This window comes from Aneurinibacillus sp. XH2 (assembly GCF_001439585.2).
Classification (GTDB): domain Bacteria; phylum Bacillota; class Bacilli; order Aneurinibacillales; family Aneurinibacillaceae; genus Aneurinibacillus; species Aneurinibacillus thermoaerophilus.
Genome location: NZ_CP014140.1, coordinates 3,067,501 through 3,125,171, shown reverse-complemented (window position 1 = coordinate 3,125,171; position 57,671 = coordinate 3,067,501). Strand labels below are relative to the sequence as shown.

51 protein-coding genes, 1 rRNA gene and 2 riboswitches (2 of these 54 only partly in view) are annotated in these 57,671 nt (G+C 45.3%); of the genes, 36 read left to right on the top strand and 16 right to left on the bottom strand.

The annotated features are described in order from the left end of the window. A protein-coding gene (locus tag ACH33_RS15590) for a hypothetical protein (protein WP_057899826.1) crosses the window boundary here: on the top strand, positions 1–227 show its 3' portion. It extends 307 nt beyond the left edge of the window; only the last 227 of its 534 coding nucleotides appear in the window; the start codon falls outside the window, past its left edge; the stop codon is at positions 225–227. Between the two features lie 59 nt (positions 228–286). Here the strand turns inward: ACH33_RS15590 and ACH33_RS15585 are convergent, their stop codons facing one another. The 4 genes from ACH33_RS15585 to gabT all read right to left on the bottom strand — a co-directional run bounded on the left by ACH33_RS15585 (position 287) and on the right by gabT (position 5,070). Further along, positions 287–544 (bottom strand): hypothetical protein, encoded by a 258-nt coding sequence (locus tag ACH33_RS15585; RefSeq protein ID WP_057899825.1) that lies wholly within the window; start codon positions 542–544, stop codon positions 287–289. Position 545: 1 nt separating this feature from the next. Further along, on the bottom strand, positions 546–1,925 hold the full coding sequence (locus ACH33_RS15580) for a sigma-54 interaction domain-containing protein (RefSeq protein WP_057900426.1): 1,380 nt from the start codon (positions 1,923–1,925) through the stop codon (positions 546–548). Between the two features lie 319 nt (positions 1,926–2,244). Beyond that, positions 2,245–3,681: an aldehyde dehydrogenase family protein gene (locus ACH33_RS15575; RefSeq protein ID WP_057899824.1), complete on the bottom strand. Its 1,437-nt coding sequence runs from the start codon at positions 3,679–3,681 to the stop codon at positions 2,245–2,247. Positions 3,682–3,714: 33 nt separating this feature from the next. Beyond that, complete coding sequence (gabT, locus tag ACH33_RS15570; RefSeq protein ID WP_057899823.1) at positions 3,715–5,070, bottom strand: 4-aminobutyrate--2-oxoglutarate transaminase; 1,356 nt, start codon at positions 5,068–5,070, stop codon at positions 3,715–3,717. 423 nt (positions 5,071–5,493) lie between these two features. Between gabT and ACH33_RS15565 the strand changes: the two genes are divergently transcribed. The 15 genes from ACH33_RS15565 to ACH33_RS15495 all read left to right on the top strand — a co-directional run bounded on the left by ACH33_RS15565 (position 5,494) and on the right by ACH33_RS15495 (position 20,350). Then, positions 5,494–6,894 carry an efflux RND transporter periplasmic adaptor subunit gene (locus ACH33_RS15565; RefSeq protein WP_057899822.1) on the top strand — a complete coding sequence of 467 codons (1,401 nt, stop codon included), beginning with the start codon at positions 5,494–5,496 and terminating at the stop codon, positions 6,892–6,894. Between the two features lie 15 nt (positions 6,895–6,909). Further along, positions 6,910–7,638, top strand: coding sequence for an ABC transporter ATP-binding protein (locus ACH33_RS15560; protein WP_057899821.1), 729 nt, complete (start codon positions 6,910–6,912; stop codon positions 7,636–7,638). 3 nt (positions 7,639–7,641) lie between these two features. After that, positions 7,642–8,832 carry an ABC transporter permease gene (locus ACH33_RS15555; RefSeq protein ID WP_057899820.1) on the top strand — a complete coding sequence of 397 codons (1,191 nt, stop codon included), beginning with the start codon at positions 7,642–7,644 and terminating at the stop codon, positions 8,830–8,832. 135 nt (positions 8,833–8,967) lie between these two features. Then, positions 8,968–9,065, top strand: a riboswitch (SAM riboswitch). Between the two features lie 118 nt (positions 9,066–9,183). Then, positions 9,184–9,957, top strand: a complete 774-nt coding sequence (cobA, locus tag ACH33_RS15550; RefSeq protein ID WP_057899819.1) for a uroporphyrinogen-III C-methyltransferase — start codon at positions 9,184–9,186, stop codon at positions 9,955–9,957. A gap of 30 nt (positions 9,958–9,987) precedes the next feature. After that, positions 9,988–11,601 carry a nitrite/sulfite reductase gene (locus ACH33_RS15545; protein ID WP_057899818.1) on the top strand — a complete coding sequence of 538 codons (1,614 nt, stop codon included), beginning with the start codon at positions 9,988–9,990 and terminating at the stop codon, positions 11,599–11,601. Between the two features lie 30 nt (positions 11,602–11,631). Beyond that, on the top strand, positions 11,632–11,835 hold the full coding sequence (locus ACH33_RS15540) for a DUF3906 family protein (RefSeq protein ID WP_057899817.1): 204 nt from the start codon (positions 11,632–11,634) through the stop codon (positions 11,833–11,835). Further along, complete coding sequence (locus ACH33_RS15535) at positions 11,832–12,914, top strand: sulfate permease (RefSeq protein ID WP_057899816.1); 1,083 nt, start codon at positions 11,832–11,834, stop codon at positions 12,912–12,914. Before ACH33_RS15540 ends, ACH33_RS15535 begins: the two co-directional genes overlap by 4 nt. A gap of 9 nt (positions 12,915–12,923) precedes the next feature. Continuing rightward, entirely contained in the window at positions 12,924–13,631 is a 708-nt protein-coding gene (locus ACH33_RS15530; protein WP_057900425.1) for a phosphoadenylyl-sulfate reductase, read from the top strand. A gap of 33 nt (positions 13,632–13,664) precedes the next feature. Continuing rightward, a complete protein-coding gene (sat, locus tag ACH33_RS15525) occupies positions 13,665–14,810 on the top strand; it encodes a sulfate adenylyltransferase (protein ID WP_057899815.1) in 1,146 nt (381 codons plus the stop codon). Between the two features lie 20 nt (positions 14,811–14,830). Beyond that, the gene (gene cysC, locus ACH33_RS15520) at positions 14,831–15,433 is read left to right on the top strand and encodes an adenylyl-sulfate kinase (protein WP_057899814.1); all 603 of its coding nucleotides are present in this window, start codon (positions 14,831–14,833) and stop codon (positions 15,431–15,433) included. A gap of 214 nt (positions 15,434–15,647) precedes the next feature. Continuing rightward, positions 15,648–16,328 carry a protease complex subunit PrcB family protein gene (locus ACH33_RS15515; protein ID WP_057899813.1) on the top strand — a complete coding sequence of 227 codons (681 nt, stop codon included), beginning with the start codon at positions 15,648–15,650 and terminating at the stop codon, positions 16,326–16,328. A 206-nt stretch (positions 16,329–16,534) separates the two neighbouring features. Then, a complete protein-coding gene (locus ACH33_RS15510; protein WP_057900424.1) occupies positions 16,535–17,839 on the top strand; it encodes an MATE family efflux transporter in 1,305 nt (434 codons plus the stop codon). A gap of 173 nt (positions 17,840–18,012) precedes the next feature. Next, a complete protein-coding gene (locus tag ACH33_RS15505; protein WP_057899812.1) occupies positions 18,013–18,660 on the top strand; it encodes an FMN-dependent NADH-azoreductase in 648 nt (215 codons plus the stop codon). Between the two features lie 139 nt (positions 18,661–18,799). Then, on the top strand, positions 18,800–20,023 hold the full coding sequence (locus ACH33_RS15500; protein WP_057899811.1) for a CAP domain-containing protein: 1,224 nt from the start codon (positions 18,800–18,802) through the stop codon (positions 20,021–20,023). Positions 20,024–20,113: 90 nt separating this feature from the next. After that, positions 20,114–20,350, top strand: coding sequence for a YneF family protein (locus ACH33_RS15495; RefSeq protein ID WP_057899810.1), 237 nt, complete (start codon positions 20,114–20,116; stop codon positions 20,348–20,350). A gap of 111 nt (positions 20,351–20,461) precedes the next feature. Here the strand turns inward: ACH33_RS15495 and ACH33_RS15490 are convergent, their stop codons facing one another. Then, a complete protein-coding gene (locus ACH33_RS15490) occupies positions 20,462–21,451 on the bottom strand; it encodes a metal-dependent hydrolase (RefSeq protein WP_057899809.1) in 990 nt (329 codons plus the stop codon). Between the two features lie 225 nt (positions 21,452–21,676). Here ACH33_RS15490 and ACH33_RS15485 point away from each other — a divergent pair, with 225 nt between their 5' ends. The 4 genes from ACH33_RS15485 to ACH33_RS15470 all read left to right on the top strand — a co-directional run bounded on the left by ACH33_RS15485 (position 21,677) and on the right by ACH33_RS15470 (position 25,985). Then, positions 21,677–22,009 (top strand): MFS transporter, encoded by a 333-nt coding sequence (locus ACH33_RS15485; protein ID WP_057899808.1) that lies wholly within the window; start codon positions 21,677–21,679, stop codon positions 22,007–22,009. A gap of 3 nt (positions 22,010–22,012) precedes the next feature. Beyond that, positions 22,013–23,149: an A/G-specific adenine glycosylase gene (mutY, locus tag ACH33_RS15480; RefSeq protein ID WP_057899807.1), complete on the top strand. Its 1,137-nt coding sequence runs from the start codon at positions 22,013–22,015 to the stop codon at positions 23,147–23,149. Between the two features lie 141 nt (positions 23,150–23,290). Next, positions 23,291–24,691, top strand: coding sequence for an FAD-binding oxidoreductase (locus ACH33_RS15475; protein WP_156424132.1), 1,401 nt, complete (start codon positions 23,291–23,293; stop codon positions 24,689–24,691). A gap of 1 nt (position 24,692) precedes the next feature. Continuing rightward, positions 24,693–25,985 (top strand): (Fe-S)-binding protein, encoded by a 1,293-nt coding sequence (locus ACH33_RS15470; RefSeq protein ID WP_057899806.1) that lies wholly within the window; start codon positions 24,693–24,695, stop codon positions 25,983–25,985. A gap of 39 nt (positions 25,986–26,024) precedes the next feature. Here the strand turns inward: ACH33_RS15470 and ACH33_RS15465 are convergent, their stop codons facing one another. The 4 genes from ACH33_RS15465 to ACH33_RS15450 all read right to left on the bottom strand — a co-directional run bounded on the left by ACH33_RS15465 (position 26,025) and on the right by ACH33_RS15450 (position 29,345). Continuing rightward, positions 26,025–27,242 carry an MFS transporter gene (locus tag ACH33_RS15465; RefSeq protein ID WP_057900422.1) on the bottom strand — a complete coding sequence of 406 codons (1,218 nt, stop codon included), beginning with the start codon at positions 27,240–27,242 and terminating at the stop codon, positions 26,025–26,027. A 400-nt stretch (positions 27,243–27,642) separates the two neighbouring features. Beyond that, positions 27,643–28,323 carry a Bax inhibitor-1/YccA family protein gene (locus ACH33_RS15460; protein ID WP_257721574.1) on the bottom strand — a complete coding sequence of 227 codons (681 nt, stop codon included), beginning with the start codon at positions 28,321–28,323 and terminating at the stop codon, positions 27,643–27,645. 129 nt (positions 28,324–28,452) lie between these two features. Next, on the bottom strand, positions 28,453–29,064 hold the full coding sequence (locus ACH33_RS15455) for a superoxide dismutase (protein ID WP_057899804.1): 612 nt from the start codon (positions 29,062–29,064) through the stop codon (positions 28,453–28,455). A gap of 50 nt (positions 29,065–29,114) precedes the next feature. Continuing rightward, positions 29,115–29,345 (bottom strand): hypothetical protein, encoded by a 231-nt coding sequence (locus tag ACH33_RS15450; protein ID WP_162265048.1) that lies wholly within the window; start codon positions 29,343–29,345, stop codon positions 29,115–29,117. A 179-nt stretch (positions 29,346–29,524) separates the two neighbouring features. Between ACH33_RS15450 and ACH33_RS15445 the strand changes: the two genes are divergently transcribed. The 5 genes from ACH33_RS15445 to ACH33_RS15425 all read left to right on the top strand — a co-directional run bounded on the left by ACH33_RS15445 (position 29,525) and on the right by ACH33_RS15425 (position 33,556). After that, on the top strand, positions 29,525–29,815 hold the full coding sequence (locus tag ACH33_RS15445; RefSeq protein WP_057899802.1) for a hypothetical protein: 291 nt from the start codon (positions 29,525–29,527) through the stop codon (positions 29,813–29,815). Between the two features lie 127 nt (positions 29,816–29,942). Then, positions 29,943–30,371 (top strand): GNAT family N-acetyltransferase, encoded by a 429-nt coding sequence (locus ACH33_RS15440; RefSeq protein ID WP_057900421.1) that lies wholly within the window; start codon positions 29,943–29,945, stop codon positions 30,369–30,371. A gap of 87 nt (positions 30,372–30,458) precedes the next feature. Continuing rightward, on the top strand, positions 30,459–30,983 hold the full coding sequence (locus ACH33_RS15435) for a DUF402 domain-containing protein (protein WP_057899801.1): 525 nt from the start codon (positions 30,459–30,461) through the stop codon (positions 30,981–30,983). A 64-nt stretch (positions 30,984–31,047) separates the two neighbouring features. Beyond that, positions 31,048–32,814, top strand: coding sequence for an ABC transporter ATP-binding protein (locus ACH33_RS15430; protein WP_057899800.1), 1,767 nt, complete (start codon positions 31,048–31,050; stop codon positions 32,812–32,814). A gap of 145 nt (positions 32,815–32,959) precedes the next feature. Beyond that, positions 32,960–33,556, top strand: coding sequence for an NAD(P)H-dependent oxidoreductase (locus ACH33_RS15425; protein WP_057899799.1), 597 nt, complete (start codon positions 32,960–32,962; stop codon positions 33,554–33,556). 326 nt (positions 33,557–33,882) lie between these two features. On the opposite strand, the gene ACH33_RS15420 is transcribed toward ACH33_RS15425, so the two are convergent. The 7 genes from ACH33_RS15420 to ACH33_RS15390 form a co-directional block, all read right to left on the bottom strand. Next, positions 33,883–34,419, bottom strand: a complete 537-nt coding sequence (locus tag ACH33_RS15420; protein ID WP_057899798.1) for a 1,2-dihydroxy-3-keto-5-methylthiopentene dioxygenase — start codon at positions 34,417–34,419, stop codon at positions 33,883–33,885. 43 nt (positions 34,420–34,462) lie between these two features. Then, a complete protein-coding gene (locus tag ACH33_RS15415) occupies positions 34,463–35,170 on the bottom strand; it encodes a methylthioribulose 1-phosphate dehydratase (RefSeq protein ID WP_057899797.1) in 708 nt (235 codons plus the stop codon). Continuing rightward, positions 35,167–35,847 (bottom strand): 2-hydroxy-3-keto-5-methylthiopentenyl-1-phosphate phosphatase, encoded by a 681-nt coding sequence (locus ACH33_RS15410; protein ID WP_057899796.1) that lies wholly within the window; start codon positions 35,845–35,847, stop codon positions 35,167–35,169. The genes ACH33_RS15415 and ACH33_RS15410 overlap by 4 nt, the downstream gene beginning before the upstream one ends. A 1-nt stretch (position 35,848) precedes the next feature. Beyond that, positions 35,849–37,045 carry a 2,3-diketo-5-methylthiopentyl-1-phosphate enolase gene (locus ACH33_RS15405; protein WP_057899795.1) on the bottom strand — a complete coding sequence of 399 codons (1,197 nt, stop codon included), beginning with the start codon at positions 37,043–37,045 and terminating at the stop codon, positions 35,849–35,851. Positions 37,046–37,128: 83 nt separating this feature from the next. After that, positions 37,129–37,247: riboswitch (SAM riboswitch) on the bottom strand. A 60-nt stretch (positions 37,248–37,307) separates the two neighbouring features. After that, the gene (locus tag ACH33_RS15400; protein WP_057899794.1) at positions 37,308–38,375 is read right to left on the bottom strand and encodes an FUSC family protein; all 1,068 of its coding nucleotides are present in this window, start codon (positions 38,373–38,375) and stop codon (positions 37,308–37,310) included. A 166-nt stretch (positions 38,376–38,541) separates the two neighbouring features. After that, positions 38,542–43,035: a glutamate synthase-related protein gene (locus tag ACH33_RS15395; RefSeq protein WP_057899793.1), complete on the bottom strand. Its 4,494-nt coding sequence runs from the start codon at positions 43,033–43,035 to the stop codon at positions 38,542–38,544. A gap of 488 nt (positions 43,036–43,523) precedes the next feature. Continuing rightward, a complete protein-coding gene (locus tag ACH33_RS15390) occupies positions 43,524–44,816 on the bottom strand; it encodes a glutamate-1-semialdehyde 2,1-aminomutase (RefSeq protein WP_057899792.1) in 1,293 nt (430 codons plus the stop codon). A 132-nt stretch (positions 44,817–44,948) separates the two neighbouring features. Here ACH33_RS15390 and ACH33_RS15385 point away from each other — a divergent pair, with 132 nt between their 5' ends. The 11 genes from ACH33_RS15385 to ACH33_RS15330 form a co-directional block, all read left to right on the top strand. Next, a complete protein-coding gene (locus tag ACH33_RS15385; RefSeq protein ID WP_057899791.1) occupies positions 44,949–45,956 on the top strand; it encodes an ABC transporter ATP-binding protein in 1,008 nt (335 codons plus the stop codon). Next, entirely contained in the window at positions 45,949–46,743 is a 795-nt protein-coding gene (locus tag ACH33_RS15380; protein WP_082706099.1) for an ABC transporter permease, read from the top strand. The genes ACH33_RS15385 and ACH33_RS15380 overlap by 8 nt, the downstream gene beginning before the upstream one ends. Before the next feature lie 414 nt (positions 46,744–47,157). Continuing rightward, positions 47,158–47,673 carry a CotY/CotZ family spore coat protein gene (locus ACH33_RS15375; protein ID WP_236782035.1) on the top strand — a complete coding sequence of 172 codons (516 nt, stop codon included), beginning with the start codon at positions 47,158–47,160 and terminating at the stop codon, positions 47,671–47,673. A gap of 1,783 nt (positions 47,674–49,456) precedes the next feature. After that, positions 49,457–49,981, top strand: a complete 525-nt coding sequence (locus tag ACH33_RS15370) for a hypothetical protein (RefSeq protein WP_057899789.1) — start codon at positions 49,457–49,459, stop codon at positions 49,979–49,981. A gap of 669 nt (positions 49,982–50,650) precedes the next feature. Then, entirely contained in the window at positions 50,651–51,793 is a 1,143-nt protein-coding gene (locus ACH33_RS15365; RefSeq protein ID WP_162265047.1) for an S-layer homology domain-containing protein, read from the top strand. A gap of 182 nt (positions 51,794–51,975) precedes the next feature. After that, complete coding sequence (locus ACH33_RS15360) at positions 51,976–52,761, top strand: ABC transporter permease (RefSeq protein WP_057899787.1); 786 nt, start codon at positions 51,976–51,978, stop codon at positions 52,759–52,761. A gap of 92 nt (positions 52,762–52,853) precedes the next feature. After that, complete coding sequence (gene bcp, locus ACH33_RS15355) at positions 52,854–53,327, top strand: thioredoxin-dependent thiol peroxidase (RefSeq protein ID WP_057899786.1); 474 nt, start codon at positions 52,854–52,856, stop codon at positions 53,325–53,327. 39 nt (positions 53,328–53,366) lie between these two features. After that, positions 53,367–54,131, top strand: coding sequence for a class I SAM-dependent methyltransferase (locus ACH33_RS15350; protein ID WP_057899785.1), 765 nt, complete (start codon positions 53,367–53,369; stop codon positions 54,129–54,131). An 18-nt stretch (positions 54,132–54,149) separates the two neighbouring features. Next, a complete protein-coding gene (locus tag ACH33_RS15345; RefSeq protein WP_057899784.1) occupies positions 54,150–55,103 on the top strand; it encodes a D-2-hydroxyacid dehydrogenase in 954 nt (317 codons plus the stop codon). 50 nt (positions 55,104–55,153) lie between these two features. After that, positions 55,154–55,705 carry a cob(I)yrinic acid a,c-diamide adenosyltransferase gene (locus ACH33_RS15340; RefSeq protein WP_057899783.1) on the top strand — a complete coding sequence of 184 codons (552 nt, stop codon included), beginning with the start codon at positions 55,154–55,156 and terminating at the stop codon, positions 55,703–55,705. Positions 55,706–56,144: 439 nt separating this feature from the next. Further along, positions 56,145–57,671 (top strand): 16S ribosomal RNA (locus tag ACH33_RS15330); it runs 14 nt beyond the window's last position.

Genomic DNA, 57,671 nt, shown 5'->3' with positions numbered 1-57,671 from the left:
TAGCGCGGTGCAGAAGAATTGAGGAAGAACTCAACGCTATATGGTCGCATCGTCCGCTTATCATGCAGGAACTAGCTTTTCGGTACGAGCCTTTAGAGCTCGATGAACCTGCCTTGTACCGCAACACCATTACGCTTGATTTTGGACGCAAAATTAACGAAGATAACATTGGTGATATATATAATATCGTTGAACATACCGTGCATTCTTTGCGTCGGTTGGATTGATTCGGTGAATTTCTATATCTAAAAACCCCTGTTTTACGTAAAACAGGGGTCCCTCAGCATTATATCGTATTATGAAACTGGATTTCAAGTTTGGTATCATTTGTAACGATATCGTCGACGGTAAGAGCGGTATTGTCCGCATCCCTAATTAACAATGCTTCTGCCAGCGTTGATTTGTCTCTTCCAGGCGGTAGCGCTTGGAAGAACCAGGGATGAATCGTAAGCAAGATTTCAAGGATGGCGCCGACGGTATGCGGGTGATCGAGATGAATATCCATTGTCTCCGAAGTTTGCGTCCCGTATAACGTTACCAGCATGTCACAGTTCCTTTACATATTTGTTGACTTTGCGCATGGCGCTCGATTGGCTGATGCCGAGTTTTTCCGCCAGCTTGTAAGTGCTGCCGCACTCTTCGTACATACGTCGGATAATTTGCCCTTCGTACAATTCCAGCCTTTTTTTGAGCGAGAGGTTTTCATGTTCTTGCTCTGTCATTGTTTCATCTTCATCTCGAAGCGCAGTTGCAATATGTTTGGTTGTAATGGTATCTTCGTCGATCGTGACTACGAGCCGTTCGAGAAAATTGCGCAATTCCCGGATATTACCCGGCCAATTGGCGCGCCGTAACTCTTCTGCGGCTGCATGGCTGAGTTTTTTTTCAATGCCGTACATATCTTTAAATTCTTCGAGAAACTGTATGGCTAGCGGCACGATGTCTTCTTTTCGCTCCCTGAGAGGAGGGATCGTGATGGGAATGACGTTAAGCCGATAGTATAAATCGTTGCGAAACGTTTTTTCTTCCACCTTCTTTTTCAAGTCCTGGTTCGTGGCTGCGATAATACGTACGTCCACTTGAATTGGGGTGGTGCCACCGATGCGGAAAAATTGCTTTTCTTGCAGGACATTGAGCAGTTTGGCTTGCATTGGCAGTGGAAGTTCCCCGATTTCATCCAGAAATAGCGTCCCGCCGTTCGCCGCTTCGAACAGCCCTTTTTTCCCTTTTTCATGTGCGCCGGAAAATGCGCCACGCTCATAGCCGAATAGTTCTGATTCAATCAGTGCTTCGGGAAATGCGCTACAGTTCACAGAAAGAAAAGGAGCGTGTTTGCGCGGGCTCATATTGTGCAAATAACGGGCAAGGTGCGTCTTACCGACTCCAGACTCCCCGAGAAAAAGCACGGTGCTGTCCACTTTTGCCACTTTTTCGATTTTGGACAGTACCTTAAGCATCGCCGGGCTGCGCACGGACAATATCATACCTGATGCTTCTTCATGCTGTTTTAGCGTTTCTTCGTATGTTTCCACACGTTCTTGCAGCTGGTCAAGCTGTTCACGCAGGTGCAAAAGTTCGGTAATATCGCGCGAGTTGCTTACTACGCGGATGAGCTTTCCATCTTGCGTAAAAACAGGGGTAGCTGTCACGAGCAGCTTGCGTCCGTTCAGTGTTTGTTGCACGAGATTGATTTGTTTGCGCTGCGCGATCACATCGAGTGTCGCAGAAGGGGAGAAAATGCCTCCCGCGACTAGCTCCGTCACGTGTTTTCCTACCATTTGCTCAGCTTTAAGCCCGTAGTTACGTTCACAGGCACCGTTCACCCGGACGGTATATCCTTCCCCGTCCGTGACGAAAATTTCGTCATATGCTGCGGCGAAGACGCTTTTCAGTTCAGCGTATAGATTCTCGTATTCGGTGGCAATATGGCTTTCCGCGTTTTCCCACGGAAAGACGAGCCAGGTGAAGCCGCCGGTTTCGGCAAGTATTTTTCCTTTCCAAAGAAACCCATCTGTGCGTTGGAAAAATTCACCGTCCGCTGCCCACTTACGCAAACACTCGGACAGGCGGACGGGAGTCCAATCTTTTTGGAAAAACCATTTTTCAATCAGCTTGTTGTATTCGAAATATTCTTCACGTACATAACAGAAGCCGATTGAAAACGTATCAAGAAACGGTGCGATGTGGATATTCGAATCCATAAGGGCGCCTCCTTATTATAGGGCGCCGGAATATACGGCGTTCTTATTTGTTTCGGTTGAAGCAAACGAGCTTCATTTCTGTCATTTCTTCGGTTGCATACTTGATGCCTTCGCGTCCTACGCCGCTTTCCTTTACGCCGCCATACGGCATATGGTCGACGCGGAATGTCGGGAAATCGTTAATCATCACACCGCCTACTTCCAAGCGTTCCGCCGCTTCAAAGGCGTGTTCCATGTTGTTCGTGTATATGCCAGCCTGCAAACCATAGCGGGAGTCATTCACCGCTTCAATCGCTTCATCAAACGTATCGAATGGGCTGATAACGACGACCGGTGCGAACGTCTCCTGGCAGCTTACTTTCGCGTGCGGTGGCACATCGACGATAACTGTCGGCTTGACAATATTGCCTTCCGTGCCTCCGGTTAGCACTTTCGCGCCGAGCGTTTCTGCTTCTTCGATCCAGGAAGCGATTCGTTCTACATCCTTTTGTGAAATAAGCGCGGCGATGTCGGTTGTCTCATCCAGCGGATCGCCAATGCGGAGTTTCTTCGTTTCCGCTACAAATTTCTCCACGAAGCTATCATACAGAGAGCGGTGCACATAGATGCGTTGAAGTGAAATGCATACTTGGCCCATGAACGTAAATGCCCCGGTTACGGTACGCTTGATAATGGGCTCAATATCGAACCCTTCGTCGATAATTAGGCCGGAGTTGGAGCCGAGTTCAAGCACAACTCGCTTCAGGCCCGCTTTGGCGCGGATCGTCTTGCCTACTTCTGGACTTCCGGTGAAAGTAATGATTTTTACGCGGTCATCGCATACAAGCTCGTCCCCGACTTCGCTGCCCGGCCCTGGAATGACTTGCAGGGCGCCCGCAGGTAGTCCTGCTTCCGCGAATAAATCGGCAATAAAGTAAGCGGAAAGCGGCGTTTGATCCGCAGGCTTTAAGATAACAGCATTCCCTGCGGCAAATGCCGGGCCGAGTTTATGCGCCACAAGGTTGAACGGGAAGTTGAACGGCGTAATTGCTCCGACGATGCCAAGCGGTTGGCGTACCGTGTAAGCAATGCGGTTTTCACCCATAGCTGACGCGTCCATAGGAATCGTTTCACCGTGGATGCGGCGCGCCTCATCAGCGGAAAATTGGTATGTCTCAATTGTACGTGCGATTTCCCCACGTGCGACCGCAATCGGTTTTGCTGCCTCCAACGCTAAAATACGGGCCGCTTCTTCTTTGCGTTCTTTTAGAAGCAAGGAGACGTTTTGCAGAATAGCGGCACGCTTATGGGCCGGCATTTTGGCCATCACTTTTGCCGCTTCTTCCGCATGGTCAATCGCCGCTTTCATATCTTCCCGCGTTCCGATAGCTACTTCTGCAATTACTTCTCCGGTATGCGGGGATCGAAGCTGTTTATAGGAAGAAGCTTCTTTTGCCCCTCCGGCAATATAAAGCGGTTTCTTCGGTATGGTTTGATTCATTTTCGAAAACCCCTTTCAACGTAAACACTAAAATTAGTGAACTTGCAGAGCGGATGTAGCGGCTGCGATGGATTCCTCGAGAATATCGAGACCTTCCTCAAGCTGTTCGTCTGTAATGACAAGCGGCATCAATACGCGAAGTACGTTGCCGTATAAGCCGGCGCTGAGAGTGATTAAACCACGTTTATTGGCTTCATTTACAATTGTACCTACAACTTCTTTATTTGGTTCTTTCGTTTGTTTGTCTTTGACAAACTCCATAGCGCACATTGCACCTAAGCCCCGTACATCTCCAATTATATCGTATTTTTCCGCAAGCTTGGCAAACCGCTTCATCACTTTTTCGCCGATAACGCGCCCGCGTTCGTTCAGGTTGTATTTCTCGATCACATCAAGCACTGCAAGCGCCGCACGGCATCCGAGCGGGCTTCCCGAATATGTGCCGCCTAATTCTCCCGGATTGGACATTTCCATAATTTCTTTGCGTCCGATTACGCCGCTAATTGGCAGACCTGCACCCATAGATTTAGAAATGGTTATTAAGTCTGGAACGACATCAAAATGTTCAACTGCGAAATATTTACCTGTACGGCTGAAGCCGGTTTGAATTTCATCCGCAACGAATACGATACCGTACTGTTTACAAAGTTCCGCCACACCTTGCACGAATTTTTTGGATGGAACGATGAATCCGCCTTCGCCCTGCACTGGTTCCATGACGACTGCGGCGATCGTTTCCGGAGCTACGTCACCAAGCAGGAAGTTTTTAAATTCGTTTAGCACGTGTTCATCATATTGTTCGACGCTCATGCCTTCTGGACGACGGTATGCGTAATGATACGGCGCCTTGTAGATTTCGGGCGCGAACGGACCGAACTCGAATTTGTACGGTTTTACTTTGCTTGTCATGGACATCGTCAACAGTGTGCGTCCATGAAAACCACGAGAGAAGACGACAACGCCCTGACGTTTTGTGTATTTGCGCGCGATTTTCACCGCGTTTTCCACCGCTTCTGCGCCGCTGTTCAAAAACATCACTTGCTTTTCATGATCTCCTGGCGCTAACTTCGCAAGACGCTCCGCAAGTTCAATATACGGTTCATACATCATGACATTAAAGCCGGTATGGATATACTTATCAACTTGATCGTGGAGCGCTTCTACAACTTCCGGCGTGCAGTGACCGACGTTAATCGTACCGATGGCACCTGCAAAGTCAATGTATGTGTTGCCATCAACATCTGTCAGGATCGCTCCCTGCGCTTTTTCTACAAAAGTAGGGATGCCGTTACTGATACCTTTAGGAACGTATTGTTTCCGGCGTTCCAGAATTTCTTTAGCCTTCGGACCTGGCAGTTCTGTTTTTACATGAGCGAATTTGTATCCCATTTGTGTACCTCCCTGGCAGATAGAATATATGAAAAATGATTCATGTACGTTCTGTATATTTCATTAAAGCAAGAGGCGTGCCAAGCTAAAAAAAGATATAATTATTGGGAAACGAAGGAAGTCGGCAGTAAAGTTGAGTCATTTTTGACTTTTATATAAGTCTTTTTTGACTTAAATCTGAGTTTATCATGTATCGATATGAAAGCGAATGGTTTTATTGCTAAAAAGTTTGTGTTGGTTTTGTAGGAATGTAAATTTTTTACAAGTATTAGTAGTTATATGGTCGATAGATTATGGAATGTGTCACAAAATTGCGTGCCATGGGTTCTATAAATTGTACGTAGTCTTTGATATTTCGACTTTCATATTGCAATATAAATGTCGAAGCATCGAAGATGATAGCATAGAAAGGGAGAAGGAGAAGTGCGAAAGAAAATATGGATTGGTGTTATTACAGGGGTCATAGCAATAGGGGGATATATCGTCTATTCGGCGTACGTACCACGCAGCGTGGAAGGAACGCCGGTGTCGCTTGCTACCGTTGTGCAAAAAGATATGGAAAGTCGTATCATGACTACCGGTAAAGTAAAGATGGAACAAGAAATGACGGTATACGCAGGGGCGAGCGGAAAAATTGTTGCTTTGCATGCAGCGGAGGGAGCGCCGGTGAAAAAAGGTCAGATATTAGGTGAGATTTATACGGAGGATATAAAAAACCAATTAATTGATATAGACAGTCAATTGATAGATATGGATGAGCAGGCGAGGGATGTCGATAACCAGGTTGCCGATACTTCAGCGCAAATCGCCGAAAAAAAGGCGGAGTTAGCGAAATTGCAAGCTGCGAATGATGCCATTGAAATTGCGAAAGCGGAAAACGGGATTCGTCAAGCCGAGCAAGAGCTTGAACAAGCGAAGCGAGAATACGCCCGCATCAAAACGCTTGTGGAGAGCGGAGCTGAAAAGAAGCAGGAATTGGATAAAGCGAGCGACCAGATAAAACAGGCTGAATTTAAGCTGAAAACGTCGCAATATGAACTGGCAGAGAAGAAAAAAGGGCCGAAGCGGGAAGAGGTCACCGCTTTGCTGGTATCGATTGCACAGCTTGAAGAGAAGAAGAAGCGGACGGCGACGAAAAAAGAGAGCATTGCGAGCAAAAAACAAAAAATCGAAGAGAAAAGGCAGCAGTTGCTTGCCCAGAGAAATGACGCGCTTATCGTGGCTCCTATCGACGGAACCGTATTGACGCAAAAAGCGAAGGCGGGCGAATATACGACAAAAGGCAATGAACTATTGAAAGTGGGAACGACACAAAATATATACGTGGAAGCGGAAATTGCGGAAGCTGATATCGGCAAAGTGCGCGTCGGTCAGAAAGCCAAGCTGGAAGGAGGCGCGTTAGGCAAACAGGTGGCCGAAGCTCATGTGGTAAGCATCTCACCGGTAGCGATAGAAGCCGCCACACAGAAAAGCGGACAGCAGAGCGAACGGGCCAAAGTGGCGGTGAAGCTGGCATTGGACAAACCAAATGAGCTTTTGCGCCCCGGCTTTCGGATAGATGTAACGATTGTGCACCAAAGCGCGAAACAGGCGCTGCAAGTACCGATCGAAGCGGTGCAGAAGAACGGCGGGAAAGCGTTCGTCTGGATAAATGAGAACGGTCTGGCGAAGAAGAAGGCGGTTGTCACCGGAATGGAAAACGAATTGTTTGCCGAAGTTAAACAAGGTTTGAAAGCGGGCACGAAAGTTATCACCAATCCGGGGCCGCAATTAAAGGAAAATGAGCCGGTTATGGAAGCGAATGTTCCCGGAGAAGCGAGATAAAAGGGGCGGTACAGCATGGTAAAAGTAGAGAATATGTCCAAAGTGTACCGCACAGGCGGTGGCGATATTTATGCGATGAAGAATGTTTTCGTAACGGTTGAAAAAGGGGAATTTGTCGCTATTATGGGACCATCCGGTTCGGGAAAATCGACATTTATGAACATGATTGGCTGCCTGGATCGACCGACGAGCGGGCTGTATCATTTAGACGGAATGGAAGTAACGAATTTGTCGGATAAGCAGCTTGCCCATGTACGTAACCAAAAAATCGGTTTTGTTTTTCAAACCTTTCATCTTTTGCCGCGTTCAACCGCACTGCGCAATGTTGAATTGCCGCTGATTTATGCCGGGGTCGGAAGAAAGGAACGGACGGAACGGGCGCGTGCGGCTCTTGCGCGTGTCGGGCTCGGCGAACGTATGAATCATATTCCGAATCAGTTATCAGGCGGACAGCGGCAGCGGGTAGCGATTGCGCGCGCCCTCGTAAATGAGCCGGCGATTGTGCTGGCTGATGAGCCAACCGGGGCGCTTGATTCGCGGACAAGCATTGAAATTATGGACATTTTCCAACAGTTAAATGAACAAGGAACGACTATTATTCTTGTTACGCATGAACCGGATATCGCATGCTATGCGAAGCGGTTAATCCGCTTCCGCGACGGCCAGGTAGTCGCCGATGACCCCGTGCGGGATCGATTATTCGCGTCGCAACAACTGGCGTCGGAGCGCCAACAGGAGGTGTAATCTATGCGTTTGCTGGAAAGCTTAAGCATGGCTTTGGACGGTTTGCGCGCCAATAAGCTGCGTTCTTTTCTAACGATGCTGGGGATTATTATTGGTATCGCGTCTGTCATTGCGGTTATGACGCTTGGGAAAGGGGGCGAAAGTGCGGTCGTGCAGCAGGTAAGCAAGTTCGGCCAAAATAAATTTATGGTATATACCCGCTACGATACGGAGGAGCCTGAAGATCCGAACGCGCTTACTTTGGAAGATGCGGAATATTTGCCGCAGGTGAGTCCGTACATTTCCGCTGCCGTAGCCAACTCTTACGTAGGCAATACGGAGCTTTACTGGCTCAATAAGAAGAAAACCGTCGAAGTAAGGGCGACGACGGCCCAGCTTCCGGCTGTACAACCCACGCTCCACATGGTGCAAGGCCGCTTTTTTACCGACGAGGATGATAAAAACCGCCGACCGGTTATCGTATTGGAAGACGGAGCAGCTCAGGAATTGTTCGGGACGGAAAACCCGATCGGTCAGCGCGTGCGTTTTAACGATCGGAGCGTAGTGGTGATCGGCGTATTTAAGCAGGAGAAAGTAAGCTTTGATTTTTCCAAAGCAAAGAGCGCGTTTGTTCCGTTTCGTTTTGCGAATGAGCTGTCTGAAAACCAAACGGTAAGCAACATTGAAATGACCGCCATTTCCAAAGAAGCATTGCGGCCTGCGATGAAGCAGGTCAAGGATTATTTGAACCGCAAGCATAACCATAAAGATTACTATGAAGTTTTAAGTATGGAAGACAATATTAAAGAGTTTTCGCAAATGACTGGAATGATTACCCTGATTTTTAGCATTGTAGCTGGCATTTCCCTCGTGGTGGGCGGCATTGGCGTGATGAATATTATGCTTGTGTCCGTGACGGAACGGACAAGAGAAATCGGAATCCGCAAAGCGCTTGGAGCGCAGCGGAAAGATATTTTGCTTCAGTTCCTACTGGAGTCGATGATTTTGTCGTTAATCGGCGGCTTAATCGGAGCATTGCTTGGTATTGGTATATCAGCTATCGGCTTTTCCTATGCTAATATACCGCTTTTGATTTCATGGGAGACCGTTTTGCTTGCATTTTCCGTGTCCAGTTCCATCGGGATTTTCTTCGGATTGTATCCTGCCAACAAAGCGGCAAAGCTAAATCCGATTGAGGCGTTGCGTTATGAATAAGAAGCGGGCTGCTCTTTAACTCTGAAGCCTCTTTGCATAATGAATGAGAGGATTTTTTTGAAAAGTATTGTCTTTTTAGAAAAAGCCGAGTATAATCAAATTTAATAAATCCGATCAATATAATATGAATTCTCTTTCTTATCCAGAGAGATGGAGGGACTGGCCCAATGAAATCTCGGCAACCTAATTCGGTTAGGTGCCAATTCCAGAAAGCACACGCTTGAAGATGAGGAAGAGGGGAGCGTAGAATATAAGCCCTTCTTCTTTAATGAAGCAGGGCTTTTTTAATTAAATTAAACATATAAAACAAATTTGATTAATATTATTTTTGGAAAAAAAGGGGATGGTTATATGGTGGCAGGTAAAGTGTATCTTGTGGGTGCCGGGCCAGGCGATCCAAAGTTGATTACAGTGCGTGGGCTTGAGCTTCTACAACGGGCGGATGTGATTGTATATGACCGTCTGGCCAGTCCAAAGCTGCTTGATTATGCAAAAAAGGAGGCTGAATGCATTTATTGCGGAAAAGAGACAAATCACCATTCGTTATCCCAGACGGAAATTAACGAGATCATTGTGGCGAAGGCTGTGCAAGGGAAAGAGGTTGTTCGTTTAAAAGGGGGTGATCCATTTGTTTTCGGGCGCGGTGGGGAAGAAGCGGAAGCCTGTATCGCGGCCGGCATCGACTATGAAGTTGTGCCGGGCATTACATCGGGTATCGCTGCTCCGGCTTATGCAGGAATACCTATCACGCACCGTGGTTATTCATCCTCCGTCGCGTTTGTGACTGGCCACAAAGCTGTAGAGAAGGAGCAAAGTGGTATTCAGTGGGAGAAGTTGGCCACTGCGGTAGATACGCTGGTATTTTACATGGGGGTCGGCAATTTGCCGGAAATTGTGAAAAATCTTCATAAGTACGGCCGGGCCAAAGAGACACCTGTGGCACTTATCCGCTGGGGTACATGCGAAAATCAGGAGACGCTTATAGGTACATTGGAGACGATTGTAGAGCAGGTACAACAGGCACGCTTTCGTTCTCCGGCAGTGATTGTCGTAGGCGAGGTTGTCCGCCTGCGGGAGCAGTTAGCTTGGTATGAACAACAGCTGCGTCAAGTCATTATTGCATAATATTCGCTGAGATGAGAGGAGAGAGTATGAATGAGTTATACACCAATATGGGCACAAAATAAGGAGAAATTGAATAAAACAGAATTAATAAAACTGGAGAAAGATGGACTGGATGTTATTGAGGACATTTATCGTTATGCGAAAACTGGTTTTGAATCCATTACGCCGGATGATATGGATCGTTTTAAGTGGGCAGGTGTATATCAGCAGCGCCCGAAAGACGGGTGCTTTATGATGCGTGTCCGGGTTCCGTCCGGAAATCTTACGTCCGAGCAGGCGCGCACGCTTGCGAGTATCGCGCATGATTATGGCAGGGATTTAATCGATATTACGACACGTCAGGCGATTCAGTTTCACTGGTTGCGGATCGAAAATTTACCGGACATTTTTGAACGGTTGGCTGCCGTCGGATTGTCCTCATTTGAGGCGTGCGGCGATTGCCCGCGTACGATTGTTGGCAATCCGCTTGCGGGGCTCGATCCGTACGAATTAATAGATACGACCCCGCTTGTGAAACAGTTGTCCGATACGTTTTTAATGAACCGGGATTTTTCCAACCTGCCGCGCAAATATAAAATTTCGATTTCTAGCAATATTTATAATGCCGGTCATGCCGAAATTAACGATCTGGCGTTTACCCCGGCCACGAAAGTAATCGCTGGCAAGGAAATCATCGGTTTTCATGTCTGGGTTGGCGGCGGACTATCGTCCCGTCCGTATTTGGCTCAACAGCTCGATGTATTTGTGCGACCGGAAGAAGTCGTGAAGGTAGCGGTCGGCGTTACAACGATTTTCCGTGACTATGGATACCGGGAGAAGCGTCATCACGCACGCTTGAAATTTCTTGTCGCTGATTGGGGAGCGGAGAAGTTTCTTGCCAAGTTAAAAGAGCTTGTCGGCGAGCTGGAGACGCGGGGCGAAGATAAGATTAAGGGATGGAATGCAGGATATTTTACCGGTATTCATAAACAGCGCCAGGAAGGGTTGAGTTATGTTGGTCTGTCCGTTCCGGTAGGACGTATGTCGGCACAGGAATTGGAAGAACTGGCGCATCTCGCCGATGAATATGGTAATGGCTCACTGCGTACATGCAATTCGCAAAATATCATAATTACCGGCATACCGGATGAAAGAGTGGAAGAACTGTTGCAAGAAAAAGTGTTGGAACGTTTGACACCGTATCCGAAGAATTTTACTGCTTTCGCCGTTTCTTGCACCGGCAATGAATTCTGTAATCTTGCGATCGTTGAAACGAAAGAAAGAATGCGCCAATTGGCGGAATATCTAGATGAACATGTGGAGTTGGATGAACCAATTCGCATGCATATGGTCGGTTGTCCGAACTCATGCGGTCAGCGGCAAATTGCTGACATTGGCTTTCAGGGAGCGCTTGTTAAAACGGAAGACGGCATGAAAGATGCGTTCGATATTTTCCTTGGCGGTACGCTGGGCCCGAACGCGAAATTTAACGAAAAGCTGAAAGGACGCGTGCTTGGCGAGCAACTGCACCGGGTCGTGTTGCCGTTGCTTGCCTATTATAAGGAAGAAAAGCGGAACAAGGAAAGCTTCTTTGATTTCGTACAGCGTGTTGGAATTACACCGTTCCAAGAGAGGCTGGATGCGGCTCTGAAACAGTTGGTATAAAGGATGCCTGGGCATAGGAGAGGTGAGGCGATGTTTATCTATAGATTTGAGATATTGTTTAGGGATGGGGGAACAGCTGCCGTTGTAGTCATACATGAAAATGAAGAAAAAGCGTTCCGCAGCGCCCAGAATCAAATTGAACGCTATTTTTTGCCGCCGAGGCCGGTTGCGGAGATAGCCATTGTAGAAAAAAAGCCGGCTGGAACGGGCCGGGGGTATGTGATCGAGCCATGATTCTGACGTGCGCGGCCATTGCCATTGCCCTGTTTTTCGCGATGAATATCGGCGCCAGCGGTACAGCCGCTGCGATGGGCGCGGCGTATGGCGGGGGAGCTATTCAAAATAAGAAGCTCGCAATGCTGATTGTAGGTGCAGCTGCTTTGCTCGGTGCTGTGTTAGGTGGAGGCGAAGTAGTGAAAACAATCGGGGGAGGTATCATCTCTTCCTCTATTCTCACTGTGGAGATTGTAATAATTATTCTGGCCTCAGCGACACTCACGCTGTTTATAGCAAATCTGATGGGGGTTCCCCTGTCAACGAGTGAAGTGACGGTTGGTTCGATTGTCGGCATCGGGCTCGCGTACAAATCCTTATTCGTCAGCAAACTTGCAGTCATTATTTCCTTCTGGATCGCGGTTCCTCTGGTCTCGTTTAGTGTGGCGTATGTGCTGGGGCGACTAATTAAGATAGCGGAAGTGAAGTGGCCGCATCTTAGCAGACAGGGAAAATGGCAGCGCTGGCTGGGAAGATTGCTTGTGATCGGCGGTGCGCTTGAGGCATTTTCGGCCGGTATGAACAATGTGGCGAACGCGGTTGGGCCGCTTGTTGGCGCCGGGTTAATGTCTGTTTCCGCTGGCGTTTGGATGGGTGGAATATTCGTGGCGCTTGGTGCGGTTTTGTTGGGCGGTAAAGTGTTGGAGACAAACGGGAAAAAAATTACCCGTCTTTCGCTTTTGCAGGGCAGCGCGGTTTCTTTTACCAGCGGAGGATTGGTCATTATCGCCTCTTTGTTGGGCATCCCTGTTCCGCTTGTACAGGCGACTACCTGTGCCATTATGGGCGTTGGTACTGCGGACAACGGTTTTAAGCTTTGGCAGAAAAGAGTTATTCACCAAATCGCAAAGGTGTGGATTGTTTCTCCGGTATCTTCACTTGTCGTGGCTTACGCGATGGTTCATCTCTGGTTGCAGCCGAATCCGTATGTGTTAATCGTTATTATAAGCGTATTTATCACTACGCTAGGATTAATGAACCTTTCCCAGACGATCCGTAAAGAAAAAAGCGCCATTCATGATCAGAGAGGAGGAATCTAGGTGCCGGATATGACATTTTCATATGAAACGCTGACATCTGAACGCTGCGAAGAAATAAATAAAACATTGGAAAATAAGGATGCGCTGGATGTATTAAAGTGGGCATATGGCCTATTCGGTGACAATCTAATCTATGCTTGCAGCTTTGGTGCTGAAGGTATGGTTTTAACCGACTTAATTAGCCGGGTGCGTCCGGATGCCCGTATCGTTTTCCTGGATACACATTTACACTTTAAAGAAACGTATGAAGTTATTGAGCGCGTGAAAGTCAAATATCCGAAATTGCGCATTCAGATGAAGGAGCCGGCGCTGTCCGTACAAGAGCAGGCAGAGCAGTATGGTTCAGAATTATGGAAGATAGATCCGGATTTATGCTGTAAATTACGGAAAATTCAGCCTTTAGAAGAAGTGATGGCGGGCACGGTGGCTTGGTTATCTGGTTTAAGACGGGAGCAGTCGCCGACGCGGGCGAACACACAGTTTGTCAATATTGATCGCAGGTTCCGATCCATTAAAATCTGCCCGTTAATTTATTGGAAATGGGAAGAAGTATGGAGTTATATCAAGCTTTATCAACTTCCATATAATGAATTGCATGACAAAGGTTATCCGAGCATTGGCTGTAAACATTGCACGTTACCGGTGGAAGACGGGAGCGACTCACGTGCCGGACGTTGGAGCGGTACGGGCAAGACGGAATGCGGTCTGCATCAATAAGAATGAAAGAGTTGAGGAAAAGGAGTAGAAAGCATGAGTACAAATCAGCCTCATGGCGGTGTATTAATCAACCGCATTAACTTTTCTTATGACATTACAAAAGTAAGCAAAAAAATCGAACTGGACGCGTTCGCCCTTTCCGATTTGGAACTGTTGGCGATCGGCGCCTACAGTCCACTCACCGGTTTCTTGGGTAAAGCTGACTATGAAAGCGTCGTGTATAACATGCGCCTTGCTGACGGAACCGTATGGAGTCTTCCGATTACTTTGCCGGTAACGGAAGCCGTAGCCGCGCAGCTTGCACCAGGGGATATGGCACAGCTTGTGTACGAAGGAACGGTGTATGGTGTTATCGAAGTACAGGAACTGTACACACCGAACAAGGAAATAGAGGCGGAAAACGTATATGGTACGACAGAAATCAAGCACCCGGGCGTTAAAAAGCTATGGGAGCGACCGGGAGTGTATGTTGCAGGCCCGATTACGCTGATAAAGCGTCCGAAAAAGAACAGGTTTAAAGAGTTCTATCTTGACCCGGCTGAGACGAGAGCCGTGTTTGCTGAGCGCGGTTGGTATACGGTTGTGGGATTTCAGACGCGCAATCCGGTTCACCGCGCCCACGAGTACATCCAGAAAACGGCGCTGGAAATTGTGGACGGCCTGTTTTTAAACCCGCTGGTTGGCGAGACGAAAGCGGACGATATTCCGGCTGACATCCGGATGGAAAGTTATCAGGTACTTCTTCAAAACTATTATCCGCTTGATCGTGTGTTCTTGGCCGTGTTCCCGGCGGCCATGCGTTATGCGGGACCGCGCGAAGCCATTTTCCACGCGATCGTGCGAAAAAATTACGGTTGTACGCATTTCATTGTCGGACGCGACCACGCCGGCGTTGGCAATTATTACGGCACGTACGATGCGCAGCGGATTTTCTTGAATTTTTCGCCGGAAGAGCTGGGTATTACACCGCTTTTCTTTGAACATAGTTTTTATTGCAAAAAGTGCGGCAACATGGCTTCAACGAAAACATGTCCGCATAGTGCGGAAGATCACCTTCATTTATCGGGCACGAAAGTGAGGGAGATGTTGAGCCGCGGTGAGGCACCGCCGCCGGAGTTCAGCCGTCCTGAAGTAGTAGAAGTGCTGATTCGTGGCATGAAGGTCGCGATCGGCAATTAGGACCGGGAGGAGGCAGAAGTATGGCAGGACACAACGCCAATATTGTTTGGCACAGGACAACGGTAACGAAGCAGGATCGGCAGAAAACGAAGGGGCATAAAAGCGCGGTTCTTTGGTTTACCGGTCTGTCCGGTGCGGGCAAGTCGACGCTCGCTAACGAAGTGGAACGCAGATTGCATGAGAGAGGGATGCATACGTATTTGCTGGATGGAGATAACATCCGACACGGCATTAATAAAGACCTGGGATTCAGCCCGGAAGACCGTGCGGAAAATATTCGCCGTATCGGCGAGGTAGCGAAGCTGTTCGTGGATGCGGGTGTGCTTGTATTAACCGCGTTTATCTCGCCGTATCGCGCCGATCGTGCTCTCGCTCGCGGATTGGTAGAAGATGGTGAGTTTATTGAGATTTATGTGAATTGCGCGCTGGAAGAGTGTGAGAAGCGTGATCCGAAAGGGCTGTACAAAAAAGCGCGGACGGGAGAGATTCCAGAGTTTACCGGCATTTCCTCGCCGTATGAGGAGCCGGAAGCACCGGAATTAATCGTGAAGACGGATAAAAAAACGCTGGATGAATCCGCAGAGCAAGTGATCGCATTTTTGCGGAAGAAAGGCATTATTTAGTATAAAGGGCACGGCCTTTTTCTGGCCGCGCCTTTTTACTTTTGCATAAACTTGCTCAAATCTGGAGTTTTCTATATTAGATAGCATGACTTACCGTTGTGAAATAAGGACAAATGGGGTAAGATAAGTTTTCCGTTATCATTTTGCATATGTTTCACCTATTTGGCTCGTCTGAAAAGATGAGAAAACAAATATAAGGAAGGGGTGAAGCTTTATGAAAAAACGCACGGTAAGAACATTTATGGCCGGTGTGATTGCCGGGGCAGCGCTGATGTGTGCAGCCGGTTTTTCATATGCCGCCTTGACAAAAATCGATGTAAGAGTGACGCCTGTCAGCTTTGTGATGGAAGGACAGAAAATACAGCCCAGCGATAAAGAACAGCAATACTTTAATGGTAAAAGTTATATTCCTGTTTCTTTTGTATATAAAGATACTACGTATGTGCCGCTTCGCTTGGTTTCGGAAAAGCTTGGACACAAAGTTGGATATGACCCGGCGACCCATACGATTTATCTAGGGAAAGAAAAAGGAGATGGAAAAGAATTGAAATTTAAAACGATTTATCCTTCGGGCGGCGAACAACCACAATTATCTTCCAGGATTCAGCGGTGGTTTGACGACCATAAGAAGCAGGAATTTATGGGTACGATGTGTGATGAGGATGGAATGTACGCGATGGTGGCAAGAGGCGAGCAGCCAAATGGGGGATACGGAATTGAAATTGTAGGCGTGACCGAATACGTCGATGAGATTGTGGTAAAGGTAAGGCATAAGAATCCGGAGCCGGGCAAAATGTATACGCAGGTGATTACGTATCCGACCACCCTAGTGAAAATGCCATGTACCGACAAAAAAATTCGATTTGAGATCGTGAATGACATACATGGCAAATAAGCACTATCTTTTGTGCGCTTACACAGAGCGAGAGCGGGATAGAATTCCTGCTCTTTTTTTATTTTATTACATAATTTTCTATACGCTCATCGCACATTGTCTTCCTTCTTATTTTGAAAACAAATGATATCATGTAGTACAGGGACAAAGAGAAAGAGGGAGAGCTTGTGGCTGCGCGAAGTTTCGATTTTACGAAAGGGAATATTATGCGACAGATGATCGCCTTTTCCCTCCCAATATTTTTCACGAATGTGTTACAGACGTCATATCAGTTTATTGACAGTTTATGGGTCGGCAACCTGCTTGGGTCAGACGCGCTCGCTTCTGTGTCTGTATCAGCGACGGTTGTGTTTACGATGCTGTCATTTATTATCGGGATGAACGGAGCAACATTGACGATTCTTGCCCAGCGTAGGGGCGCAGGTGATGAAGAAGGGTTAAAAGAATCGCTGAATGCGTTTGTCGTTGTATTTACTCTACTATCCATTGGTATTGGAATTATCGGCTATATTTTTTCGCCTCACATTCTAACGCTGATTCAAACACCGTCAGCTATTCATGAGCTGGCCACTCAGTATTTGCAGGTGAATTTTATCGGAATTGTATTTTTGTTCGGCTATAATTTTATCGGCACAGTGCTTAGGGCGCTTGGAGACAGTCGCACGCCCATACGGTTTGTGCTGATGGCCGTAATTTTGAATACGGTGCTTGATCCTCTGTTCATTATGTACTTTGATCTTGGAGTGGTAGGAGCGGCGCTTGCGACCATCGTGGCACAAGGTTTTTCGTTTGTATATGCGCTTATATACACGAGGAAATCGGGAAAAATTCCATTCATAAAGCCTCATATCCCCGATCGTACATATGCATTGGCGATTTTTAAATTAGGCATTCCTGCCGGTTTGCAAATGATGGTGATTTCTGGCGGAATGATGGCGATTATGAGCGTAGTGAATATGTTTGGCGAGAATGTGGTCGCTGGGTTTGGCGCTTCACAGCGTATGGATAATTTGATTATGTTGCCTATTGTTACACTTGGCTCGGCGGTGAACAGTATGTCCGGCCAGAATATCGGAGCTGGAAAGTGGGAACGTGTCAGCGGTATCGCGCGCAGTGGCATATTGTTAATTGTCAGCGTGTCGTTTGCTATTGGGGTATTAGTGTATGCAACGGCAGCAAAACTGCTTGAATGGTTCGTGGACAATCCGGAGTCGATAGCATTTGGCACGCTGTACCTTCGCACGATTTGTTTTTTCTACCCGTTCCTTGGGATTAACTTTGTGCTGAACGGTATTATCCGCGGTGCAGGCGGCATGGTACAGATTCTGGTGCTGAATTTTATCTCTTTCTGGGTATTGCGTTATCCGCTGACTGCAGTATTTTCCAAGTGGCTGGGCGAGCAGGGGATTGCCTATGGCATGGGTACAAGCTTTGTGATTAGCGCGGTTTGTGCAAGTGCGTATTACCGATTCGGGCGCTGGCGCGAAATTCGTTTATTGCAGGGTAAATAAGGATTTCCGGAAATTTACTATTTGAAAAAGCAAGAAGCAGGTAATGATAAAGGTTAAGAATCTTATTTTCTTGATAGAAAAACACTTTACTTATTAAAGATAATAAATTATAATTAGTTTGTAGTTGTAATGCTTAGAAAATGAATAGAATATGAGTAAAAGGAGAGAGTACGATGGCAAAAGTTCTTTATATTACCGCGAATCCGAAGCCGGTTGAGGCGTCTTATGGCCTGAGACTGGGTGAAACGTTCTTGAAAGCATATCAGCAGCACAATCCCACAGATACGATCGAGCGCCTTGACCTTTACAAAGAAGAAATTCCATTCATTGATGCGCTTGTCTTGAACGCATGGGATAAAGTCGCAAAGAATGAAGCGCTGAACGACGAAGAAAAGCGTGTGCTTGGCCGCATGACAGAACTGCTTGACCAGTTTATCGCGGCGGACAAAGTAATTTTCGTAACACCGCTTTGGAATTTAAGTTATCCTCCGCTACTGAAAGCGTATATTGATAACGTTGTAATTGCGGGCAAGACATTTAAATATACGGAACAAGGCCCGCAGGGCTTAATGGCCGGCAAGCGCGTGATGCATATCCAGGCGCGCGGAGGCGTGTATTCTGAAGGGCCAGCCGTAGATTTTGAGTTCACAGATAAATATCTGCGCGGCATTATGGGCTTTATTGGGATTACTGATTATACCCACATTTTCGTGGAGGGAATGGCGGCCACGCCGGATAAAGCGGAAGAGATCTTTGCTAAGGCGGAGCACAAAGCACGCGAAGCGGCGGTCGAGTTTGCGAAGAATTATCAGCGTACATAAGTTGTACTATTTGCGCTGAATGGGGTATAGACAATAGAAAAAACAGGTGCTACCATTTAATTTGAAGAAGCGTTCACTAACCAAAAGAACATAGGTTGGGAACGCTTTTTTATCATGTTTCGCGAGGAGTTGTTGCCATGTGAGAACAGCAGGCAAATTGATGGTTTCTGTGCTGGCGCTGGCGGCTGCGTTCGCGGCCGGGATCTGGACGAGCGCAGGTGAAGCGGACGGTTTTAAAGAAAAAATTACCGCCTATTTTTATCCTGTAACTTATTATTTTGATGGTAAAAAAGATACAAGCGATCCGAAAGTATATAAAAATAATGGCAATCAAGTTCCGAAGACGATTACATACCAAGGGACCACCTATGTTCCATTGCGATATGTCGGAGAAAAGCTTGGCAAAGAAGTAGGATATGATGGGAAGACACATTCTGTTTGGATAGGGCAAAAACCTAAGCTAGAAGCTGTGCAGGCAAATTCTGTTCAGCGGACAGCAAGCGTAACATCGAGCTTTAAAGTTGAGATTGGAGACCGCTGGGATACTGTCAAATCCAAACTGGGATCTTATAAAGCTGCCTATACGGGAGCGAACAAGACGAAGTGGTGGGTATATGACAGGTATTGGATCGGTTTCCGCGACGGCCATGTGATTGAAATGTTTTCTAACACCCTGGACACACAGTATAATGGCGTAAAAGTGGGGAGCACGCGCAGCGAAGTCGAGAAGAAATTGAAATATAGCGCTAAGCCGGAATGGGCTTTATACGGGGCTACCTTTACTTTTAAAAATGACAGTTCGGAAAAAGTGCTGTACAAATCCGGTTCCTTAGCGATCATTGCTTACTATGACAATCTGGACAAAAAAAAGTTACTTGGTTTACGTGTTGTCAATCCAACTGAGCTTGTTCATAAGAAATACTTTGGCTATACGTATCAATATATAAAAAAACCGAACATTCCTTCTTATCCGACGGATACGGCTACTGTCAATCGAGATGCTGCTAGGCAAGTATTATGGCTGACCAATATAGAAAGAGCAAAGAAGAAAGTGCCTGCTCTTGCGTGGAGCGATCAGGCGGCCGCCTCCGCCTATAAACATAGTAAAGATATGAGCGTGTACAATTACTTTTCGCATACAACGCGCGCTGGAAAGTCACCGTTTGATTTAATGGCTGAGCAAGGAATTAAATACACTTTGGCCGCTGAGAATATTTCTATGGGATATCCAGACGCTATTGAAGCTGTATTTGGGTGGATGAATAGCTCCGGCCACAGAAAAAACTTATTGAATCCCGCTTTTAAAAAGCTTGGTGTAGGCGTGTACGGGACATACTATACCCAGCATTTTTTCACGCCCTAATCAGGCAATTATGTTTTGACAAGTTCATGCTGGAAGAAGTAAAATATCATGTGATTGCCTGAAAATTAAGAGTGGAAGGGACGAGCATTTATGTGGGATTATATTATTCCGATTCTTACGCTGCTTGTCGGAGTGATTGCGGGGTTCGCCCTTGGCGTATGGTACTTGCGAAACCAAATGGCGAATATGCAGATGGATGAGAAACAAATCCAGCAAATCGCCCGCTCGATGGGAATGAACTTGAATCAAAAGCAGTTAAACCAGATGACGCGCAGAATGCAAAACATGAAACCTGGTCTGAAACCGGGTGCGAAAAAGAAAAAATAACCGGGGAAACCTGTCATAAAAGCTGTGAACGAGGCCGATTGGACGCAGCTTTTTGCTATTCGCGTAAAAAAGAAAAAACGCGCATCCGGCACGGATTGCGCGTTTTTTATGTTATGGCTTTTCCAACGCCAATTCTGGCGCAAGAACTTTGCTTTCCATTTTGTGTTCGCGGTATTCCCAGCCTGTGTAGGAATCTATGATGTTCAACTGTTCGTCTAGGTGAACTATCGCAACAAATGCATAGTGCGTTTTGGTTCGATAGCGCAAATCGATCCAGCGCACTTCGTGACCAAACGTTCGTTTTTTTGTATATACGTACGGGTACCGCGTGAAGGATAGAAAAGCTTGCACCTTATTATCCTGCTTTGCTTTTTTGATAACTTCATTTTCTTCTTTATGGTAAAAAGTGTCGTGCCAGATGATACGTTTGTTGTGCAATTCGCCGACATACGAAGCATAGGCGGTCTGGACGATCACACCCCAGTGCGTCCAGCGAAGCGTCGGAAGCAGAATATAGTGCCCTTCTTCGCCTAACTCGGCTTTTACGAACCGCACTAATCTGCGGTAAGTTATTGTTCTTTGGATAATATAGGAAATCATAATCGTATATACGATGCTGAACACATGTCCTGGGTCGAAACCGGCAGCCCAGAAGAGAAAACCGATAAGGTGAATGGCCATGATGAATGGGTCGAATATGTTGATAACATTGAAAGAAATCCATCGTTTGGAGAAAGGGCGGGCTGCTTGCGTACCGTATGCGTTAAACAAGTCGATAGACACATGAACAACTACGGCGAGCAGCGTCCACAATAACAGATGCAAGTATGAAACGCCTGAAAAGAAGGTATAAATACCGCCACTGATAAGTCCTGCCCAAATGAAAATCGCCGGAATGGAGTGAGAGCGTCCGCGATGATTGCGAATATATGATGCGTTGCCGCGAAGTTTTAATACCGTATCCAAATCGGGCGCCTGAGAGCCAATCAGCGTTCCGAGAAGTACAGCATTGGCAAGTTCAGGTTGGCCGGCTACGACCGGATCCAAATACGCAAGACCTGCGAGACCAAATCCCATTGCAATGTGGGTACCTGTATCCAAGTAAACTCCTCCAATTTCCGTATTAGCCTTAAGCGGCTTCTGTTTTCGCTACACTCTTTCTCGTTTTCCAGTTTTCGTGGATAGCGTAAAGCATTATGCTTTATTATAAAAGAAAACGATATGAATGTTTAGCAATTTAACATAAAATATATATTTTTTATATGCTGTTCAGAGTCTTAATGTACCCATTACAAGAACGAATGATGATGCGGGAGGAGAATGTGGATGAACTGGATTCAAGTGTTTGCGGAATATAAAATCATCCCGGAGAAACGCGGAGAATATTTGCAAAAAATTAAAGACATAGCGATTGCTATGGAGAAAATTGGCGCGCGTAATTTCGTATTGCAAGAAGGTGTAGATCAGCCTGGTTTATTTGTTGAAATGTTTCACGTTCCTACTGTGGAGGCATATCGAAAAATCAAGCGAAAACGTTGTGAAGAGACGGGAACTTCGGGGGGATTCTGGCAGAGTATCAACGATTGTATTGTAGCTGGAACGAACAGATTAAATATGTGGGCGTTTGCGCCGGTTGACATAGATGGGAGTGGAGAATAATACATGGCAAAGCAGCAGGAACGGCAGCAAGATCTGATTGGTTCGTTTGATATCGAAGGATTTCAGGATGATTTATTGTATTGGTTTGAAAGGCAGCAGCGGGATTTGCCTTGGCGGCGAGATCGGGATGCCTATCGTGTCTGGGTATCAGAGATTATGCTTCAGCAGACGAGAGTAGAGACGGTGATTCCGTATTATGAACGGTTTATGGAACGTTTTCCGACCGTGCGTGATCTGGCTGAAGCTGATTTAGAAGAAGTATACAAATACTGGGAAGGGCTCGGCTATTACTCGCGGGCTAGAAATTTGCATGCAGCTGTAAAAGAGGTGCAGGAAAAGTACGGGGGCGTAGTACCCGATACACCGGAAGAAGTGCATGCCCTAAAAGGAGTCGGGCCCTATACGGCAGGCGCTATTCTAAGCATCGCATACGGGCTGCCGGAGCCTGCGGTGGACGGCAATGTCATGCGTGTGCTGTCCCGTATTTTTTTAATTGAGGAAGACATTACGAAGGCGAAAACGAGAAAGCTATTCGAAGCGGTTGTGCACCGAATTATCGCACACCGGAATCCTTCGTTTTTTAATCAGGCGTTAATGGAACTGGGTGCGCTGATTTGTATTCCGCGTTCGCCACGTTGTGGGATATGTCCTGTAGCGAACCACTGTCGTGCCCGGGACAAAGGGATACAAGAGTCATTGCCTGTGAAGAAGAAAGCGAAGCAGGTGCGGATCGAAGAGCGAGCGGTAGCATTGATACAGCGGAATGATGGGAGATGGCTGCTTCATAAGCGTCCTGGAACAGGGCTTTTAGCGAATTTGTGGGAGTTTCCAAACACGGAATATAAGGGAGACGCAGACCCGAGAGAACAGTTGAGCACGTATGTATATCAGACGTTCGGAGTAAAATGCATACCTCAGGAATTAGTAATGGAGCATAGCCACGTATTTTCGCATTTGCAATGGAATTTACGCACTTATATATGCGCGTACAAAGGGCAAGAAGATGTGGAAGGAGACGCTGAGGCAAAAGTGCGGGCAAGCTGGGTACTGATAGAAGAAATGCCGCACTATCCATTTTCTGTATCCCATAAAAAAATCGCGGACGGGTTACACGAAGGATTTCAGCAAAGTTTGCTGTAAGCGCATCAAGTCAGGGCGAGAAACGAAATGCGACAACGGATCTGGCTGCGCCTGCTTTTGAACTCTTAATTTTTAGGCGGCTAGAATAGATACGGTGAATGACAAAAAAGGGGGGGGAGCATGGAGAATGAAAAAAGGGCAATGAAGCCGGAAGATATAGAAGAAGTCAAAAAAATCGTAAAAATGGGAAGGGTACTGACCGATGAAAGCGACCTTTTCAGCTATTCGTTTGACGCTTCCTTCGGCACATATTTGCCGGATTTGGTTGTTCAAACAAAAAGTGTGACAGAGCTTGCTGCGCTCGTGAAGTTGGCAAACCGCAAACGAATCCCCGTATACCCGCGCGGACAATCGACGTGTCTGAGCGGGGGGCCTTTGCCGGTGAAAGGCGGTATGGTATTTGATTTGTCAGTGATGAATGATGTGCTGGAAATTGATGAAGAAGATTTAATCGCCGTCGTATCGCCCGGTGTGTTGACCGCGGATATTCATCGTGCGGCTGAAAAAAAAGGATTGATGTATCCGCCAGACCCCAGCAGTTCCCACGTCTCGACTATCGGCGGTAATCTGGCGGAAAATTCAGGGGGGCCGCGGGGATTGAAATACGGGGTAACGAAGGATTATGTAATTGGCCTTGAAGTTATTGTTCCAGAAGGGGAAATTATTAGAACCGGAGGCCGGACGGTGAAGAATGTTACAGGCTATGATTTAACCAAGCTGATCGTTGGCTCGGAGGGAACGCTCGGCATTATTACGAAAGCAATATTGCGACTTTTGCCCAAGCCTCCTGCTTCGGAGACGGTGATGGCCGTATTTGATAGCCTTGTGGATGCGGGCGGTGCTATTTCAAAAATTCTCTCTTCCGGTATTTTACCTGCCAAAATGGAATTGATGGATCAGGCGTCCATTATAGCAGTGGAAAATTACGAGCCATCTAATTTGCCTGTCGATGCTGAAGCGATCATTCTGCTCGAACTGGACGGACATCCTGTGGCGGTTAAAGATGAAGTTCAGCAAGTTGCAGAACTGTGTAAAGCGGTTGGTGCTAGAGAAATCCGCATTCCGGGAAATGAAGCGGAAAAGGCGGAAATATGGCGGGCGCGCAAGCTTGTATCTCCGGCCATTGTGCGTATTAAACCGACGAAAATTTCCGAAGATGCTACAGTACCGCGGAGCAAAATTCCCGACATGTGTGCGAGACTGCAAGAGATCCGTAGAAAGTATAACATTCATCTGGTCGTCTTTGGCCACGCGGGCGATGGAAACCTACATCCAAATATTATTGCCGATAAAAATGACAAAGAAGAAATGAAGCGAGTTGAGGAGGCAATTGCGGAGATTTTTGCAGCAGCGGTAGAACTGGGAGGTACGTTATCAGGCGAACATGGCATTGGGACGATGAAAGCGCCGTTTATGGAGATGGAATTAGGAGCGGTCGGGCTTGACATGATGCGACGTATTAAGCAAGTTTGGGATCCGAACAATATTATGAACCCGGGCAAAATTTTTCCAGAGCCGGGTCAAAAGCTGGAGTTGACCTAAAATGAACGAACCTTTAGAACAGTTGCGGAAAGAGTTGCAATATGAAAAAACGAATCGCTGTGTCCAGTGCGGTTACTGTCTTCCTGTGTGTCCGACATACATTACGATGAGAAAAGAAACGCATTCGCCGCGTGGAAGAATTAACCTAGTTAAGATGGTGGGTGAAGGAAGAATTACCGATTTGTCTGTTCTAGAGGAACCGCTGAATTTGTGTCTTGGATGCCGGGCCTGCGAGACGGCCTGTCCAACTGGTGTCGAATATGGTGCGATTCTTGAGGCATCCAGAGCTGCGCTGGCGCGGCGTAAGAAATTTTCTGTTCCGGTTCGTCTGTTGCGCCGGACAATGTTTAAAAAAGTGTTTTCGAGTAAGCGAATAATGAAATTTGCAGGCAGTATGCTTTGGCTGTATCAAAAAAGCGGGCTGCAAAAAGCAGCGCGCGTTTCCGGTGCTCTTGAGAAATTGCCGTATCATCTTGGCGTTTTTACAGAGGCCATTCCTCCTTTGGAACGTGGGCGAATACCTGTAAGAATAAAAGCGAGAAGAGAAAAGAAGTACACGGTTGCATTTTTTACCGGATGCGTCATGGACGCTGTGTTTCAGCGCATTAATCGACTATCGGTATTGCTGCTCGCGGAGGCAGGGTGCGATGTCATTGTTGTACCAGGGCAGACATGCTGTGGAGCGCTGCACGCGCATGCCGGAGAGGTGGAAGAAGCCAGGCGCCTTGCCAAGCAAAATATTGCCGCGTTTGAAAAAGAAGACGTCGATTTTGTTGTCAATAATGCCGGAGGCTGTGGCGCGATACTGCACGAATACGGCCATTTGCTAGGGAAAGAGGAGGAATGGAAAGAAAGAGCCGAGTCTTTCGCCGCAAAGTCAAGGGATATCAGTCAGGTGCTCTTGGCTTGCGGCGGTCTGAAGAATTTGAAACCACGCTCTGGCGAGCGGGTAACGTACCAGCGTTCTTGCCATTTGACCAACGTCCAAAAGGTTGTGAATGAACCGCTGGCGCTTTTGAAAAGCGTACCCGGCATTGAGTTCGTGGAGATGGAAGAAGCACAGATGTGCTGTGGCTCGGCAGGTATTTATAACATTGTCCATTATAATGAAGCGATGGATATTCTTGATGAAAAAATGAAACATACGAAAGCGACAGGAGCTTCCGCCGTCATTACAACAAACCCGGGCTGTCTTCTGCAAATGAAGCTCGGAATTGAGCGGGAAAATTTGTCCGGTTCGATGCGGGCTGTACATCTTGTTGAATATTTGGCGGAAGCGGCAGGCATTTCCTGAAATATGTTAGTAAAAAATATGTTTGTTATCGGTGAAGGGCTATGAATCGGTTCCAGGTTCTTGGGTGGCAACTGGCAAACGGTATAGCGGCAGGATAAAAAGCAGACCGACGATAAATAGAATTCCTGCCATTTCATACATCGCAACAAGGGAAAATAAATTTTTAAGCAGGCCCGCTATGCTCATCGTAATGACCATTGCCCCGGTGAACAACGGACTGAGAATACCGTTAACCCGACCTATATATTGACTTTCCGTATTTTGCAAGATCATCGTGTTGATTCCTATTTGAATGCAAGGGAGCACTAAACCGCTGAAAAACTGTGCAGTTAATGTTAACCACGGAGTCGTTGATATACCGGATATGGCCATGCAGATCGCGTCGACAAACATGCCGAATGCTAGCAGTTTTTGTGGTGCGACCGATTTAGCGAAAACCATAGCCAATCCGCCGCCTAGAACCATGCCGATCCCGCTGACGGTCATTAACCATTGCAAATATTCTTTTTCTAGACCGAGTCGTTCTGTAACTAGAAAAACGCCGAGCGGCTGGATAAGGCCAATCGCCAAACCGGCGGCGAAGAAACAGGCTCCGAGCAGCGTTAGTACTTTTTTCGACAGCACATAACGAATCCCGGCAGCCATCTCTTGAAGGAGCGTTGAATGAGTCTCTTCTTTACCCATATCGCGATCCGGCGGAAGAAAAAACAATGCAACGGCCGACATGAGGAAAGCTATCCCCGTTATCATAATCGCAACTTGAATACCAAAGGTTTGATAAACGAACGTTCCAAGAACTGGGCCAAAAATCATGAATACAGCGAAGATCGTTTGATAAATCGACATCCCAGCTTGCACCTGTTCGGCCGGAACGTGCATTTTAAATAGCTTTAACCCGGCTGGCTGTGAGAATTGAGACAAGATCGCCGAGAACAGTATGGAAAAAAACACAGCCTTCCACGAACCAAAAATCAATGTAAATAGAACGGCGAATACTGATATGGCGCTCAATACATCGCACCAGATCATTGTTCGCTTGGGGGGCCAACGGTCGGCAAAGGTTCCCCCGATAAACGAGAAAATAAAAATCGGCGCAAATTCAGCGACCGAAACCATTGAAACTGCGAATGCATCCCCTCCTGTCATTTCCACTACATACAGCAGCACGGAGAAATTACGTACCCAGATGCCAATTTGGAGAAAAAGTTCAGATAATAGGATCGCTTGCACAAAACGATTGCGAAATAGGTTGGCCATGGATGGTGAAGACAATATGGTTTCCTTCCTTCCGTTTATTTTTATTTCATATTTCATCACTTTAATTTCCAAATATAAGCATAAAAAACCTCCTTATCCATTTTTCTGGATAGGAGGCAGAACAGTAACAAAAAGATACAGTACAGTACTTTTCGACTGATGCTATTAAATGGGTATTTTATATATAAAAATTCATACTAATCCTATCCAAGAAAAGTTTTTGTGCTTAAATGATGAATGTTTTTAAGGATAAGATTAGTTGATCATTGGTTTAAAAGTCACCCTTCCATTAAATATCAATTTGATATTACACTATTACATAAATTAAATCAAGGATTTGTTTTGATTAACAGCATTGACTTCAACCTAATCTTTTATTTTTTATTGCGAATGTTATGTTTTAATCGCGGTTTCCAAAAATGCGGAGAAGATAAAGGAAAAGATTAAGAAAGTCAAGGTATAGTATCAGCGCGCCGATAATTGCCTCTTTTGTTTCCTCTTCCGTATCTTCGTTTCCGATTATGTTCGTTTCTTTAATCTTTTGCATATCATAGGCTGTTAGCCCAGAGAAAATAACGACTCCAGCGTATGTCGTAATCCAGTATAGGCTGCTGCTTTGGAGAAAGAAATTGACCAGCGTGGCGAGAATAAGTCCGATAAGAGCCATGAAAAGAATAGAGCCCATACGGGACAAGTCCCGTTTGGTTACGTATCCGTATAGAGCAAGCGCGCCGAACATGCCTGCTGTTACAAGAAACGTTAGTACGATGGAAGTAGACGTATAAAGCGCGAACAATAGCGAAAACGTGATGCCGTTCAATGCGGCATAAATGAAGAATAAGAGCATAGCGCTGGTGGCGGACAATTTTTGCACACGCGCCGATAAGTAAAAAACAAGAATAAGCTCCGCAATAAGAATAATGAAAAAGGCGTATGGATGTGCGCTGAAATAAGCGAGTACGTTTTCATTTCCGCTTAACAGATAGGCGACAAGCGCAGTCATCAACAAACCGGCAAACATCCAGGAAAATACTCGTTGTATATACCGCCGCTGTTCCGCGGCAACCGTTGCAAGATTCAATGTTTTTGCCTCCTTTTTTTTTATTTTTAGTCTTTCCTTATTTTACGTTAATTTTGTGCTGTCGGTTGCAAAAAAAAAACAGACCGAATTCCGGAAAGGAAAGACGGTCTGTTGGTGTATGACGCATCATTATTTCGCGTCGTTGTAGCGTTTGCTTACTTCGTCCCAGTTTACAACGTTCCACCAAGCGGAAATGTAATCCGGACGCTTGTTTTGGTACTTCAGATAGTAAGCGTGTTCCCATACATCCAAGCCAAGGATTGGAGTTTTGCCTTCCATCAGCGGATTGTCTTGGTTTGGTGTGCTCGTGATAGCTAGTTTCCCGTTGTCTACAATTAACCAAGCCCAACCGCTTCCGAAACGGCCAGCCGCCGCTTTTGCGAATTCTTCTTTCATTTTTTCGAAGCTTCCGAAAGCCTCGTTGATAGCGTTAGCCAGTTCACCAGTCGGTTCGCCGCCACCGTTCGGGCTCATGATTGCCCAGAACAGGCTATGGTTATAGTGACCGCCGCCATTGTTGCGAACGGCTGTGCGGATGCTTTCTGGTACGTTGCCAATGTTGCGCATTAAATCTTCAATGCTTTTGTTTGCTAATTCTGTATGTCCTTCGAGTGCTGCATTCAGATTGTTCACGTATGTTGCATGGTGTCTATCGTGGTGAATTTCCATCGTTTGCGCGTCAATATGAGGTTCAAGTGCATCAAATGGGTAAGGTAGAGCTGGTAATTCAAATTTTGCCATAATATAACTCCTCCTTTTATGGTTGTATACGGATATGTTTCCAAAATTCATTATATCGTACTTAGATTATAATTCAATACAAAACAGATAAAAATGTATAATAAATATAAGATTGTGTTTTTCTTGCCCTTGCGTTTAGTCATAAATAATGCGTGAACTATGATCCCACGCGCCATGGTCGCCTGATATATCGCCCCGACGTTCAATTTAGAAATAGACATATCGCTTAGCTCATCCGGCTTGCGTCCTACATACATTTCTTCCCCCCCGACTGGCGGCATTTTGTATCGTACAGCCGCAGTTTTTGGTCTCTCTTACTTTTACCGCAATGGCTTTTTTTTAAACACAGCCTGAATATTGAACGAAAATTGTAAGAATTAAGGAATATAAAAGGGTTTTCTTAAAAAAAAATGAATATATTTTTAGTATAAATAAAATGATTGGGGAAGGGGCAATGTGTATGTATCCTTTTGAAGAAGTATTAGCATGGGAAGCAGAAATGAATGACAGTCTCTATCAAGAGAGAAAAATCCTTGCCGCTTATCAATGGATGAAAATGGATTTGAATGATCGCCGGGCCGCTCTTCTTCAGGAAAATACGATCGATGGGATTGCCCTTGACCAGCTAGATCAGGCACTTCTCCATGTCGAAGAATTAATTATGGAACGATATATCATCATTGATGAGAAAGAAAAAGCTGTCGAGCGCATGTATCAGCAATGGCAGCATATACTGCAAAATATGCAATAAAATCTCTGCTTCCCGCTTGTCTACGGCGGGTTTTCTTTTTTGTATGCTTTTTCTATAGTGATAATAGCGACATTTATCAATAGGTGGTGTAAAATAAAAGAAGATGAAAAGCAGGGAGGACGTTGGTGTGCTAATACGGTCGTTTCGTTTAGGAGATTACGCACATATTACTCGCATTTGGGAAGAAACTGGATTGGAGCGAACAGAAACCGAAACGTTAGATGCACTGGCAAAGCAGCTGGCTTGGGATAGTGAATTAGTAATGGTTGCTGAATATGAAGGAGAAGTAGCCGGGGTAATTGTAGGAACCATTGACGGAACGAGAGGATATTTCTACAGATTAGCTGTCAATCCAGCGCTACAAGGACACGGTATTGGGCGCAAGCTGGTCGAGGCGCTGGAAAAAAGATTTAAAGAAAGAGGCGTAACACGAGTATTTATTATGGTAAATCAGGATAATAAGAAAGTCCTTCCTTTTTACAGTTCGCTTGGGTATGAAGTGAAGGAATACATTACTTTATCGAAAAAATTGACGCCCAACAAAGATTCTGAATAAGGGCGTTTGCTTCTTTCGCGCCGAAAATGGGAAAAATGTACGTGAAGGAGCGTTCGTATAGATTACAAGAAAAGGAAGGAGAGCGTGATGACGTCACCCGGAATCCCCATTCGCATCGAAAGCTATAAGCATGACCGGTCGTTTCACCGTTCGTGGGATAAAACGTTACTGCTTCACTTAAGCGATGCGGTTTTAATCGGCGGAAACGATAATGTCCGAGTCACCGAGTCGGACGGGCGGGAATGGCGGACGCGCGAACCGGCGATATGTACGTTTGGTCGCGGACAGTGGTTTAATACAATCGCAATGATTCGGACAGATGGCATTTATTACTACTGTAATATTGGTTCGCCTTTTTCTTTACGCAATGATTTGCTGACGTACATAGACTATGATCTTGATGTGAAAGTTTATCCGGATATGACATATACAATTCTGGATAAAGAGGAGTTCGCGCTTCATAGCCGACGTATGCAGTATCCCCAGGATGTGGTTGACATGGTGTATAAGGGCGTCCAAGAGGTTGTAACATGGATTCAAGAACGCCGAGGCCCTTTTCATCCTGGTTTTGTAGAACGCTGGTATGAACGGTATCTACATTTAAAAAATTAATGAAACTCCTTTTCGCACCGAAAGGGAGTTTTTTATTCGGCAGTTATAGAAAGGGGATGATGAGTTGGGCAGTATAAGAAGATATGTTCGGTTTGTCAAGCCTTACTGGAAGCGCATTGTAATTACGATCGTTGTAGGGATTTTGAAATTCGGCATTCCGTTGATTATGCCGCTGTTGCTAAAGTATGTAGTGGACGATATTTTGCTTTCGCAGGCAGCGCCCGACGATAAAATGAAAAACCTATTCTATGTTATGGTGACTGTCTTTTTTATTTTTACGGTGCTGCGCTGGCCGATCGAATACTGGCGGCAATATTTGGCACAGTCGGTTTCCAATACCGTATTGTACGACATTCGAAACCGGGCATTTGATCATATCCAGAAACTATCTTTGCGCTATTTTCACAATCATCGCGCCGGTGAGGTCATTTCCCGGGTGATTAATGATGTGGAGCAGACTAAAAGCTTTATCGATACCGGCTTGATGAATATTTGGCTTGATCTTGTAACACTGCTTATTGCCTTGGGGATCATGTTTTCCATGGATGGATGGCTTACACTTGTCGCCATTTGTATGTTTCCGCTATACGGCTTTTCGGTCAAATATTTTTATTCTCGTTTGCGCCATCTAACCCGGGTGCGTTCACAGGCGCTGGCGACGTTGCAGGCCCATTTGCACGAACGTGTGCAGGGCATTCCGGTGATTAAAAGTTTTACTCTTGAAGATCATGAACAGAAGCAATTTGATAAACGAAACAGAAATTTTCTGGCGAAAGCTTTAGAGCATACTAGCTGGAATGCGAAAACGTTTGCCGTAGTTAATACGGTGACGGATATTGCACCGCTGCTTGTCATTATGGTAGCGGGTTATCGGGTGATCCAGGGCGAACTGACCGTCGGAGCGCTGGTTGCATTTTATGCGTATCTTGATCGTCTGTACGCGCCATTGCGCCGTCTGGTAAATTCTTCAACAACGCTTACCCAAGCGTTCGCTTCTATGGATCGGGTATTTGAGTTTATGGATGAAAAATATGATGTGACCGATAGCCCGGGCGCACACAAATTGCCGCCTGTGGAGGGAAGGGTTACATTTGAAAATGTGTACTTTCGCTACGCAGAAGACGGGGAGGATGTGCTTAAGGGGATTAATCTTACAGTCGAGCCCGGTGAAACGGTCGCGTTTGTCGGGGCAAGTGGCGGCGGAAAGTCATCATTAATTAGCCTCATTCCGCGTTTTTACGATGTCAGAGAAGGGAGCGTGCGCGTTGACGGTTATGATGTGCGCGATGTGACAATGAGAAGTTTGCGCAGCCAGATAGGAGTCGTGTTACAGGATAATATTTTATTTAGCGATTCGATTCGAGAAAATATTTTGATGGGCAATCCGGAAGCGACAGAAAAAGAAATGGTCGAAGCGGCGAAGGCGGCCAACGCCCATGATTTTATCATAGAATTACCAAATGGATATGATACAGAAATCGGCGAGCGTGGCGTGAAGTTATCGGGCGGACAGAAACAACGGATTGCTATCGCGCGCGTGTTTTTGAAAAATCCGCGGATTCTTATTTTTGACGAGGCGACTTCGGCGCTTGATTTGGAATCTGAGCATTTAATCCAGCAGTCGCTGGAACGGCTCGCGCATAATCGGACAACATTTATTGTCGCGCATCGTTTGTCGACCATTACGCATGCAGACAAAATTGTTCTGATTGAAGATGGACAGATTAAAGAAGAAGGTACACATCAGGAGTTGATGAACAAACAGGGGGCGTATTATAAGCTTTTTACTGTTCAAAACCTGGAAGGAGTGGAAGCGGCAAGCGGAAAATAAGTAGAAATTGCCCCATCTGATATATCGACATCCCGGTGTGGCTGGCAGAAAGAGTGAAGGAGATACTTTTACATGTATCCATTAAAATGATAAATGAACTTATGAAAAGTTATTTTGAATATGATCAAAAGGAAGGAGATTTTTCATGAAAGCATTACTTTTGTTTGCGCATCCAAACAATCAAGATAGCTTTAACTCAGCGATTCGGGATGAAGTTCAGAAAGCCCTGGAATCGAAAGGAGTGGAAACTCGCATCCGGGATTTATACGCGGCGAATTTCCAGCCTGTCTTGACAACTGATGAGATGGCTTTATGGGAGAGAGGGGAAGTGCCTGAAGACATTGTTGAAGAACAGAAGCATATTAAGTGGGCTGACCTCTTGGTTATCATCTATCCGGTTTGGTGGGCAGGGCCTCCGGCTATATTGAAGGGATATTATGACCGCGTGTTAACGAGCGGATTTGCTTACCAGTACACAGAAAATGGGCATGAAAAATTGCTAGGCGCCAAAAAAGCCCTGGTCATCGAAACGGCATCCGCTACAAAAGAATCGCTGCAAAAACGCTCTTTGGATAGTGCATTTAAAGCCGCTGTAGATGTCGGGATTCTTGATTATTGCGGTATTCAAGTAATGGAACATCTGATCTTAGATAATATTCATCATGTATCTGATGATGAACGTAAACAAATGCTGGCCCGTATTAAAGAAACAGTGTCTAAACTCTATATAAATCATAATTGATATATTGACATTCTTCCGTAGTTTGAGGGAAGAAGAAGGGGATGCCCCTTTTTTCCATGCACGTATCTTGGTCATCTCCCTTATCCAATAGATAATGAACCTCCCCCACCTACGCCGGAGGCGTGGAGGAAGGGGACTTCTCGCGTGTTATGTTAAAAAATTTCTTTACAAAAGGTTTAACCACAAACCCATTAAGTTAATGATGGTGTTGTAAAACTAATAATCGCTGAATGGTAAAGGTTAAATTTAATAATGAAGTTTTGCAACACCCTCTACGTGGAAAAAGGACGAGCGGCAACAAACGCTAGCATACGAGTATAAAAGAATTAATTTGCTGGTACTTCGTTTTCTTCATAAATCGCTTCCCATCCGGCCGGAGTCACAAAAATACGGATGCATTTGATTTTCCGGTCCTCGCAAAGCGTAAACCAGTGGCGGGTGTATGCGGGAACGGAAATTAAATCGCCCGGTTCCATAACTATGTCGAAGTAACGTCCGTCTTTGCCTTTCAGCGTGAAAATGCCGTGTCCGTCAACGCAGAAGCGGACTTCGTCATCCGTGTGATGGTGTTCTTCTTTAAATTTGTCGAGCAGCGCATCCAGATTTGGTGTCGCGTCGGACAGAACAACAATGTCTTCCGTTTTATAGCCGCGGCGTGCGCTTAAATCATCAATTTCCGCGCGGAATGCTTCGATAATTTGCTGTTTTTCTTCAGCGGTAAGCGAGTAGTTTTTCTTCAAATTCTCATCCAGACGGTCAACGCTCCACTTTTCGTAAATAACATCCTGTGTACTCAAAAATTCTTTCACTTCGTTGCCTTTTACGATTTGTTGTTTTGTGTCTAAAAATGTGATATAAGCCATTATTTTTCCCTCTCTTCCGAATATTCGTTTTATTGTTTGTAAATTATAGCTGACCGGCGGTTCGGTATGTCAGCGGATTGTGCGGTTGAATAGCATGTTGTTCCGCAAGTTGTACGGCAATATGCTGCACTTGAAGCCATTGCAGATGATAAGCGAACAGAAATTCAAAAGCTTCAAGATGACGTTTGGCTTCAAAATCATTTTTACCCCATGCGTAAATGCCGTGATTGCGGATAAGCACACCTGGTACCTGCGGATTAAGTACGCGTTCCACTTCTTTGGCCAGACGCGGAATATTGGCGTAATTTTCTACGATCGGAATTTGAATTTCTGCGCCTTCTTCCCAGATACCCAATCCTTTAATGAGCTCTTGATTACGCAGCGTCACGTATCCTTGATTACCGTATAGTTCGGATACGATATTGTTGGGAACGGTATGCACATGGAATACGGCACCTATTTCCGGAATATTGCGATAGATTGCTGTGTGAATTTGAGTTTCAGCAGACGGCTTCAGAGTTGTTGCTTCATATGGTTTGCTATTTTCGTCCACCACCAGATAATCGTGCGGGGTGCAGACCGTTTTATCTTTTCCGCTTGCTGTTACCGCAACCAATAACGGGGCGGAACTGATTTTGATAGACAGGTTGCCGCTTGTGCCAGGGAACCAGCCCCTGGCAGCAAACGCGAGCTTTACCTGATCCAACTGTTGAAAGACTTGCTGGCGAATTTCATGAGTGTACGCGCTCATTGTGTAACCTCCGTTCGTCGTATAAGATGATCTAAAGCCTCGATACAGTCGTGGAATGTGGAAAATGTTTTATATTTAATGCCGAGTTCTTGGCATTTTTCAGCGAGATAAGAGCGGGCGATTACGGTGTCTGTGATTTTCGCGCCTTCTAGGTCGGTAATGCTATCTCCGATGACAACCTTGAAATATTTTTCGCTTTTATATTTGCGGATGATCGTTGTCTTGCACATTCCGCAGTCGACGTTGCAGTGTTCGTCACACGGATATGGGTAGATAATCTCTACGTTTTCGCCGGAAAAATTGCTTTTGTTGCAATAAATTGTATCGATTTTTTTTGCATAAGGTGAAAGAAGCGGTTCGATAAAAAAATCAATACCATTGCTTGTTACCAGTAACTTAATATTTTGTTTATGGCAGTAATCGACGAACTCGCCGAAGCCGTCACGGATACGCGCGCGGCTTAGCACAAAGTCCGTAATTTCGCGGCGGAGCGAGCTAGGAACGAGTTGAAATAGGGCGTATACTCCGTTGCGCAAGCTCCGTTTTTTCGCAAAAATGTCGTCTACAATCGGTTTCCACTGCTCTTCAGGGACGAAATGTTGCATAATATTGATGATATTGTCTTTTTCGGTAATCGTACCGTCAAAATCGCAAAAAATAACAATTTGCTTCTCCATATTATGCCCCTCCCCATTTTTCGAGCGCTATGGCAAGCGGCTTGCTTACTTTTGCTCCCTCGGCGAGCGTTTTGCCTTGCACCACCGTGTTGATGGCAGCGCGGAACGCACGTGCTCCATCGGCCGCGCCACCTGGATGGCCATGTATACCCCCGCCCGCGTTTACAATTACATCCATGCCGAAGTCATCATACAGTTTGCCGACCAGTCCTGGATGGATGCCGGCGGATGGCACTGGGAAGGAGGATTTATGAACATCATTGGATATGCGAGCATGTTCCGCGATTGCTAGCGCTTCGCTTTGCTTTAGTGCCACTGAACCGTACGGCGAAGGATACAAAATCATATCCGCTCCGGCGAGCCGCATCAGTTTGCCAAGCAGAAGAGGAGACGCGATTCCGTATTCATCTGATGCGTAGAATGCTCCCGCCATTGCCGGATGTGCCATGAGCGGCACATTAATATCCGGGTCAGCCGCCAAGCGATGTAGAATGTCAAAGCCGTAAGGCAATACGTTTAAGAGTAAACAGTTGGCTCCTTTTTCAATCGCGTATTTTGCTTTGTCCACCAGCTGGTGAACCGGCCCGGTCAGGTTGACCGCGTACAGCACGGTACGCCCGGACGCTTCAATGATGCGGTTGTAAGCGGTCAGACGGTTCGCAAGCGGCGCTTTGTCATCCACGAAGAAAATTTCATCGTCTTTTACTAAATCGACACCGCCCTCAACTTGAGCGGCGAATTGCGTTTCCAGTTCGCCGAGCGGAAGGCCGAGACAAGATTTGAAAATACTCATTAAGAGTGGACGATCATGAACACCTAACAATTCTCGTACACCAGCGATTCCGAATTTCGGTCCGGGGAATTGCTTCAATAGGGAAGGAGGAAAGTCGATATCAAGCAGTTTAATCTTTCCGTCCATAGATAATTTGCCGAAGACAGTTGTTAGCAGTGCCGGAATATCCGGAGTAATATTGCCGACAGGATACCGGATAGAAATGATGCCTTTTTGTAGTCCATTTCGTTCTTCCATAATCGTTACGTTGCCCGTGGTGCCAAGATATGGGGCTAACAATTCCTGGCGGGCAAGCGGCAGGTCGGTCCAACTGCCGACAGTCATGCCAACAGCAATGCTTTCTGCTTTTTTATGTAAATTTTTTGCTTCGATTAAATAACTGACAGTAATATACTCGCTCATCATTTCTTCATCCTTTCTAAGGAAAACAAAAAGCTCTCTTTCTGAAAGAAAGAGAGCGATCCGTTCATACGAATTACAAACTCACGATCTTATCTTTCAGAATGAAACGGTTCATCCTGCAGGAATTAGCACCTTGCTTTTTTCAACGTAAAAGCAGGTTGCCGGGCTTCATTGGGCCAGTCCCTCAGCCTTCTCGTGATAAGATGACTCAATTCAATTGTCTGTGTCTAATAATAATTGTAAATTGTCAGTATGTCAATAGGTTTTATTCTTCTTCCCCCTGGTGGTGACAAAAAGCGTGCACTAGCTTGTTGAGATGTTCAAGTTGGTTGGCGTATTCCAGTATTTCCGCTACCACCGGGAAAAGATGGCGCCACTGTCCGTCGTCTTCTTTTTGCGGTGTGCTTTTTACTTCAGGATATAATGCCATAAATTCATGCAGTAGCAGGTTGTTTTTCTCGATAACTTCTATTGGCAAGTGCCAATCTTCCCGCGGTTTTAAAATCCCGTCGTATGTCATCAGGATATTTTTATGGCATTCTGTCAGCGCCTCCAGCTGGTTTTGAATCAGTGGGAACAAATGGTGACCAGGCTTAAAAGAGGAATAGATATGACGCTCGAATGTACGCAGCATATCCATTTCTTTATATAACACGGTAATCATTTGTTTGAGAATTACCCGTCTTTTTTGGCTGGAGTATGTGACTTTTCTTAGCTTTGTAACTTCCTCCGTGTACAAGTCATAAAGCTGTTCAATGTTCTTAAAGCCTTTTTTAATTTTTTCTTTTTCCTCCCGAAAAGCTTTCTCTTCCATTTCGTTATGAATGAGCGTTCGCATGAGCACGGAGAATTTTTCTCCGGTTTCGGAAATTTCCTTAAACAGTTTTCGCTCATAGTGTGGCGGAATGAAGAGCGCATTGACCAGCGCCGCGGAGAAAATGCCAACAATAGTAAGCAAAAAGCGGTTGCTGGCGAAATACAGATAATTTCCGCTTGACGTTTCCATTACGGCGATAACCGTAAGTACGCTTAAAACCAAGCTGCTTTCCAGTTTCAGATGAAGGTTAATCATGATGACCAGCATGACGACGATTCCAACGATCAAAGGTTCCGCTCCAAGAAAATATGTCGCCGTTACTCCGAGCGCCGCTCCGATGATGTTGGCCTCCATCTGTTCTTTTAGATGTTTCAGCGTGCGGTACACGGTTGGTTGAATGCTTAATGTAGCAGCGATGGCCGCAAAAATGGGAGGTTCTAGGTTGAACCATTGACAGACAAGCAACGCCAGAATAAGAGCGATTGCCGTTTTTAAAATACGTGCTCCGACGCGCATAGTCCCTCCAGATAGTATCTTATGCTAATACTGTATATTACCATGCTTCTTTAAAAAAGCAACAAGAAAAAGCAACCGCCCCTGGGAGGAGGGCGGTTGCCGGTATAGGTGGTAATCACGCTGCACAAATGGGAGTTGCAGGTGAAAATTATGCGTGCAAATCATGTTATTCTGTTGCGATAGATGGGTCGGCCTGCTCTTTCACAGGAGATACCATGATAAAGTGCTGTTCAGCGTTATCAATTAAATTCTGGATGCTGGCGGCTTTATCCTGTTGGCCGCTTGCTTTAAGTTCGGTTATATATTCACCAAGCAGGTAGGCGACATCTTCTTTGCCTTTTGCATCAAGCGGTTTCAAGGAGACTTTAGCCGCTTTAGCAATACGGCGTTCAAGCGCAGCCTGATCAAGCCCCATTTCTGGCTGAACGCGCAGGTATACGACACCACCGGTCATACCGGAGCAAATCCACGGTCCTGGATCGCCCAGTACGATCGCACGTCCGTTTGTCATATATTCAAAGGCGAATCCTTTAATATTAGCTCGCGCGCCAATGCCACCCAAGCGATCGTTAATTGGCTCTTGCAATTCGCCGCCGATGACTACGTCGGCTCCAGAGAGGCGGATGCAGGCGCGTGCGTCCGCATTGCCTTGCACAATATATAGGCCTTTTTGTGCTCCGTAACAGAAGCTTTTGCCTACGGAACCGTTAATAAATTGACGATTCGCGTTCGGCGATTTCATAATTGCGACGCGTCCGCCAAATCCAGTCTTACCGACGCCGTCTTGTGCTCCACCATGCACGCGGATGAAGACGCCTTCCGCATTAAAGGCGGCAAGACCGTTGCCTGGCACGCTTCCTCTATCGAAAGTAAGCGAAACTTCAGGCAAATTCACATAGCTGCCGTCAAGATACGGTTTTACGCGGGCACCGGAATAACGACTGCCGAGCACGCGTTGATCGCTGAGCACGTTCGTAAATGTTTCGTTAATCGGTGCATATGGAGACGCGTATTGATCCGATGCTTCATACGTCTCCGCACCAACGGCCACCAATACTTTCGACTCCACGCGTTCGGATTTTAGAAGTGGGAACGGAGCGCTCGTAAGAAGAGCGGATAGATCCATTTTGTTTAATCCGCGCGTTTGCACAAGTAAATCCGCGCGTCCAACCATATCTTGTAAACGTTCAAAGCCTAGCTCAGCGGTGATGCGTTTTACTTCTTCGCCGAGTGCGGTGAATAGACGCTTCAAGTTATCGACTGCTACGTCGAATATGCGTGGTACGAAGCGGCGCAGTCCGTGTTCTTTTGCTTCTTCCACCGATTCGATTTGCGTAGCGATACCTACATGGCACGTATCAAGATGGCAACCGCGACATGTCGTACATCCGACTGCCAGCATGGCCAGCGTGCCAAAACCGATTCGGTTTGCACCCAGAAGGATCATTTTTACCACATCGTGACCGCTTTTTATTCCGCCATCGGCCCATAATTCGACTTTATCACGCAGTCCTGCTTCGATTAATGCCGTATGGGCAGCTTTGACCCCAATCTCCACTGGAAGCCCTACGTGTTGTAATGCATGCACACGCGCCGCGCCGGTGCCACCATCAAATCCGCTCAATGTAATGTAGTCCGCACCGGCTTTGGCAATACCAACAGAGATCGTTCCGATGTTCGGTACAACGGGAACTTTTACGCACACTTTTGCTTCGCTGTTGGCGGTTTTCAATTCAGTAATGATTTGCGCTAGATCCTCAATCGAATAAATATCGTGGTTATTCGAAGGAGAGATAAGGTCAGAACCCAGTGTCGCGTTACGCGCGGCAGCAACTTTTGCCGTTACTTTTTTGCCCGGTAAATGACCACCTTCGCCTGGCTTTGCGCCTTGACCGATTTTAATTTCAAGCAGGTTGGACGAATTGGCCAGTTCTACATTAACGCCGAAGCGTCCAGATGCCACCTGCATGCCGCGGGTTTTCCGATATTTTCCGAGCATATCTTTGATTTCCCCGCCTTCGCCGTTCAGGCTAATCATATTTAATTGCTCGGCCGCTTCTGCATAAGCGCGGAATGCGACTTCGTTCTGTGAACCGAACGACATTGATGAAATCAGAAATGGCAGGCTGTGATCCCCGATAGAGATATCAACTTGTTCCGGCGATACTTCTTTGTTTGCCTTGGATGTATCGAAGTCAGCCAGATGGCGGATAGACAGCGGATTTTCACGCTCCTGCTCCAATAGTTTGTTGGCAAACTCAGTATAAGGCAGGCTTCCAGATGCCACTTCGCCGATTGACTTCCAGATGCGTGGCCACATATGGAAAATTTTCGCCGGCTTTGCTTGCTCGTTGTTCCAATCTTCATAGCGAGCTTTACTATCAGCTTCGAGTTCTGCGAACGAGGTGCCAGCTTTATCGCTGCCGCAGAAGTTTACGATACCGAGAACTTCGGCGACTTCGCTGTTAAGCCCGATGGAAGAGAAGAGACGAGCGTAGCCGCGGAGCTCATGAATGCCGATGGTGGAGATCACTTTCTCCAAACCTTTGTTTAACGCATGATATAGATTTTCAACGGAATGTTCTCTGTCTTTTAAGAATACCGTTGTGAATAGAAGATATGGCGCTACGGCATCTGCACCCAATCCGAATGCTACCGCCAAATCATGAAGGTTGCGCAGGGCTCCTGAGCGCATAATGATGCTTGCTTGGCGGCGCAAGTTGCCGTTTCCTTTTGCGCCAGCCTCTTTAAGTGCGCGATCTGCTTTAGAGATAACGAGATGCGGATCGATCCAGTAACGTCCGTCCCGGTGCGCCATGCTGTCATCGAATAGCAGGATACGGGCTCCATTTTTCACGGCGTCTACTGCACTTTTTGCAATGCGTTCCAGCGCTTGGGGAATGCTTTCTTCTCGTGTGAAATAAACAGGAAGCACATGTGCGTCCGTACCAAAGTGTTCGAGAAGCTGCTCAAGCGACACAGTATTTAGTTTACCGGCTAATTCCTGTAACGCTTTACCTTCAAAAAGTAAAGGTGATGGAAGTTCTAGCGCAGCGGTTGCTTTGCCTTCCTGTGGGAACAATCCCGGGCGTCCGCCAAGCACAATGCGTGTAGAAAAATGTTCCATTTCTCGTTCGCGATCGATGGCCGGATTGGTTACGACGGCAACACTTTCTTTAATAAAGTCGGTAATATTTTGTCGTGCTTCGGCAATGGCTGCAAGCGGGGCATCGTGGCCGAGAGAGCGGATTGGTTCTGCGCCGCTAGACGCCATTTGCTCCGCCAGTTGAATGTGTTCTCTTTCCCAGCCATAAGCAGCGTATTGTTGATTGGTAACCGTCTCAATATCTTCGTAAGGCGTTTTAGCAGCTTTCACTTGTGAGAAGGAAAGCTGGTTGCGGAATCCGGTGAAGTCCATGCGTTTACTGGAGCGCTCCAACACGATGTTTTGCAGTTCATGGTGTGGAACGACTGTAATTGGTTGACCCGGATTAAGCTGAACGCCGACTTTTTCTCCAGGAGCCAGCGCTTTTGGTTCGCTTACCATTTCATATACCGGTATAACACCTTGCTCGGAGGAGAAGTAAAGCGATGCTTCGCTTTCCACCATCCAGAGCGGGCGCAGACCGAGCGCATCTACGCTGAATACACATTCGTTTGCATAACGAGATACGATGCCCGCCGGCCCCTGTGCATAATGACCCCATGTTTGACGGTAATATACATACAAGTCTTGCAGTTCTGGACGCAAGCTTTTCATTTCGTTAATAATCGGTGGAAAAACCATTTCCATTGCTTCGAACAGTGACAAATCGTAGCGATGTATTAATGTTTCGATAGCGCGGTTCATGTTTTGCGAGTCACTGCCGCCTTCAACCAGATCGACACCGAGCATTTCTCCTTCGTCTTCCAGTTTACGAATCGTATTAATTTCCCCGTTGTGGCCGATGATGGTGAACGGCTGCACGCGGAAGAAATTAGATAGCGTATTGGTTGAATAACGATTGTGTCCCACAGTGACGGACGAAGCGAATTCCGGTTGTTGAATATCTTGAAAGTATTGGGGCAGAATGTTGGCTGCTCCCATTACTTTATAAGAAGCTGAGTGGTTGCTTAGAGAAGCGACATGAACGTTATGTTTTTTCTCGATCGCGATTAAAAGCTCGAACAACTCTTTTTCAATTACATAATTGCCTGTGTATTTGCAGGCAAGCTGCCAGAAGACGGGTTCATCAGCCCGACCGTTCTTACCCAGCACTTCACTGTTGACATTGTTTATTTGTTCGAGTTCAATGACAAGGTTCGCTTTTGTAAACATGCTACGGATATTTTCCATTACGCTATGAACGTTATGCCCTTTTGTCGGAATAAAAATGTGGCCGACAGCAAAAGAGGGAGAGTAGGCCAGTTCAGCAGGCTTTCCAGCATCAGCCAGCTTTTTCGCCCAGAGGTCACGCGGGATGTCGCTTAAAATACCGCATCCGTCGCCTTCACCGTCAATGAAGCCCGAACGATGTTCCATTTTTATAAGACCGTCGATAATTTTGGAAATATTATCGCGGTTAGGTTTTCCGTTCTTTTCAATGATAGCAATGATGCCACAGCTGTCGTGCTCTTCTGCCAGATGATTGCGGAAATTACCGAAATCTGCTCTCTTCATCGTTTCGGTCAGCTAAACTGACCTTCACCTCCTAATAAACAAAATTCTCTCACATTGGAAAGGCGGTTTTTCTTTATATATTTATTGAGCCTTCCAAAAAAATAAAATCTTGAATGAACAGTTAAATAAATCAAAAATAAAACAGAAATGTCGGAAAAGTAAGTATAGAATATCATGAATTTTGTTTAACGACAATAATAAAATGGTTAAATATTCATTTGAAAGCGTTTTTATTTTTGTTTCTATAACAATTTTAATAATTTAGAATATAAATGATAATAGTTTAATAACGAATTTTATATGATTAAAATTATATTATTATTCGGATGCAGTTGTGCATTTTTCTAAAATATCAAATTGATGATGATATATTTCATGAATGTTATATTATTTGACAGGGATGTGGGTTCGTAATAATATTTGTGTAAATATAAGGGGTGCAAAATTTAATTGCACCCCTTATGTGAAAATGAATTGAATATTTATTCTTATTTAAGTATTTTTATGAAAGATTTTTTGGCCGCTTCGATCGTATAACGAATGTCGTCTTCTGTATGCGCTGTTGTAATAAACCATGCTTCATATTTAGAAGGAGCGATGCAGATCCCTTCTTCAAGAATAGCGCGGAAGAAACGGGCAAACATTTTATCGTCAGACGCTTTGGCGTCATCGTAATTTTTTACTGGCTTGTCTGTAAAATACATAGCAAGCGCCCCCACTACACGGTTAATCGTTACAGGGATGCCGGCTTCATTAGCCGCTTCTTTTAGCCCGTCACCTAGCAGTTTGCCCAAGCGGTGCAATTCTTCGTAAACACCTGGTTGCTCCAAGACTTCGAGGCATGCGATGCCCGCCTGCATGGAAGCAGGGTTGCCGGCATGCGTACCCGCTTGGTACGCCGGTCCGAGCGGAGCGACCTGCTCCATAATTTCTTTACGGCCGCCATATGCGCCAATGGGAAGACCGCCGCCAATAATTTTTCCAAGCGCGGTCAGATCTGGCTCGACACCGAGCAGGTTTTGCGCTCCGCCATATGTAAAGCGAAATCCTGTAATCACCTCGTCGTAAATAACGAGCGCTCCCGCTTCATGAGCAATTCGATTTATTTCTTCAAGAAACCCTTTTTCCGGCGCTACAATGCCGAAGTTGCCAACGATTGGTTCTACCAGTACACCAGCGACCTGATCACCCCATTTCTCCATTGCTTGGGTAAAGGCGTCGATGTTGTTATACGGAACGGTGATGACCTCGTCAGCAATTGATTGCGGGATACCCGCGCTGTCAGGAATACCGAGTGTGGAAGGGCCGGAACCCGCGGCGACGAGCACCAAGTCCGAATGGCCGTGGTAGCAGCCGGCGAATTTCATGATTTTGCTTCGCCCCGTATACGCGCGTGCCACACGGATGCATGTCATTACCGCTTCTGTCCCGGAATTGTTAAAGCGGATTTTTTCCATGGACGGGATTGCTTCGCGAATTTTCCGGGCAAACATCGTTTCCCATGGAGTGGGCGTGCCATAAAGTACTCCGTTTTTGGCAGCGGAAATGATCGCTTCTGTAATGTGTGGATGGGCATGTCCGGTAATGATAGGGCCGTATGCGGCTAGGAAGTCTATGTATCTATTTCCGTCCACATCCCAGAAATAAGCTCCCTGGGCTTTTGCCATCGTGATCGGAGCGCCGCCGCCCACCGCTTTAAATGCACGGGACGGGCTGTTTACGCCCCCAACAATCACGTCAAGCGCTTCCTGGTATAATTGTTCAGAACGCGTAAAATCCACTGTTCATTCCCCCTGATTTGTAAATATGACTGGTCATAAAAATACTTTACGTCTCTATTACTTTATCATATGATGAAAACTTGTTGTGAAAGATGTATGATAGCTAGTGGAACAAAAACGGAGGGAAGATACATGTTGCGAATTGAAGCCAAAGGACTTACCAAAGAGTTTAAATCGTATATAAGTCGTCCCGGTTTGGCTGGAGCATTCCGTGATTTGTTCAACCGCCAGTACAAAACACTGCGTGCGGTTGATCATATCGACCTTGAAATTGCACCCGGTGAGATTGTGGGATACATTGGAGAGAATGGTGCGGGCAAATCGACCACAATTAAGATGCTGACCGGAATTCTGATGCCGACATCTGGTTATTTGCGGGTAAATGGCATGGATCCGCACCGGGACAGGGAGAAGTTTGTCCGTACTATTGGTGTAGTGTTTGGCCAGCGCAGCCAATTGTGGTGGGACATCGCGGTACAAGAATCGTTTACGCTCCTGAAAAAAGTGTATCGATTATCAGATGAAGAATATAAGCGCCATATGGGACATGTGATTGAAGTGTTAGAGATAGAGGAGCTTCTCACTAAGCCTGTGCGTAAGTTGAGCCTCGGCCAGCGCATGCGTTGCGAATTGGCGGCCGCATTGATCCACAATCCGCCGCTTCTGTTCTTGGATGAGCCGACCATCGGGCTTGATGTGCTCGTAAAGCTGAAAATACGGGAGTTTTTAAAAGAAATTAACCAGAAGTATGGTACGACCATTTTGCTTACAACGCATGACTTATCTGATATTGAAGCATTGTCTTCCAGGGTGATTATGCTGGATAATGGAAAGATTATTTATGATGGCGGATTGAATGAATTGCGTACAACATGGGGAAACGAGAAGAAAGTCATGATTGAATTTACCAAGCCTGCCGATTTGAATGAATTGAAAAGGTTGATGGGCTCGCTTCCTGTAACGTGGCAAAAAGAAAACGATTTGCGTTTCCGGGCCGTGTTTGAGGAAGAGGATTTGGCTGTGTCTGATTTGCTTGCGCGTATTATTTCCCGCTATGAAGTAAAGGATATTTCCGTCGAGGCGGTAAGCACGGAGGAAATTGTCCGCAAAATTTATCAAGAGGGTATTATCCATGCTTAGTATGTACGCGGAGATTATCCGCATCCGATTTTTGACGATGCTGGCGTATCGCGTAAATTATTATAGCGGGATTATTGTCTATAGCATAAACATTGGCGCGTATTATTTTCTTTGGAATGCCATTTATGGCGGTCAGTCAACAATGGGTGGATTTAGCGCACAGCAAATGGTGACGTACGTGGCCATCAGTTGGATGGCACGCGCATTTTATTTTAACAATATTGACCGGGAAATGGCGCTCGATATTAAAGAGGGAAAAGTAGCTATTGAAATGATTCGTCCGTATAATTATTTAACAGTTAAATTAATGCAAGGATTTGGAGAGGGAATATTCCGCCTTCTCTTCTTCTCGGTGCCCGGCATGCTGGTGATTAGCCTTATTTTTCCTATTGATTATCCAGATAATCCAGAGATATGGGGCTGGTATACGCTAAGCTTGCTGATAAGTTTCGTTATTAACACACAAATCAATTTAATTACCGGACTTATGACTTTCTTTTTCTATAATAACGAAGGAATTATGCGTGCCAAGCGCGTAATTGTCGACTTGTTTTCCGGATTGATTTTGCCCATCAGTTTTTATCCGGGATGGGCGCAGGAGATTTTAAAGTTTATGCCGTTTCAGGCGATCAGTTATTTGCCGGGGATGATATTTACCGAAGCGATGCAAGGAGAGAAGATTTATTCGGCCTTGCTCATACAGATAGCTTGGATGTTCGGGTTGCTGCTGCCGATCTGGTTTATGTGGTGGCGTGCCCGCAAGAATGTGATTATTCAAGGCGGATAATAAAATGTTTTGCGTTGAAGAGAGAAGATGCTTGATATATAAGGGGTTCTCTCTTCTTTTTTTTCTTAAAAATAGGTAAATGACCACATTTTGACCAACTTTAGTCTGTTAAAGCGGATTTTACATTCTTTTTGACTGTACAGCTTTATGTTTTCGTAAGCAAGCGACAGCATAGGATGAAGGATAACAGAACATTGTAGCCACGGAAGGGAAAGAGGCTATTCTGTTTCCATTTTGCATGGAATTCGGGGCCGGTATTGCATGCTGGGTGAAAGACTTTCAGAAGACCGGATTGAAATTAAATTATATATTCATAAAACAAATAAGAAAATCCACATTATTCCATGTAAACTTGTCCATTCCTCGCTTACATCTTATTCATAAACTATAGAAAAGGAGATGATGTTTGTGGGAATGATAAATGGATGTTGTGGAAATGTTGGGACTCTTGGACAAGTTAAGTTCACTGTAAATTGCGTTTGCAAGGTATTACGTCAACTTATACCTAAGCAAAAAGCAGCGTGTACATCAGGTTGTTTTCCTAATAATGGTGATGATGGTGTGATTCCATTTGTTCTGACTAATACAGCTGGTACCCTTCATTTTGCATTTGGTAATATCGGTGGAGGTTCAGGAACAGCGCCAGGAGACTGCTTTGTTACACCTTTCTTTACAGTCGTAAGTGTTGATAATAATTGCTGTGCGGTACTTGAATTGCTGCAACCAAATGTAGATTTATTAGCTGGCGCTGGCGCTATTTGTTGTCTTCCAATAAATGCTGTCTGTAATGTTACTGAATTAACGAGAACAGGAATTTGCGTTAATGTCGATTTGAATTGCTTTTGCCAAGTTAACTGCCTCGATCCATCTCTTATTATAAATAATGGAAACATTGGTATTGCTGCTAGACGTCGTCAAACAGGAAAATAAAAACTTTATATATGTTATGTTTAATATGAGGGGCGTGGGGATCGGTTAGAAACCTTCCGGGAAAGTTCGGGGGGTTTTTAATTTTGCCAACAGGAAGAATCGCCGCTGCTGGTGCGGCAATTTTTGCTCATCAAGCATGGAAACAAACGACAAAGCGTAAATGACAAGGAACCCCGCTGTTCGATTATCTGGATGGCGGGACTTTTATTACTATTGATAGATAAAATCAGTTGCTGAATCAATGTTATTAGACATTAAGCTTAAAATTGGGTTTCTTATAAGTAAGATAGGACATATCATTTTTAAAATATGTGAATAAACTATCAGTAGATAACTAAATGAAATGATATATGAAAGCAGGTGAGCGATTATGGCAAATAGATGTACTGTTTTTACTCACTTTCCTAGCGTGTTTATTTCTAGGGGTTGTGACGGTGCAATAATTCCAATATATCAAGTATTTACAGAGCGTTTTCCTACTGTGACACTTGATATTGATAACTTTGGGAGTTGTCCCGTGACATTGATCGTACAACATCAAAATAGTCCAGATCCAATTATACGAGTTGTTCCGCCCGATAGACAAATTTCATTGACGGTTAATTTGGTAACCAACATATCTGTTCAATGTAGTAATACACCTGGCGGCACATGTGAATTTTTCGTAGGTTTAGATGTATCCGGCTGCATTTGTTGCTAGATTAACTGTTCTGCAAAAGGGGCTAATTAGCACTTCGGCAATATATATCATCTAATAAAAAATATATGAATGAAGCTGACAATTATAAACAGACAAACGTAATGATTATAAGAAAGTAGGTGAATAGTATGAAAAAGATGTGCAGACCAGGTACTCCTGTAATCTCATGTCCCACATCAAACATAGAGAAACGATGCGATGTTTTCACTCACTTTAGTAGTTTCTTTCATACCGGAATATGTGATGGATCTACGATAACAGTATATGAAGCATTTACAGCAAGCCTTCCTACTGTAACAATCGATATTGGAAACTTTGGTACGTGTCCTGTGACGTTGATTGTAGCGCGTCAAAATAATCCAACTCCGATTACACAAGTGATTGCACCAGATATAGAGACTTCATTGACGGTTGATTTAGTAACGAGTATATCTGTTCAATGTAGTACGGGTGGTGGCGAATGTAGTTTTAGTGGAAACTTAGACGTATCTGGCTGTATTTGCTGTTAAATTAGTTTTCTCGTTCAATCTCAAGATTCTTTCTTTTTGTTAGTGCCTTTCCCTATTAAGGGAATAACATATAGTCTAGTCAATTAAATCATTTCCTTTATCCTCTTCTTTACTCTAAGGAAGAGGTTTTTATATTTATTGATACTATGTAGAAAATATAAAAAAAGTTTTCTTTATAACTTTACGAATCCAAACGGCATATGGAGACTTTTTGTTATTGATGATGTTGTTAGAGCAACAGGCAGTATCGCTAGCGGCTGGGAACTGACTATTACTACTAGCAGCTCTACTCTATAATATCCATTTAAGCTAATGTTTGATAATGTTTAACACTTGCTGTTCGTTAGCAGTCAATTTAACTTATGGCTTTTTGTTTTTTGTATTTCTTTAACCCGCTGATCGCCTGTTCTGCTGAGGTGGATCGTTCAGAAACCCCCACTTCAACCTATGGTAAGTGGGGGAGGTTCATACTTACTAAGTAAAATTTTTCTTTAAAATTTTTTAAAAAAGACTACCAAATTATATATTTATAGTTATATAATGGTATGGTTGAATAAAAAGGGGGTATAGATTTGTGAAGAAAACATTGAAACTGGCTTTATCATTAACTTTGTCTCTTTCTCTTACTGCACCGGTCGCATTAGCACCTTCGCACGTTGGTGCTGCACCAAAAAAATCTACTAACCAGAAACAGCAATATTACACAAAAGCAGACAAGTCATATATACAACACCACAGTGCTGTATTATACAAACTGCGTACACAAACGGAGGATTTATTGAAGTTCTTCTTTGAAGTCGACAAATATGACGAAGAACAATTTGTTAAGATTGTAGAGAACAAAATAGATGCTTGGGAAAAAACAATGCATCAAGCGTTAAAATATCGACCTCAGGATGTTCCGGCTAAATTCAATAAAGCTCACAGCCTTTTTGTAGCGGCTATTGAGGCAAACATAGAAAGCTTCTCTCCTTTTGAAAACGAGGATGAGGACCCAGAAGTAACCATTAAAAAAATGGAACAGAAACATAAAATATTTAAGCAAAAAGCGTATGCGTTCGATCAAGAAATCAAGCGTTTAAATAAGATTTATAAATAATCAGATTCCCCCTAGTTGCAGCATACCGTCTCCTATCTTCTAAGTTTTAGCGTAGAAGGGAGAGGTTCATCACTATCAACTGGGGGGAATTTGTATTTATTGCTTATTAGGAAATACTTTTCTTGTTTGCCGATCAACTGCCGTAAAGCATCAATATTTACTGGAACGATTCCTGTAGTAATCGTCGGAGCCTCTGTACCACTACCCATGAAATAACTTCGTGATACAATAAACCGCCTACTTTAGCTATTTTACTTTCATCCTGCCAATATATATCAATTTCAATCTCATCGGAATGAACAGATACAGGAAAATTCAGATGTTGAAATGCAAATTCCCCTTGTTTAACAGTTCCAAGAGGTCTTGATACTTGCAAATTTAACGTTAATTATGGAGAGTAATTACGAAAATATTTATTTAACATCCTTTAGTTATTGCTGCACAATGAATAATGCGATTAAAATTGAATTTATAAGAACATCATTTCAGATTGATTACTAAAATATGACTATGGTTCCAGGTCAAAGGATATCTTAAAATAATTTCTGGAGTACCAGAGTACAATGTCAAGGCTTGTTCCAGCTTATTATGTAAATTGGTAGTAAGGAAATGATTCGCTTTATTATACAGTTTTTCATAGAATGTCAAAGAAAGGAATGGAGAAAAGCGTTGAAACGACAGGTCGGAAACTTCGGATTGAAGCTTATGCTTGCTCTTGCTACGCTCATTGGAGCGTTTGCGATTACTCCAGGTCAACTAATACTGGCGGCAACCGATCATCAAATTGAGGAAATAAAAGCGGTAAATAGTTATCTACCCGAGGATATTAATAAGCATTGGGCGGCTGATACATTATATGATTTAATTCATGCGGACATTGTAAAAGGATATGTGGATCGAGAGGGGCAAGTAACCATCCAACCTGATAAAAGAGTGACCCGTGCCGAGTTTGTTGCTTTACTTGTGAATACACTGGGGTTGCAGAAAAATAAAGAACAAGACCCAATAAGCTTTTCAGATATTGAACCGAACGAATGGTATTATGAGCCGGTGAATATTGCAAGTTCGCTCGGAATTGTAAAGGGGGTAGGCCGGACGGTATTCGGTCCGAACCGGTATATTACGCGAGGTGAAATTGCTGCGCTTATCACACGAGCTTTTGCTTACACTGTTGCGTTTGATGAAACGAAAGCAAAACATTTTAAAGATGTCGGACAAGGATATTGGGCTAGCCGGGAAGTAGCCAAAGCAAGTTCAGTAAAAATTATCAATGGATATCCGGGCGGATATTTTAAACCGTTTGAATATGCGACACGCGCCGAAGCGATGGTTATGCTCTCCCATGCTCTATACCTTGAGGAAAATGCGGTAGCTTCTGATAAAACGTTGCTTGAGGTGGTACGGACGGCAAATGAGAAGGAAGAACGCGCGTTCCAGGCTTTAGATATTGCGAGCCTAAAAGAGATTGGAGCGAAGCATTACACAGGCTACCGAAAAGCAACGCACGATTTAACAGTTGCTGTACTACAAAAACTCAAAGAAGAGGGGTATACGGTACAAATTACCTGTGAAGGCAAATTGGAGGCCCAGGTTATCGGGAAATGGAACCGCATTGCTGTCGTGGAAGTGAATGGCTTAACATATCGCTTGAAAGCAGTGAAAGATGGAGAAGAGTTGCAAAGTGTGCAACATGTGAAGGGAATGGTCATGCTTAAGAAAGGACCGATGATGAATGAATGGAGAGTATATACTTCCGATGTACCTCTTTTGGTAACGAAAAAAATGTTATCCGTGCTGGAGACACAATCATAAATTCAGAGACCATACGATAAAACAGGGCAACTCAGGCGCTTCGTTTTTTGCTGTTCGTTTGTCTGCTTTGCTTTAGCGCCTTATTCGTATTGACTTTTAGGGTAAAAAGCATACCATGGAATGTGGAAAAGAGACTGAGGACAGTCACCTTGGTACAGTGTCGTAGGCAAGGAGGACGGAGGATGTTTTATCTTTCGATGTTTTGGGATTATCTTAAACAGTATTTTAAGACACGTTTGACATATCGGATGGATTTTATAAACGGGATTGTTTCGGATTTTGTGTTTCAGGCGACCAATCTTATTTTTATTCTTGTTGTATTTCAACATACGACGCTTTTGAAAGGTTGGACGCGCGACGAGATTATTTTTATTTATGGTTTTTTTCTAGTGCCGTATGCGGTCTTCTCTACTTTTTTTAATTTATGGGATTTTCAGGAGAAGTACATTATTAAGGGAGAGATGGACAGGGTGTTGACTCGCCCGGCGCATAACCTGTTCCAGGTTATGCTGGAGACGATGGATCCGCAGTCGCTGGCAGGAGCGGTAACGGGAATTGTGATTATGCTTTACGCCGGTATGAATATGAAGCTCGATATCGCATGGTATGACCCGTTCGTCTTTATTTTACTTGTTATTTCCGCCGTTCTTGTGTATGGCGGCGTATATACGGCTATTGCTGCTATCGGCTTTTTCTCTGATTCAAAAACGGGCATTTCGCCAATGATTTGGAATATCCAAAACTATGGCCGCTATCCAATTAATATATACAATAAAGTGATCCGCTTTCTGCTGACATGGATTTTGCCATTTGCGTTTGTTGGTATTTATCCAGCCGCGTACTTTTTGAAACGAGAAGAATATTATATGTACACTTTGCTTACTCCTGTAATAGGTTGGGGATTTTTTTGCATGGGGGTTATGGTATGGAATTTCGGTGTGAAGCATTATCGGGGAGCTGGTTCCTGAAATAAGGAGCCGGCTCTTTTCTTTGTGTTATGACTGAAAAGTTGGTAAGATGAGAAAAGGATTTATTATTACAGAATGGAGGAGTATATAGTATGGCAAACGTAGCAATTGGACAAGCAGCACCGGATTTTACGCTGCCGGCAAGCAACGGGAAAAATGTTTCACTGCACGATTTTCGCGGCAAAAATGTAGTGCTTTATTTTTATCCGAAAGACAATACACCAGGCTGCACTAGGGAATCGTGTGATTTTCGCGATAAAGCGGATGAGTTTACCGCAAAAGATACAGTCATTCTCGGGGTAAGCACGGATGATTTGACTTCCCATGAGAAGTTTATCAAAAAGTACAACCTTCCATTCCTGCTGCTGAGCGATACGGAAGCGGAAGTGTCTAAGCTGTATGGCGTATATAAGCTTAAGAAAAATTTTGGTAAAGAATACATGGGAATTGAACGTTCCACATTTATTATCGATAAAGAAGGCCGACTGGTGAAGGAATACCGGAAAGTAAAAGTAGACGGCCATGTGGATGAAGCTCTTGCGTTTATCTCGGAAAATTTGCAGTAATCAGCGTCGGAGATCATAAAGAAAGGTGAAACGCAGAATATGAGCTTGGCTTACGAGTGGACGGATTATTACGATATTATCTCCACCGGTCTGGAACATGATGTAGAGTTTTATACGGAGCTTGCTCTTGAGGTGAAAGGACCGGTTGTCGATTTAGCATGTGGCACCGGGCGCATTTCCATTCCGATGGCGCTGAAAGACGTGGAAGTCGTAGGTATCGATGCATGTGAAAGAATGCTTGAAAAAGCACGGGCGAAAGCGAAAATGGCCCGGGTAAGCGATAAAATCAAATTTGTACATAGCGATATGCGCACATTTGAATTAGGGCGGACTTTTTCTTTAATTATGATTCCTTATCGCTCGTTCTTGCATTTGTTGTCCATAAAAGACCAGATGGCAGCGCTGCGGCAGGTGAGAAAACATCTTGTTGAAGGCGGAATATTAGCACTGAACGTGTTTGTACCTCAGATTAAGCATTTATATGAAGAAGATGAGAAAAGCTCGACGCGCGGTATCTATAGTATTCCAGGAAGTGAAGATCGTTTGGTCGTCTGGGATTATACCCGTTATGACCATTTTCAGCAAATCGCTGAAGTTATACGGCAATATGAACGAACGGATCGAAATGGGATTGTAGTACAGCGTGTGGTCACCCCTTTTCATATTCGCTATATTTTTCCGGCTGAGCTCCATCATTTGCTTCGGCTGGCAGGATTCAGTGTAATAGGTCGGTATGGAAACTTTTATAAAGAACCATTTGAGTCGAAGAGCACAGAGCTAATTCTTGTTGCAAAAAAAATATAGCCTGGAGGAGGGATGCGGATGAAGGTGGTATCTACGGCAAAGATGAGCCAACGCCATCAGGAGAAGCTAAAGTCTATGTTTCCCCATCACAATTTCTTCTTTTTCGCTTCTATAAAAGAAGCGGAACAGGAAGTCAAGAATACGGACGTACTGGTTACGTACGGAGAAGATGTAACGCCGGATAACATATGCGAGATGCGGAGCTTAAAATGGATTCAAGTATTGAGCGCAGGGATGGATTTGATGCCTTTGTCTGTTATTGGGGAGAGAGGTATTCTGGTTACAAATGCAAGGGGAATTCACAAAATTCCGATGGCGGAATATACATTTGGTGTAATGCTACAGGTGGCGCGTAGAACGAATGAGTTGTATAAAAATCAACGAGATAACAATTGGGATCGCAGCATACGTGTGGAAGAACTATACGGAAAGACGCTCGGGATTCTTGGCGTGGGAGCAATAGGGGAGGAAATTGCACGCCGGGCCCAAGTATTCGGTATGAAGGTAATCGGGGTTACAAAGAGTGGTACGCCCAAACATGCTTGTGACGAAATGTATACTCAAAAGGAATTGGATAAAGTACTCCCGCGCTGTGATTATATCGTGGTCATCGTACCGTTAACAGAGGAGACGCGCCACCTTATTGGTAAAGAAGAACTGGAAATGATGAAAGAGAGTGCGGTGTTGATTAATATTGCGCGCGGAGCGGTTATCGATGAAGAAGCACTGAGCGCACACTTGCGTGCAGGTAAGCTGAAAATGGCGGTGCTTGATGTATTTTCCGAGGAGCCGCTCCCAGAAGCTTCACTTTTTTGGCAACTAGAAAATTGTCTGGTAACTCCTCATATTTCTGGACGCTCGCCTCTATATATGGAACGTGCTCTGGAAATTTTTCATCATAACCTTGCTGCTTATGACAAAAAAGCAAAGGAAGAGATGATTAATGTAGTTGATTGCCGGCGCGGCTATTAGCTCGTTTTGCCTTACTTTTTGAAGCGGATAGAATGGTGGGAGGGAAAGGTATGAAAATTTATACCAAATCCGGAGATAAAGGCGACACTAGTTTGCTATATGGGGTTCGCGTGCCAAAATATGATGCACGTGTGGAAGCCTACGGAACATGTGACGAAGCGAACTCGGCAATTGGGGTGGCATTGTCATACATGCCGCAAGGAAAAGAATGGGAAGAGTTTTTTTCGGTTTTTCATGTTGTTCAGACAAAGTTGTTTCATATTGGGGCAGAGCTTGCGACTCCAGCAGGAAAAGAGGTAAGCTGGAAAATTGAAGAAGAGGATGTAGAATTACTCGAGAAGATGATTGACAAATGGGATGCTGAGCTCCCTGTACTAAAAAATTTTGTTTTGCCCGGCGGCTCACAGGCTGGGGCTTCCCTTCACTTGGCACGAACCGTTGTGCGCCGGGCGGAACGTAAAGCGATTTTGGTTCGAGAACAGTTAGAAGTTAATCCTATTGTTATCCGTTATCTAAATCGCCTTTCGGATTTTTTATTTGTTGCGGCACGTTATGTAAATCATAAGTTAGGAAAAACGGAACCCCCCCTTCATGAAAATTAAATACAGGCTAAAAGTGCGGCCTCGTTGCAATATAGGGGCCGCTTATATTTTTTTATGATTTGGGTATTGCTTTTAATGTAGGTGTGTGACAAAATAATATTCACTTGTATTTCAAAAACATTTCTTTTTCCAATATTATTTGTGATGACTTGTTGTTTTAGAGCAATCAGCTTTTTTGAAAACAAAGAGAAATTAGCATAAAAAACCTCTTGTTCTTTATATTTAAATGTGATATATTTAAAAAGTCGCCGCTGAAACGCGGTGGCAATGAAAAAGAAATTCCTTGAAAACTGAACAGTGACACTCGTTTGTGTGCGAGGTAAATATCCCATGAAAGTGAAGGTCAGCTTCAAAGTTGATTTCAGGCACTTTTATGGGGCCCGAAAAACATTCTTTACTTTATGAGCTAGCTTACGAGCTTGCGTATCAATCTTCAACTTTTTTGGAGAGTTTGATCCTGGCTCAGGACGAACGCTGGCGGCGTGCCTAATACATGCAAGTCGAGCGAACCGATGGAGTGCTTGCATTCCTGAGGTTAGCGGCGGACGGGTGAGTAACACGTAGGCAACCTGCCTGTACGACCGGGATAACTCCGGGAAACCGGAGCTAATACCGGATAGGATGCCGAACCGCATGGTTCGGCATGGAAAGGCCTTTGAGCCGCGTACAGATGGGCCTGCGGCGCATTAGCTAGTTGGTGGGGTAACGGCCTACCAAGGCGACGATGCGTAGCCGACCTGAGAGGGTGAACGGCCACACTGGGACTGAGACACGGCCCAGACTCCTACGGGAGGCAGCAGTAGGGAATCTTCCGCAATGGACGAAAGTCTGACGGAGCAACGCCGCGTGAGTGAGGAAGGTCTTCGGATCGTAAAACTCTGTTGTCAGGGAAGAACCGCCGGGATGACCTCCCGGTCTGACGGTACCTGACGAGAAAGCCCCGGCTAACTACGTGCCAGCAGCCGCGGTAATACGTAGGGGGCAAGCGTTGTCCGGAATTATTGGGCGTAAAGCGCGCGCAGGCGGCTTCTTAAGTCAGGTGTGAAAGCCCACGGCTCAACCGTGGAGGGCCATCTGAAACTGGGGAGCTTGAGTGCAGGAGAGGAGAGCGGAATTCCACGTGTAGCGGTGAAATGCGTAGAGATGTGGAGGAACACCAGTGGCGAAGGCGGCTCTCTGGCCTGTAACTGACGCTGAGGCGCGAAAGCGTGGGGAGCAAACAGGATTAGATACCCTGGTAGTCCACGCCGTAAACGATGAGTGCTAGGTGTTGGGGAGTCCACCTCCTCAGTGCCGCAGCTAACGCAATAAGCACTCCGCCTGGGGAGTACGGCCGCAAGGCTGAAACTCAAAGGAATTGACGGGGACCCGCACAAGCGGTGGAGCATGTGGTTTAATTCGAAGCAACGCGAAGAACCTTACCAGGGCTTGACATCCCGCTGACCCCTCCAGAGATGGAGGTTTCCTTCGGGACAGCGGTGACAGGTGGTGCATGGTTGTCGTCAGCTCGTGTCGTGAGATGTTGGGTTAAGTCCCGCAACGAGCGCAACCCTTGTCCTTTGTTGCCAGCATTCAGTTGGGCACTCTAAGGAGACTGCCGTCGACAAGACGGAGGAAGGTGGGGATGACGTCAAATCATCATGCCCCTTATGTCCTGGGCTACACACGTGCTACAATGGACGGTACAACGGGCGTGCCAACCCGCGAGGGTGAGCCAATCCCTAAAAACCGTTCTCAGTTCGGATTGCAGGCTGCAACTCGCCTGCATGAAGCCGGAATCGCTAGTAATCGCGGATCAGCATGCCGCGGTGAATACGTTCCCGGGTCTTGTACACACCGCCCGTCACACCACGAGAGTTTGCAACACCCGAAGTCGGTGAGGTAACCTTCTGGAGCCAGCCGCCGAAGGTGGGGCAGATGATTGGGGTGAAGTCGTAACAAGGTATCCGTACCGGAAGGTGCGGAT

Excerpts from the sequence above, each read along its gene's own strand:
- ACH33_RS15585 (WP_057899825.1), bottom strand. The coding sequence starts at position 544 with ATGCTGGTAACGTTATACGGGACGCAAACTTCGGAGACAATGGATATT.
- ACH33_RS15575 (WP_057899824.1), bottom strand. The coding sequence starts at position 3,681 with ATGAATCAAACCATACCGAAGAAACCGCTTTATATTGCCGGAGGGGCA.
- gabT (WP_057899823.1), bottom strand. The coding sequence starts at position 5,070 with ATGGGATACAAATTCGCTCATGTAAAAACAGAACTGCCAGGTCCGAAG.
- ACH33_RS15560 (WP_057899821.1), top strand. The coding sequence starts at position 6,910 with ATGGTAAAAGTAGAGAATATGTCCAAAGTGTACCGCACAGGCGGTGGC.
- ACH33_RS15555 (WP_057899820.1), top strand. The coding sequence starts at position 7,642 with ATGCGTTTGCTGGAAAGCTTAAGCATGGCTTTGGACGGTTTGCGCGCC.
- cobA (WP_057899819.1), top strand. The coding sequence starts at position 9,184 with ATGGTGGCAGGTAAAGTGTATCTTGTGGGTGCCGGGCCAGGCGATCCA.
- ACH33_RS15545 (WP_057899818.1), top strand. The coding sequence starts at position 9,988 with ATGAGTTATACACCAATATGGGCACAAAATAAGGAGAAATTGAATAAA.
- ACH33_RS15540 (WP_057899817.1), top strand. The coding sequence starts at position 11,632 with ATGTTTATCTATAGATTTGAGATATTGTTTAGGGATGGGGGAACAGCT.
- ACH33_RS15535 (WP_057899816.1), top strand. The coding sequence starts at position 11,832 with ATGATTCTGACGTGCGCGGCCATTGCCATTGCCCTGTTTTTCGCGATG.
- ACH33_RS15530 (WP_057900425.1), top strand. The coding sequence starts at position 12,924 with ATGACATTTTCATATGAAACGCTGACATCTGAACGCTGCGAAGAAATA.
- sat (WP_057899815.1), top strand. The coding sequence starts at position 13,665 with ATGAGTACAAATCAGCCTCATGGCGGTGTATTAATCAACCGCATTAAC.
- cysC (WP_057899814.1), top strand. The coding sequence starts at position 14,831 with ATGGCAGGACACAACGCCAATATTGTTTGGCACAGGACAACGGTAACG.
- ACH33_RS15515 (WP_057899813.1), top strand. The coding sequence starts at position 15,648 with ATGAAAAAACGCACGGTAAGAACATTTATGGCCGGTGTGATTGCCGGG.
- ACH33_RS15510 (WP_057900424.1), top strand. The coding sequence starts at position 16,535 with ATGCGACAGATGATCGCCTTTTCCCTCCCAATATTTTTCACGAATGTG.
- ACH33_RS15505 (WP_057899812.1), top strand. The coding sequence starts at position 18,013 with ATGGCAAAAGTTCTTTATATTACCGCGAATCCGAAGCCGGTTGAGGCG.
- ACH33_RS15495 (WP_057899810.1), top strand. The coding sequence starts at position 20,114 with ATGTGGGATTATATTATTCCGATTCTTACGCTGCTTGTCGGAGTGATT.
- ACH33_RS15485 (WP_057899808.1), top strand. The coding sequence starts at position 21,677 with ATGAACTGGATTCAAGTGTTTGCGGAATATAAAATCATCCCGGAGAAA.
- mutY (WP_057899807.1), top strand. The coding sequence starts at position 22,013 with ATGGCAAAGCAGCAGGAACGGCAGCAAGATCTGATTGGTTCGTTTGAT.
- ACH33_RS15475 (WP_156424132.1), top strand. The coding sequence starts at position 23,291 with ATGAAGCCGGAAGATATAGAAGAAGTCAAAAAAATCGTAAAAATGGGA.
- ACH33_RS15470 (WP_057899806.1), top strand. The coding sequence starts at position 24,693 with ATGAACGAACCTTTAGAACAGTTGCGGAAAGAGTTGCAATATGAAAAA.
- ACH33_RS15465 (WP_057900422.1), bottom strand. The coding sequence starts at position 27,242 with ATGGCCAACCTATTTCGCAATCGTTTTGTGCAAGCGATCCTATTATCT.
- ACH33_RS15455 (WP_057899804.1), bottom strand. The coding sequence starts at position 29,064 with ATGGCAAAATTTGAATTACCAGCTCTACCTTACCCATTTGATGCACTT.
- ACH33_RS15450 (WP_162265048.1), bottom strand. The coding sequence starts at position 29,345 with ATGCCGCCAGTCGGGGGGGAAGAAATGTATGTAGGACGCAAGCCGGAT.
- ACH33_RS15445 (WP_057899802.1), top strand. The coding sequence starts at position 29,525 with ATGTATCCTTTTGAAGAAGTATTAGCATGGGAAGCAGAAATGAATGAC.
- ACH33_RS15435 (WP_057899801.1), top strand. The coding sequence starts at position 30,459 with ATGACGTCACCCGGAATCCCCATTCGCATCGAAAGCTATAAGCATGAC.
- ACH33_RS15425 (WP_057899799.1), top strand. The coding sequence starts at position 32,960 with ATGAAAGCATTACTTTTGTTTGCGCATCCAAACAATCAAGATAGCTTT.
- ACH33_RS15420 (WP_057899798.1), bottom strand. The coding sequence starts at position 34,419 with ATGGCTTATATCACATTTTTAGACACAAAACAACAAATCGTAAAAGGC.
- ACH33_RS15415 (WP_057899797.1), bottom strand. The coding sequence starts at position 35,170 with ATGAGCGCGTACACTCATGAAATTCGCCAGCAAGTCTTTCAACAGTTG.
- ACH33_RS15410 (WP_057899796.1), bottom strand. The coding sequence starts at position 35,847 with ATGGAGAAGCAAATTGTTATTTTTTGCGATTTTGACGGTACGATTACC.
- ACH33_RS15405 (WP_057899795.1), bottom strand. The coding sequence starts at position 37,045 with ATGATGAGCGAGTATATTACTGTCAGTTATTTAATCGAAGCAAAAAAT.
- ACH33_RS15400 (WP_057899794.1), bottom strand. The coding sequence starts at position 38,375 with ATGCGCGTCGGAGCACGTATTTTAAAAACGGCAATCGCTCTTATTCTG.
- ACH33_RS15395 (WP_057899793.1), bottom strand. The coding sequence starts at position 43,035 with ATGAAGAGAGCAGATTTCGGTAATTTCCGCAATCATCTGGCAGAAGAG.
- ACH33_RS15385 (WP_057899791.1), top strand. The coding sequence starts at position 44,949 with ATGTTGCGAATTGAAGCCAAAGGACTTACCAAAGAGTTTAAATCGTAT.
- ACH33_RS15380 (WP_082706099.1), top strand. The coding sequence starts at position 45,949 with ATGCTTAGTATGTACGCGGAGATTATCCGCATCCGATTTTTGACGATG.
- ACH33_RS15375 (WP_236782035.1), top strand. The coding sequence starts at position 47,158 with ATGATAAATGGATGTTGTGGAAATGTTGGGACTCTTGGACAAGTTAAG.
- ACH33_RS15360 (WP_057899787.1), top strand. The coding sequence starts at position 51,976 with ATGTTTTATCTTTCGATGTTTTGGGATTATCTTAAACAGTATTTTAAG.
- bcp (WP_057899786.1), top strand. The coding sequence starts at position 52,854 with ATGGCAAACGTAGCAATTGGACAAGCAGCACCGGATTTTACGCTGCCG.
- ACH33_RS15350 (WP_057899785.1), top strand. The coding sequence starts at position 53,367 with ATGAGCTTGGCTTACGAGTGGACGGATTATTACGATATTATCTCCACC.
- ACH33_RS15345 (WP_057899784.1), top strand. The coding sequence starts at position 54,150 with ATGAAGGTGGTATCTACGGCAAAGATGAGCCAACGCCATCAGGAGAAG.
- ACH33_RS15340 (WP_057899783.1), top strand. The coding sequence starts at position 55,154 with ATGAAAATTTATACCAAATCCGGAGATAAAGGCGACACTAGTTTGCTA.